Origin of the sequence: Pseudomonas corrugata, assembly GCF_050920615.1 — a bacterium.
Lineage (GTDB): Bacteria > Pseudomonadota > Gammaproteobacteria > Pseudomonadales > Pseudomonadaceae > Aquipseudomonas > Aquipseudomonas corrugata.
Window position 1 is genome coordinate 57375 of the sequence record NZ_CP130434.1, and the last position, 57671, is coordinate 115045.

Genomic DNA, 57671 nt, shown 5'->3' on the forward strand with positions numbered 1-57671 from the left:
AGAGCTGACACTGGAAGTGCTGGAACTGGACGTTCAGCCCGGCGACACGTTTTTGCTGTGCAGTGACGGCTTGCATCAGGACCTCACCGGCCAAACCCTGGGAGATGGGCTAAGCCTGGCCTCACCACAGATGGCGCTGGATTATCTGTTTGAACAGGTACTGCACGGCTCGGCACGGGATAACCTGACGGCTGTGGTGATTACACAGTGACACTTCCTGAAGCCCCCCCGCCCCCTCAGTCCACGTATGTCGCGTTCGCTGGTCGTCCATCTGCCAAGCCGCCAGGACAACGGTGCATCGGCGAAATGCCGGACGTCCTCGCGGGACGCTATCGCCTTGAACACCTGCTCGGTGCTGGTGGCATGGGTGTTGTGTACCGCGCACGAGACCTGCTGCAAGAGCAATACAGCGACCCTGATCCGTACATTGCACTGAAAATGCTCAATGAGGACGTTGATCAGTCCCCCGACGCCAGTGCCCTGCTCTACAGCGAATTCACCCTGACCCGACGATTGCATCATCCGAACCTGCTGCGTCCCTACACCTTCGAAGTGGATGCGAACCGGCAACGGGCTTTCATCACCATGGACCTGATGCGCGGCCTGACCCTGGACAAACTGCTCTGCGAGCGCCCTCTCGGATTGCCTTGGCATGAATGGTGCGCGATTGCCGTGCCCCTGCTTGATGCTTTGGCCTACATCCATCGCCGAGGTGTTCTGCACGGCGATGTGAAACCAAGCAATGTAATGCTGAGCGAAGACGGCGTGCGCCTGTTCGATTTCGGCTTGGGCCTGGCAACAGAAGGCCCCTTGAAAGACCTGCCCCACCTGAATCGCAATCGCCTCAACGCCTGGACCCCAGGCTATGCCGCGCCTGAACTGTTGGACGGCTCGCCGCTGTCGACGGGTGCCGATGTCTATGGCGTGGCTTGCGTGTTGTATGAACTGGTGGGCGGCAGGCATCCATTCCGCCGCTTACCTTCGACCCAGGCCCGCGATGACGGACTGGAACGTGAGCTCAAGGCCCCGCCCAACCTGCCCAGGCGCTGCTGGCCAGCACTCCGAACGGCCCTGGCGCTCGACCCGGGGCGACGCAATATCGGCGCGGCTCAGTTGCGTGATGCCCTGGGGAGTGTTTCGTCCTGGTGGTGAGGGGGGTGGGACGAGATGCAGTACCTGCCAACCGACCTCAAAAACCGCCCGCGCAAGCGATCTGTCAGTCGACATCAGTGTTGACTGCTACGGCCTCATCGCGAGCAGGCTCGCTCCCACAGGGGGTCTGCGTTTGGCTCACTGGCCTTTCAGCAACGCCCTTCCAGAATCGCCGCATAGCCTTCGCGAAAGCTCGGGTAGCGCGGGGTCCAGCCCAGGGCTTTGGCCCGGGCGTTGCTGCAGCGCTTGCTGCCGGCGCGGCGCACGCTGGCGTCTTCAGCCCATTCGGTGACACCCATGTATTCGCGCAGCCAGCCCACCACATCGGCGAGTGCGGCGGGGGCATCGTCGACGCCGATGTAGCAGTCGTCGAGGGGTTTGCCCTGGCGATCCGCTTCCAGCAGAAACGCCAGCAGGCCTGCCGCGTCGTCGGCGTGGATGCGGTTGGCGTACAGCGGCGGGTCGACCACCACGCGGTAGCCCTGGCGCACCTGGCTCAACAGCCATTCGCGGCCCGGGCCGTAGATGCCGGTCAGGCGCACGCGGCTGGCCGGGATGCCGCTGTCGAGGGCCAGTTGCTCGGCTTCGAGCATTAACCGGCCGGAATAACCGCCGGCCTCGGTGGGCGAGGTTTCATCGACCCACTCCCCCGCTTTCTGTCCGTATACGCTGCTGCTGGACACGAACAGCAACCGTTTGGGCTGCTGGCCATGCTGCTTCAACCAGCCCAACACATGTTGTAACCCTTCAATGTAGGCGGCCCGATAGCCCGCTTCGTCATGCTCGGTGGCGGCGGCGCTGTACACCAGGTAATCCAGCGGCCCGGTCGGCCAAGCGGCTGGGCATTGCGCGCTGAACAAATCCCCCGCCACCCCGATAACCCCCGCCAGCAGGCTCGAAACCGAGCGTCGCAAGCCATAGACCTGCCAATGTTCGGCCAGCAACTGGCTGGCGAGGCGGCCGCCAATATCACCGCAACCGGCGATCAAAACAGAAGACGCGGACATCAGGATCTCCTCTGGATAAAGCCGCAGACTAGCGCGCGCAAGAGGCGGGCGGCTAGGAATGCAGGAAAAAAAGATACTCTATTACTTTTGCTAACAAGAATTACTTGCAATAATGCACCCCACTTTTGTTCTCGGCCTCACGAGGCCTGGAAGAACATCGACTTCTTTTCCTCTCAGGTCCGGCCAGCATGAAACGCTCTCTATCCTCCGCTTCGCCAACCAACCGACCTCGCGCCTGGGGCGCCGTGGCAGCGCTGTTTTTCAGCCTGTTGCTGCCGCCTGCTGCCGCGTTCGCCGACGCCGCCATCCCTGCAGCCGCCAACGAACCCGCCGCGAACACCCAGGCAGACGTACCGAGAAACCCTGACGGCAGCGTCGATACCTCGGCCCTCTCGCCCGAAACACAAAAGGCGCTGGCTGAATTCGGTGAAGCCATGAAGCATCTGGGAGAAGAGCAGAAGGACGACAACTCCCTGGGCATGGCCCACGACCTGTCCCCATGGGGCATGTACCAGAACGCCGACATCATCGTGAAACTGGTGATGATTGGCCTGGCGATCGCTTCGATCATCACCTGGACCATCTGGATCGCCAAGGGCTTCGAGCTGATGGGCGCCAAGCGTCGCTTGCGCGGTGAAATCGCGGCCCTGAAGAAAGCCACCACCCTCAAGGAAGCCAGCGCCACGGCGGCGAAAGAAGGCACCCTGGCCAACCTGCTGGTGCACGACGCGCTCGAAGAAATGCGCCTGTCGACCAACAGCCGCGAGAAGGAAGGCATCAAGGAACGCGTGAGCTTCCGCCTCGAGCGCCTGGTGGCTGCCTGCGGTCGCAACATGAGCAGCGGCACCGGCGTACTCGCCACCATCGGTTCCACGGCGCCGTTCGTGGGCCTGTTCGGCACCGTGTGGGGCATCATGAACAGCTTCATCGGCATCGCCAAGACCCAGACTACCAACCTTGCCGTCGTCGCCCCCGGCATTGCCGAAGCGTTGCTGGCAACCGCCCTCGGGCTGGTGGCGGCCATTCCTGCCGTGGTCATCTACAACGTGTTCGCTCGCTCCATCGCCGGCTACAAGGCCCAGGTGTCCGACGCTTCGGCCGAAGTGCTGCTGCTGGTCAGCCGCGACCTCGACCACCAGCCCCCCGAGCGCAGCTCGCAACCGCACATGGTGAAAGTGGGGTAAACAGCCATGGGCCTGCATTTGAAGGAAGGCGCAGACGACGATCTGGCCGAGAACCACGAAATCAATGTCACGCCGTTCATCGACGTGATGCTGGTGCTGCTGATCATCTTCATGGTGGCCGCTCCGCTGGCGACCGTGGACATCAAGGTTGATCTCCCGGCGTCGACGGCCAAGCCATCGCCGCGTCCGGAAAAACCAGTGTTCCTCAGCGTCAAGGCCGACCAGCGCCTGTTTCTGGGCGAAGACGAGGTCAAGGCCGAAACCCTCGGTGCCACCCTCGATGCCAAGACCCAGGGCAAGAAGGACACGACGATCTTCTTCCAGGCCGATAAGGGTGTGGACTACGGCGACCTGATGAGTGTGATGGACGCCCTGCGCGGTGCCGGCTACTTGAAGGTCGGCCTGGTCGGACTCGAGACGGCGCCGAAAAAATGATCAATACGCGCCAAAAGCTGACGCGTTACGGGGCTAGTCTGGCGGTGGTGTTGGGCGTGCATGCGCTCGCCATCGCGCTGGCGCTGAACTGGACATCGCGCCCGCCCATCGAATTGCCGCCCCAAGCCATGATGGTCGAGCTGGCACCGCTGCCGGCTCCACCACCGCCGGCACCGCCGAAAGTCGTCACGCCGCCGCGGCCACCGGAGCCGGTTGAAGAACTGCCATTGCCGAAAGTCGCCGAAGCGCCGAAGCCGGAGATCTCCGTGCCCAAGCCGGTCAAGCCCAAGCCCAAACCTCAACCACCCAAGCCCAAGCCCAAGCCCGTGGAGGAGAAAAAGCCGGAGCCGCCCAAGGAAGAGCCGTCGGAGAAGAAGCCGAGCGACACCCAGCCGACCCAGGCCCCGACCGAGAAGTCCGCGCAACCGGCCCCTGGTCCGTCGCCTGCGCAAATGGCAGCCAAGGCCAGTTGGCAAGGCAAGCTACTGACGCACCTGGCCAAGTACAAGAAGTACCCGCTCAGGGCCCGGCAGATGAACAAGGAAGGCACCAACCGCCTGCGCTTCGTGGTGGACGCTCAAGGTAACGTGCTGTCGTTCAAACTGGTGGACAGCGCCGGCACGGAGTCCCTGGACAAGGCCACCCTGGACATGATCCGTGACGCCCAGCCGCTGCCCAAGCCGCCGGCCGAAATGCTGACCAATGGCTCCGTCGAAATCGTCGCGCCGTTTGTGTATTCCATCGAGAAGCGTCGGCGCTGAGCCCCCCTGAAAGCCCCTGCGACAGAAAGGGGCTGCTTCATTGTGGCGAGGGGATTTATCCCCGCTGGGCTGCGCAGCGGCCCCAAAGCGGTGTGTCTGGCACAGAGAGGTAGGTTGAGGGGCGCTGCGCGCCCCAGCGGGGATAAATCCCCTCGCCACAGATAAATCCCCTCGCCACAGGATAAATCCCTCACCACAAGCCAAATCCCCTCGCCATAGACACATTGGACAGTGTCACACCGCGCCCTCTGTCTGATAACGTGCGTCTATCGATTGCAGCCGGTATGCTTGGTTTGCAACTTCACGGACGCTCGCCATGACCCTCACAGAATTACGCTACATCGTGACCCTCGCCCAAGAGCAGCACTTTGGCCATGCGGCCGAGCGTTGCCATGTCAGCCAGCCGACGCTGTCGGTCGGTGTGAAAAAGCTCGAAGATGAACTCGGCGTGCTGATTTTCGAGCGCAGCAAGAGCGCCGTGCGCCTGACGCCGGTGGGCGAGGGCATCGTCGCCCAGGCGCAGAAAGTGCTTGAGCAGGCCCAGGGCATCCGCGAGCTGGCCCAGGCCGGCAAGAACCAGCTGACCGCTCCGTTGAAAGTCGGCGCCATCTACACCGTCGGCCCGTACCTGTTCCCGCACCTGATTCCGCAACTGCACCGGGTTGCCCCGCAGATGCCGTTGTACATCGAAGAAAACTTCACCCACGTGCTGCGGGACAAGCTGCGTAACGGCGAGCTGGACGCGATCATCATCGCCCTGCCCTTCAACGAAGCCGACGTGTTGACCCTGCCGCTCTATGACGAACCGTTTTACGTGCTGATGCCAGCCCAGCATCCCTGGACCCAGAAAAAGTCCATCGACGCCGGCCTGCTCAATGACAAGAGCCTGCTGTTGCTCGGCGAGGGCCACTGTTTCCGCGACCAGGTGCTTGAGGCTTGCCCGACCCTGACCAAGGGCAGCGAAGGCGCCAAGCACACCACGGTGGAATCCAGTTCCCTGGAAACCATCCGCCACATGGTCGCCTCGGGCCTGGGCATTTCGATCCTGCCGTTGTCGGCGGTGGACAGCCACCACTACGCCCCTGGGGTGATCGAAGTCCGCCCGATGACGGCGCCCGTGCCGTTCCGTACCGTTGCCATTGCCTGGCGCGCCAGCTTCCCGCGGCCCAAGGCCATCGAGATCCTCGCTGACTCGATCCGCCTGTGCTCCGTGGCCAAGCCGCCTTCGGTCAAGTAAGCCTCGGCCATGACTGAGTTGTCCAAAGTCCCGGTCACGACACTCAAGGGTGTCGGTGAAGCCATGGCCGAGAAACTGGCCAAGGTCGGTCTGGAAAACCTCCAGGACGTGCTGTTCCACCTGCCCCTGCGTTACCAGGACCGCACCCGCGTGGTGCCCATTGGCCATTTGCGGCCGGGGCAGGATGCGGTGATCGAAGGCACCGTGAGCGGCGCCGACGTGGTCATGGGCCGCCGCCGTAGCCTGGTGGTGCGCCTGCAGGACGGCACCGGCGGGCTCAGCTTGCGCTTCTATCACTTCAGCAATGCACAGAAGGAAGGCCTCAAGCGGGGCACCCGCGTGCGTTGCTACGGCGAGGCGCGGCCCGGTGCGTCGGGGCTGGAGATCTATCACCCGGAATACCGCGCCATCACCGGCGACGAACCGCCGCCGGTGGACGAAACCCTGACCCCGGTCTATCCGCTCACCGAGGGCCTGACTCAGCAACGCTTGCGCCAGCTCTGCCAGCAGACCCTGACCCTGCTGGGCCCCAGCAGCCTGCCCGACTGGCTGCCCAAGGAACTGGCCCGAGACTATCAACTGGCACCGCTGGCCGATGCGATTCGTTACCTGCACCACCCGCCAGCCGATGCCGATGTCGAGGAACTGGCCCTCGGTCATCACTGGGCCCAGCACCGGCTGGCCTTCGAAGAGCTGCTGACCCACCAACTATCGCAACAACGCCTGCGCGAAAGCCTGCGTTCGCTGCGCGCCCCGGCCATGCCCAAGGCCCGGGACCTGCCGGCGCGCTACCTGGCCAACCTGGGCTTCACGCCAACCGGAGCCCAGCAACGGGTCGGCAATGAAATCGCCTATGACCTGAGCCAGCCCGAGCCAATGCTGCGGCTGATCCAGGGCGACGTGGGTGCCGGCAAGACGGTGGTCGCCGCACTCGCCGCGCTCCAGGCCCTGGAGGCCGGTTACCAGGTGGCGCTGATGGCGCCCACCGAGATTCTCGCCGAGCAGCATTTCATCACCTTCCAGCGCTGGCTTGAACCCTTGGGCATCGAAGTCGCCTGGCTGGCGGGCAAGCTCAAGGGCAAGAACCGCATCGCCGCCCTGGCGCAGATCGCCGAAGGCGCACCGATGGTGGTGGGCACCCATGCGCTGTTCCAGGACGAGGTGCAGTTCAAGAACCTGGCCCTGGTGATCATCGACGAACAGCACCGCTTCGGCGTGCAACAACGCCTGGCCCTGCGGCAGAAAGGCGTGGGCGGGCGGATGTGCCCGCATCAGTTGATCATGACCGCCACGCCGATTCCGCGCACCCTGGCCATGAGCGCCTACGCTGACCTCGACACCTCGATCCTCGACGAACTGCCCCCCGGACGCACCCCGGTCAATACCGTGCTGGTCACCGATACCCGGCGGGTCGAAGTGATCGAACGGGTGCGCAGCGCCTGCGCCGAGGGGCGGCAGGCCTACTGGGTCTGCACGTTGATCGAGGAATCCGAAGAGCTGACCTGTCAGGCCGCCGAAACCACTTACGAAGACCTCACCGCCGCCCTCGGTGAGTTGAAGGTCGGGCTGATCCACGGCCGCATGAAACCCGCCGAAAAAGCCGCCGTCATGGCCGAATTCAAGGCCGGAGCCCTGCAATTGCTGGTCGCCACCACGGTGATCGAAGTCGGTGTGGACGTACCCAACGCCAGCCTGATGATTATCGAAAACCCCGAGCGCCTGGGCCTCGCGCAGCTGCACCAGCTACGCGGTCGGGTCGGCCGGGGCAGCGCCGCCAGCCATTGCGTGTTGCTGTATCACCCGCCGCTGTCGCAGATCGGCCGCCAGCGCCTGGGTATCATGCGTGAAACCAATGATGGTTTCGTCATCGCCGAAAAAGACCTCGAGTTGCGCGGCCCAGGTGAAATGCTCGGCACGCGCCAGACCGGTCTGCTTCAATTCAAGGTAGCCGACCTGATGCGCGACGCCGATCTGCTCCCTGCGGTACGCAACGCCGCCCAGGCTCTGCTGGAACGCTGGCCCGACCACGTCAGCCCGCTGCTGGACCGCTGGCTGCGCCACGGGCAGCAATACGGCCAAGTGTGAGCATGCTCGCAGTTTCCGGGCGCACCTGCCTCGGCAAGCTGGTTATACTGCTCGACTTGTAGGAAAACGGATACAGACCATGACTGAAGCTGCCCTCGCCCCCGAAATTCCTCACGCTCCGTCAGTGATTCGGCAGCTGCTCGAGAAATTAGGCATCGGCTTTGACGAAGTGACCGAACGACCGAGCCTGAATCCTGCCCGCAAAGTACAGGCGGTTCTGCTGCACGACGCCGTAGGCGCGCTCATGGTGCTGTTTCCACAAAGCCAGCTCCTGGACCTCAACCGCCTGGCCGAACTCACCGGTCGCAAACTCACGGCGGTACCGACCGAACGCCTGGAGCGCATGCTAGGCAAACACAACCTGAGCCTGCTGCCCGGCCTGCCGGCGCTGACCAGCTCGCCGTGTCTGTACGAAGAAAGCCTGCTGCGCGAGCCCAAGCTGCTGATCCATTCGGGTGAGCCGGGGGTGCTGCTGGAAATCACCAGCGAGGCCTTCAAGAGCATGCTCACCAAGGCCAGCGCCGCGACGTTCGGCGAGCCCGTGAGCAATGTCACCCCAAACCTGGACCGCCCGCACGACGACCGCGCGGAAATCACCCAGGCTGTACAGGCTTTCACCGCGCGCCGGATCCAGCAACGACTGGAAGAAACCATCGAAATCCCGCCGCTGGCGGAAACCGCGCAAAAAATCATCAAGCTGCGGGTCGACCCTGACGCCACCATCGACGACATCACCGGTGTCGTCGAAACCGACCCGGCCCTGGCCGCGCAGGTGGTGAGCTGGGCGGCATCGCCCTACTACGCCTCGCCGGGCAAGATCCGTTCGGTGGAAGACGCCATCGTCCGGGTGCTGGGCTTCGACCTGGTGATCAACCTGGCGCTGGGCCTCGCCCTGGGCAAGACCCTGAGCCTGCCCAAGGACCACCCGCAGCACGCCACGCCGTACTGGCAGCAGTCGATCTACACCGCCGCCGTCATCGAAGGCCTGACCCGCGCCATGCCCCGTGCCCAGCGCCCGGAAGGCGGCCTGACGTACCTGTCCGGCCTGCTGCACAATTTCGGCTACTTGCTGCTGGCCCACGTGTTCCCGCCGCACTTCTCGTTGATCTGCCGCCACCTGGAGGTCAACCCGCACCTGTGCCACAGCTACGTGGAACAACACCTGCTGGGCATCAGCCGGGAACAGATCGGCGCCTGGCTGATGCGTTACTGGGACATGCCCGACGAACTGGCCACCGCCCTGCGCTTCCAGCACGACCCGCACTACGACGGCGACTATGCCGCCTACCCGAACCTGGTCTGCCTGGCCGTGCGCCTGCTGCGGGCCCGTAGCGTCGGCTCAGGCCCGGACGAAGAGATTCCCGATGCACTGCTCGAGCGTGTGGGCTTGACGCGGGAGAAGGCTAACGATGTGGTCAGCAAAGTGCTGGAAGCTGAAGTGTTGCTGCGGGAGTTGGCTTCGCAGTTCCATGGCTGAAGGCCACACCGGGTCACTGCGTCACCGAGCCTTTGTGACGAGGGGATTTATCCCCGCTGGGCTGCGTAGCAGCCCTAAAATCTGTATGCCGGGTGTGTCAGGCTGATTGCATCCAACCTTGTTGGGGCTGCTTTGCAGCCCAACGGGGATAAATCCCCTCGCCACAAAGGCAGTCGCTAGGCTTTCGCCTTCTTCGGCTTCAGATACCGCATCAACCCCTGGAACCAGATCACCAGCGCCGGGTTGCCCTTGATCTGGATCGACTTCTCCTGAATCCCGTTCATGAACGCCAGTTGCTTGTTCTTGGCCTGCATCGTGGCGAAGCCGTAGGCGGCGTCCTTGAAGGCGATGGCGAAGGCCGGGGTTGGGTAAGTGCCGGAGTGGCTGGTGATGCGCTGATTCTTCACGGTGAAATGCCGGGCGACCTTGCCGTCCAGGGTTTGCAGCTGGAACACGAGTTCCTTGTCGCCCAATTGTTGCTGAAACGCTGGATTGGTCCGACTGGCCTTGCCCATCAGCAAGCCCAGCATCCACAGCAGGAAACGAAATTTCATGGGCAACGTCTCGAAGAAAGATGAATGGCTGGCGCAGTTTAGCGGTTCTTCGGCTAAACGCCATCATCTGATCGATTTAACCGGAGATGAATAGCTTTTCTTGCAAGATGACTGCTAAGTCACGTCTTACAGATAAATGCCTCGGCTTTCATTTTCGTCAGCCGCTTCGGATATTTCCTGCAAAACGCCGGGCTGTTCATGAACTAGGCAGTGTGCCGAGGCACCGATAACCTTTGTTCGTCATCGCAAAAAACGGTGACACGGACGTGCAAGTCCGAGTAAAACAGCCACCTCAAAATGCCTCCGTCGATTCAAGGCGCGTTCGTGCCTGTGTTCTATGGCGGCTGTGTTCGGGAGACTCTTGAAGTCTGCCGGGGTTTGGTTGGCTTTACCCGGTCTTGCACACTCGCTCACAGCTGCCACCTTCAATCGCGTGCAAGCGGTTCAAAGTGGTTCTCCATTGGAAAACCAACCATGTTCAAAGTCACTCCGAATCCGCCGAACCCGGCAAAGTCCCGCGTCGAAGCCTCCGAAGCCAAAAAACACGAAGACGCCGCCACCCGCGCCCTCGATTACTACCTCAACCCCCAACCCTCCCCGCCTGAAGCCGACAAGCACCAGCTCTTCATTGTCGCCCCCCACATCGACACCGAAACCCTGCTGGCCGATGATGTCGACGACTCGCGCCGTTGCATTGCCCTGGCGATCAGTCGCATGGCCGATGGGGTTCAGTTGTTGGTGGAGCGGGCGCTGGATCGTCTGGAAGCGCAGGAGACGGCGGCGGGGTAATCTCGGCAGGTCTGGCGCCATCGCGAGCAAGCTTTGCTCCCACAGGTTCAACTCCACAGCCGAAAGTGACAGGTCGGCTATAAGGCCGCCTTGCTTTTGCTTTGCTTTTGATCTTCGGGCCCCGTTAACCACGACGGCCGAACGCAGGCATTGCGCAGTGGGCATCCCGGCATGGATGCCGGGATAGCCGCGCTGGGCCATGGATGGCCCTTCGCGGCGGGCCCACGGAGCAATGCCGGAGTGAGGGCACACCGAGCCTAGGCGAGGTGCCGAGTGGTGGGGCCAAGCCTTTTTTGCTTACTTTTTTTGGCGTCTGAAAAAAGTAAGCCGCCGTAAGGGCGGAACCCTAAGTGGCCGTTACCGCAGCAATGGATATGTACTCGACGCAGGACCGCCATCGCGAGCAGGCTCGCTCCCACAAGGGAATCGGGGATAACGCGGATACTGCGGCCAACACAAAACAACTGTGGGAGCGAGCCTGCTCGCGATGGCGGGGTGTCAGTCGGCAGCGATACCAACTGAACCGACGCTATCGCGAGCAAGCTTTGCTCCCACAGGTTCAACTCCACAGCCGAAAGTGACAGGTCGGCTATAAGGCCGCCTTGCTTTTGCTTTGCTTTTGATCTTCGGGCCCCGTTAACCACGACGGCCGAACGCAGGCATTGCGCAGTGGGCATCCCGGCATGGATGCCGGGATAGCCGCGCTGGGCCATGGATGGCCCTTCGCGGCGGGCCCACGGAGCAATGCCAGAGTGAGGGCATGCCGAGCCTAGGCGAGGCACCGAGTGGTGGGGCCAAGCCTTTTTTGCTTACTTTTTTTGGCGTCTGAAAAAAAGTGAGCCGCCGTAAGGGCGGAACCCTAAGTGGCCGTTACCGCAGCAATGGATATGTACTCGACGCAAGACCGCCATCGCGAGCAGGCTCGCTCCCACAAGGGAATCGGGGATAACGCGGATACTGCGGCCAACACAAAACAACTGTGGGAGCGAGCCTGCTCGCGATGGCGGGGTGTCAGTCGGCAGCGATACCAACTGAACCGACGCTATCGCGAGCAAGCTTTGCTCCCACAGGTTCAACTCCACAGCCGAAAGTGACAGGTCGGCTATAAGGCCGCCTTGCTTTTGCTTTGCTTTTGATCTTCAGGCCCCATTAACCACGACGGCCGAACGCAGGCATTGCGCAGTGGGCATCCCGGCATGGATGCCGGGATAGCCGCGCTGGGCCATGGATGGCCCTTCGCGGCGGGCCCACGGAGCAATGCCGGAGTGAGGGCACACCGAGCCTAGGCGAGGTGCCGAGTGGTGGGGCCAAGCCTTTTTTGCTTACTTTTTTTGGCGTCTGAAAAAAAGTGAGCCGCCGTAAGGGCGGAACCCTAAGTGGCCGTTACCGCAGCAATGGATATGTACTCGACGCAAGACCGCCATCGCGAGCAGGCTCGCTCCCACAAGGGAATCGGGGATAACGCGGATACTGCGGCCAACACAAAACAACTGTGGGAGCGAGCCTGCTCGCGATGGCGGAGGACCAGTCGACATTGAAGCCAACTGAACCGACGCCATCGCGAGCAGGCTCGCTCCCACAGGGTTTATGCAGTGATCAAATGATCAGCAGCAATCACTCAATCAAACATTCGGGCAAGGAACCGGTGCCCAGTCGCCCAGGTCCGGGTTTTTGCACATGCTGTTGACCTGAGTGGTGCCGGCGCTGGCGACCTGCTTGCTTTCATCCTGCTTGGCCTTGGCGGTCTGCAGGGTTTTCTCGGTGGTGACCGCTTCTTTCGGCACGGTTGGCAAAACACGTTTTTTCGCCGGTTTCACGGCTTTCTTGGTCTTGGTGGTTACGACTGGGGTGGTTTCGGCGGTTGCCACGGTGACCACGTCAGTGCGCTGCACGCCCACTTGCTGCAGGTCTTTCTCGTAGGCCTGGGTGTAGTTGTTCAGGTCTTCGGAGGCTTTGCCGTTGACCGCGACGATCAGGTCGTTGGACTCTTTCAGGCCAGCGACGATTTCCGCCAGGCGCTTGCGGCCTTCGGTATCGTTGACGGTCTTGGCTTTGCGGTCGGCGACCAGTTTGGTAAAGGCGCTCTGGTAGCACTGCTGCGAAGACTTGGCATAGGCGGTGCTACGGTCGATGTCGCTCACGCTCTTGTTGACGTCGGCGGCGTAGGAGGCGATGCGCTGGTTGTCATCGGCGATCTGCTTCTGGCGCTCGTTGTAGTAACCCACTGCGCCGCCCGCCAGGGCACCGCCTGCTGCGCCGATGGCAGCATTGCGTCCACGCTTATCGGAATCGCCAGAGAGGGCACCCAGCAGCGCTCCGCCCACCGCGCCCACGGCTGCGCCGGTGATCACCGACTTGGTCATGTCGCCCTCGGTAGCGCGCAGGTGCTGCACCGGCTCGTAGCAGTTCGGGTAGTACTCGACCTTGGTGCTCGATGCGACCTTGGACGTCGGCGACGTCGCGCAACCTGTCAGTACGGTGCTGAAGCCGACAGCGACCATCAGCAAGTGACGCTTGGAAACCGAAGTAGAAGGTTTACGGGAGAAAAGCATAGTTGTGTTCTCTTTTAAGTTTTGACCAACTCATCACGGCCCGACGCCGCCTGAGTTCCCTCCAAGCTTGCCAACATTGAACGCTCAAGACCTCAGGGCGCTCGTTGCCAGCAATTGCTTCAATATCGCCGCCGGGTCGGCTCGTTTTTGTTGACGATATTCCCCGACATGACGAACGAATAAAGTCGCGCGCGCCACCAGGCTCTTGCCCAACACCGGCTTGCGCTCCATCTCCTCCTTGATGCGTTGAAACTGCGCCTGGATCACGGCATCGGTGTAACGCGTGCCGGTCGCCAGGTTGTCGATATAAATCGCCACCGCGCCATCGAGCGCGCTGCGGCCGTTGTCGATGGCCGTGGCGAACAGTTGCGCGCTGGCATCGTCCTTGGCGTCCACCGCTGCCTGGTGACTGCGCTGCAGATTGGTCAGGCGGATGTTGTAGTTGTTGACGGTCTCGGCCACCAGGGCCGCCGACTGGATCAGGTTGCCGGCCGCTTCCTCGCGCTGCTGGGCGATGAGCGAGACGTTGCGCTTGAGCTCTTCGTTGACCAGCCCCAGCTCGGCTTGCAAGCGCGGGTCGACGCTGGCGGCGATGATGCTGTCCAGGCGCTTGGTCGGATCCTGGGCGTCGTCGATGGCATCGGTCAGGGACGCGAGGCGACCTTCTTTCTGCCATTGGGCGAACAGTTCCTTGTAGCGCGAACGCGGTGCCGACAACGCACCGATCGCCACCCGGAAGCCGGTGGTCTCGTTGCTCTGCTCGGTGCCGTCGGCAGCGAACAAGGGGTATTCGCGGCGCATGCCGGTAAACAGCGTACCCTCGCCTTCCAGGTAGTTACCGCCCTTGACCACAAAACCGCCGTAGGCGCCCTGGCGCCGTCCGGAATGCACCAGTTGGAAGGACTCCTGGACCATCTCGGCAGCGTTGCCGATCACGTCGAACAGGCCGATGGGGTTCGGCAACTTGGTGCCGATGGGCAGCAGTCGCGCCGCCTGGCCAGTGCCGCCGGCCACTTGGTTGAACACCGCCCAATCGGCCAGTGGCCCGTCGCTTTCACTGCCTTCCAGACGTCGTGGGAACAGGCGGCCTTCCAGATCCTGGCGGCTGACGGCCTGCCCGCCACGGGCGGCGAATTCCCACTCGACTTCGGTGGGCAGGCGCACGAAACCCAGCCCGCCGTCTTCGGCGGAGGTGCCGCGACCGCTCACCGGCAGCAGGTCCTTGTGGTATTTCATCAGCCAGGCACTGTACACCGCCGAGAAACGTTCTGCCTCGAACTTCGACAGCTTTACCTTGGGCAAGCGCCCAGCCATGCCCTGGGGAAGCTCGGTTTGCAGGGCTTCGCAGGCCGGTGCGGGTTCGCCGCTGGCCAGGGACTGCGCCTGGGCCATGACCTGGGCGTACTGGCGCGCGGTGACTTCGTATTTGCCGATGAAATACAGCATCGGCTTGAGCGGGGTCTGGGCGTCGGTCTTGGGCATCAACGGCGTGATGGTTTTGTTCCAGTCCTTGGGCAGGTCCTTGAGGGTGAACTGGCCGTTGATGAAATCGCGCCGGTAGCCGGAAATGAACGACTGCTTGTAGCCCGCCTCACCTTCGCTGAACGGGTAGCCCAGGTTGATCTCGCGATCGTCCAGGGTGCCCTGGGCGAGAATGTAGACGTAACGGAACACCATCTGCCCGTCACACGGCAGCGGCAGGCTGACGTCATCGGGCAACGGTTTGGGGTTGTCCAGTTTGTCGCTGCCTTCATCGGCGCTTGCGATGTTGCTCAGAGCGGCCAGACTGGCCAGGCTCAGCGCCACGGCGGCGCCCAGTAACTTATACATCACGAATTCCTTCAGAGGCCTGGATGCGCGCCACCCGCCAGCCGCCACAGGCTGCCGCCACGGCACTGACGCCAAGCACGGCCACCAGGGCCAGGGTGTAGTGACGCAACAGCAGATGGCTGGCGTACTCGCCCGGCATCTGTGCAAATAAATGATTCAGGCCCGACTGCGCCAAGCCGTACAACCCGGCACTCAGCAGAGCCGCGAGGGTTGCGCTGTACAGCGCTTGCAGTACCACGAACAGCAGCAGTGCGGCGGTGGACACTCCCAGCAGGCGCAACACCGACAGCTCGCGCCGCTTGCGCTCGACCGCCGCCAGCGCCCCGGCAAAAATTGCCGCGAACGCCCCCGCCAATGCCAACCCGGCGATGATCCAGAACACGATCGACAGGTTGCGGCTCAACGATTGCACTTGTGCGATGGTCTGGGCCTGGGTCGACACCAAAAGACTCTGCGCCGCGAAATACTGCCGCAGCGGTTCCACATCAGCGAGACTGCGGGCGTACAAGCGAAACGCCGGATAGACGCGCTGCCCGGCCACACCCACCGCATCGCCCGGCCAGCCGAACGCGGGCACGGCACGCCCGTCGCGGTAGTCCTCAGCCGCTTCCAGCAAGGCCAGCGGCGCGAACAGCCCATCACGGGCAAAGGCTTGCAGCGGCAATACGTGCAGCACCCGGACCCGGGTCCGCTGCGCCTCACTGCGACCGGCCACCTGCCGACCGAAACTGGCCTGCAACCAATCGCCGGCCTTGGCGCCGAGCTTTTCGGCAGCGGTCTGGCTGAGCACCACTTCATCCAGCCCTTGGGGCAACGGCAGGTGCTCGAGCAAGGGGTCGTTGGCGGCGGTGGGAATCATTTCGACGGTGACCGCCGCCGTCGCGTTGTTCAGGTCCGCCGTTGCAGCGATCTGCCGGGTGCGCGGCAAGGCGAACGATACATCGTTGCGCTGGCCCAACTGCTCGATGAACTCGGCGCTGAAGCGGCCGCCGCCCAGGGGAATGATTTCCCGAGTGGCCGGATCGCTCTGCAGGCGCTCGGTCAGGCTGCTGATCAGGCCGAACTTCAGCCCGAACAGCACCAACAGCGGCGCCACCACCGCCACCAACGCCAGCACCGAGCAGGCCGACAGCCAGGCGTCGTTGCGATAGTCCTGCCAGGCCAGGGAAGCCACCAGCGCGCCGCGCATCAGCAAGCCTCCCCAAGGGTAGCGGTGACGCCGCCGTCGATGTCGCGACGGCAACTGATATGCCGCACCTGCAAGCCGCTGGCGCGGGCCAGGGCTTCATCATGGGTGGCAACTACGCAGCACACGCCGCTGTCGCGGGCCTGGGTCACCAGCAATTGCATGACCCGCTCGGCGTTCAGCGGGTCGAGGGCCGCCGTCGGCTCATCCGCCAGCAGCAACCGTGGGCCGTGGGCCAGGGCCCGGGCACAACTGACCCGCTGGCGCTGGCCGACGGACAGGTCCGCCGGTTTCTTGTCCAGTTGATCGGCAATATCCAGTTGTCCGGCCAGGCGCGCCACGCTGCCGTCATCCTTCAAGCCGAGCAGTTTGCGCGACAACTCGATGTTGCCGCGCACATCCAGGAATCCGAGCAACCCGCCGGTTTGCAGTACATAACCCAAGTGCCGGCTGCGCAGCTCCGCCAATGTACTTTGCTCGGTGCCCCGCCACAGCCGGGCGATGTCCAGCGTCGTATCGGCAGGGGCAAAGTCGAACTGCCCGGACTGATCCGGCGCCAGCACCAGCGCCAGCATGTCCAGCAAAGTGCTCTTGCCGCAGCCGCTGGGACCGACCAGCGCCAATTGCTCACCGGCACGCAGCTGCAGCCGTGGGATCACCAGGCTATAGCGTTGGCTGCCGGTGCCCCGGCTTTTATGCACTGCGCTCAGGCTCAGCATCATGGCAAGGTCGACAATGGAACGCGGTACAGGGCATCGCCCGGCTCGGCATCGCCGAAGCGTACCCAGTTGGCGAGGTCGTTGTGGAAGGTTTCATAGAGGCGGATTTTCGAATCCAGCTCGTCGATGAAGTCTTCCTGCTCGGCCACGCTCAAGGACAGCCACAGATCCTGGGTCATGCTCAGCGACTTGCTGCGGTACGGCAGCCCTTCGAGGTATTCGCCCAGGACCCCGCCGTCGGCGAGGTTGCCACCCTTGCGCAGAGCCGAGGGATCGCGGCTCATGTAAGCACTGGCACTGGCGATTTCCTGGAAGAAATCCTTGGGCGAACTCTGGGTCTTGCGGGCCGCGTCGACGATCAGTTTCAGCGACTGCTGCAGGTCGTTGAGTTGCAGCTTGGTCAGCATCACGCAGACCTGGAACGCCGGCAGCGCCGGGTTGGTCAGGTCGCGGTCGGCGGTCCAGGCGCTGACCAGTTGCGGTGCCTGGCTGGCGGCCTTGCGTCCGAGGAAATCCATATGCATCGCATAGCCGACCGCAGCCGATTTATCGGCCAGGCTCGGTGCGGCGCCCAACTGCGGAACCGCCTGCTCCTTGTTGCTGCGCACCTGGTGCACCAGGTCGGCGAATACCGAGCCGATCTCGTCCACCCGCTCGCCCAGCTTGTGCACATCCGCACCTGCAACGGGGATGTACAGGTCACCGATCTGCGGGTTGGCGTCGGCCGTCAGGGTGCGGTATTGGCTCTGGGCACCGGCGTGGGTTTTCTTGCCGGCGTCGCTGAGCAGGTGCAGGGCGTAGATCTTGATTTGCTTGCCCAGAGCCGCCTGACGCACTTCGGCTTCGTTCATCTGCGTGGTGGAAAAGGGATCGTTCTTGCGCAAGGCACCGGCGTCGGTAACGAGCAGGATCAGGCGCCCGCCATAACCGGACCAGTCCATGCCCTCCACCGCTTCCATGACCCCGGCAAACGCATCCTCGTTGAACGAATGGCTCGACACCGTTGACGCCTTGACCTGCCGCGCAAGGTCCAGGAAGCGTTGCGGGTCACGGCCCTGCTCCAGGGTGATCAGGGTCTTGGCGACGTATTCCAGGCCCGGGGTTTTCTTGGTGCTGTTGCGGAACCCCACCAAGCCGAAGCTGACGCTGTCCAGCTCGCCGCGTTCGGCGATGCGGGTCTGCAACTCATGGACCACGTCGCGCACCTGATCGATGTAGGGCTGCATGGACACGGTGGTGTCCACCACCAGGACCACAGCAGTGCGGAACGCATCGGCATTGGCGGTCAGGATCGGCGTGTTGTTGGACGCTGCCCGAGGGGTGTTGCCAGGGTCGATGGAGGCCACGTTGAGCAACTGCACCGGCTGGCCATTCTCGTCAAAGCTCTCGCGAGAGTCGAAAATCGGCAACAGGTAGAACTGGTTCTGCGGCACGGCGCTGGCGGCCGGTTCCAGGGCCAGCACCTGCTGGTTATCCTCGTGGTTCTGCTGGGCCTTGAGCAGCACGTTCTTGGCGTTCGAAGGGTTGGCCAGCAGCTTTTCCACTTCACCAGGCTGACGCAAGAACATCACCGGCGCCCGACCGGAACGTTCGGTGAACTTGAGCACCAGGCTCTGTTTCCAGTCGCTGACCTGGGCAGCCGGCAACCAGCCGTCGCTGCGCCCGTCTGTGGCAGCGCCGACCCGCACCCAGGCGCCGCCATCGACGTCTTTGCGCTGATACACATACAGCACCGAGAACGCCGGCAGCTCCTTGCCGGGCGCGGCACCCGGTTCGGCGGCAAGTTTCGCCCCCGGTTTGCTGAGCACTCGCTGGAACAGGGTTTTCTTGCCGGCCATCAACAGTGGACGCTGACCGCCATCGGCTTCCGCCGCCGCGGGCGGCTTGACCGGTGGCGCTTCGGGGTTCTTCACCGGAGGCGCTTCAGGTGCTTTCACCGGTGGTTTACTGGACGAGGTCGTGGATGCCACCGACTGCTGGGTGGTTTTGCCGCTATCACCGGATAACCACCAATACCCCGCGCCACCCAACGCCACGGCCACCGCGACGGCGGCAAGTGCGAACACCGGGGTCTTGCGCGGTTGCCCAGCGGCAGGCCGCTGGGGCGGGCTGACCGGTGGCGCGGTTGGTTTCGGTTGTGGCTCAGGTCGTGATTGCGATTGCGCGGGGCCGCTCGGGATGTCGATGGACATCGGCGTCAATCCCGCCAAGTCATCGCGGTTCGATTGCGGCGGCACGGGCAGCGGCAATGGCCGGATAAGGGTCGCCTCGGCCGCGTCTGCAGGCAGATTGTCCAGGGCCCGCAGCAGCGCCGCCGCATCCGGGAAACGTTCCGCCGGGTCCTTCGCCAGCAGCTTGCGCAGCACGTCCTGGTAACGGCCATGGTGCACCGGCAGCTCCGGCAGCGGTTCGGTCAGGTGCGCCAGCGCCGTGGACAGCGCATCGTTGCCGGTATACGGCAGCTTGCCGACGAGGATTTCGTAGAGCACCACTCCCAGGGCATACAGGTCGGCGCGGCCATCAATGTCCTGACCCCGGGCCTGTTCCGGGCTCATGTAGCTTGGCGTGCCCACCGCGAAACCGGCCTGGGTGAATTGGGTGCGGTCGTCCAGGGACTTGGCGATGCCGAAGTCCGAGAGCACCGCCGTGCCGTCGGCGCGGAACAGGATGTTCGCCGGCTTGACGTCGCGGTGCACCAGGCCCAGCCCATGGGCGTAGCCCAGGGCCGAGGCGATCTGGCGAATGTAGATCAGGCCCTGCTCCGGCGACAGCCCGGCGGCGATGCGCTCCTTGAGCGTACCGTTGGGCAGGTATTCCATCGCCATGTAATACAGCTCACCGACATTGCCGATGTCATGGATGGTGACGGTGTGCGGGTGCGACAGACGTGCCAGGGTCTTGCCTTCGCGCAGGAAACGCTCGCAGAACGTCGGGTCGGCGGCCAGTGCGGCAGCCATGACCTTGAGCGCCACCTTGCGCTCCAGGGAGCGCTGGGTCGCCAGGTAAACGCTGGCCATCGCGCCTTCGCCAATCTCGCCGTCGATATCGTAGCCGGGGATCTGGATGTTCAAAACGGGGTTCATGACGGCACCTTCACAACCACCACGGTGATGTTGTCCGGGGCGCCGCGCATCAGGCCCAGGGAGACCAGGCTGCTGGCGATTTCGCCCGGTTCGTCGTGGCTCAGCACTTCGCGGATTTCTTCATCTTCGACAGTCTTGGTCAGCCCGTCGCTGCACAGCAGGTAGCTGTCGCCCGGCACCAGCAGCAGCTCGGTCATCGCCACGTTCAACTGCGCCTCGACGCCGATGGCGCGGGTGACGATGTTGGCCCGCGGATGCACCCGGGCCTCGGCTTCGCTGAGCAGGCCGCTGTCCTGCAGGTCCTGGACGTAGCTGTGATCCCGGGAGATGCCTTCCAGCACGCCATCGCGCAGGCGATACAAGCGGCTGTCGCCGGCCCACAGGCACATGCCGCGCAGGTCACGGACGGCAAGTACCACCACGGTGCTGCCCATCATGGTCACGCCACGGTTGGCGGTCTCTTCACGCACAGCGGCGTTGACCCGCTGCAGGTCGCTTTGCAGAGCCGCGACGTATTCGTCCAGCGAACGACCCACGGCAATGTTGCGCAGGCTGTCGACGATCAGGCTGCTGACGTAGTCGCCCGCCGCGTGCCCGCCCATGCCATCGGCGACCACCCAGAGGCCGTTCTCCGGCAGGTCCAGACATGCGTCTTCGTTAACCTGCCGGACCATGCCGACATGGCTCTTGCTTGCAGACTTGCAGGCTTTCCCAGCACTTGGACGCATCTACACAACACCTTCTTGGCCGAGCAAAAATTGCGCAAAGTCAGCAGCGGCCGGCAGGCCCTGGCAGCGCATCAAACCGGGCGCGATGCGCTCCGAACCCTGACCCCACCACAAGCTGGCACCTTCGCAGGCCGACTCGGCCAGAGCGCTCATGCGCCGCTGCGGCTCGGTGGCATCGAAGCGATGCAGGCTGGCAAACCGGCTGCTGGGCACTCGTGGCAAATACATTGGGCTGCCGAGGTTTTCCAGTTCCGCGCCGAAGGCCTCGAACGTGGCTTCTACGTTCAATGTGCTCAGCAGCAGGTTCTCCACCCGCTCGAACCATTCGTCCGCACCGCCAACCACCGACGCAGGGTCCGCGTCGGGCTCCAGCAGCACCGCGACGGTCAGCGGAAAATAACGCCCGACCCGGTCGATGCTCGGCATCACCACTCCAACCGCTGCGTCCGGCCCGCACACTCCAGGGGCGACCATGAAGCGCCACAGCGGGCTGACCAGATAGGCGTCCAGCCAACGCTCGCCGAGGCTGGTCTGGCTGGCGAGCAAGCCGGCCGCCAGCCACGAGTCCCACGGACCGATAAAACTCTGGGGCAAGCCACGGCTGACAAAATCCCCACGGCTGGCCAACTTTCCATAGAAACCCGGTGTACTCATAGCCGCTCCGGCAGGCTGAAGCCGCTGAGCACGCGGCTCTTGAACGGGTTGAAGGCGCTGTTGGCCCGCAACTCGTAGGAAACGCTGGCGTTATCGACCCGCAGCCGCAGGTTGAAGCGGTCCGGCGAGTTGCCAGCGGTCAGGTCCGACTGCTCCAGCAGCCGGAACCAGGCCCACGGGCCGTCCAGGGTGATGCCGGAACGACCGCTGGACGACGGCGGCATGATCGAGATCCGCACCACGCCGATGCTGCCCGGATTCGGCCATTGCATGGCGGTCGGCCGGCTCGGGCCGTGGTCGTAGCTCAACTGCTGGCCATCGAGATCGAGCAGGAACTGGGTGATGGTCGAATCCATCGCCACCGGCTTGAGCTCGAAGCGCACCATCGGCTGGGTGCCGCCGGAACGGAAGAACGCATCGCGGATGCTCGCCGCGCGCTGGAAGGTCTGCAACACGCCAGGGGCAATGCCGAGCTTCTGCGCCGCGCCCGGCTGCCAGCGCCAGGTTGGTGTGGAGGTGTCGACGTAGGGTTGCAGGTACTTGCGGAAGTAGTTGTCCATCACCCCGCCGACGCCGAAGAACTGGCCGAAGTCATCGAGGGTTGCGTCCCGCGCACTGCCCGGCGACATCGGATAACGCCCGGCCAGGGACTGACGGTAGATGTTCACCACTTCGCTGGTCCAGGCGGCGTTCAGTTGATTGCGCACCCCGCCCATCATGCTGTTGGTGGTGGAGTTGACCACTGACTTGACCAGTCCCTGCACCAACGGCGGTTGCCGCTCGGCGTTGAGGCTGACCCGGGTGGCAGCCGCCGCGGCCTGGTTCTTGGCCTCGCCGAGCAAGGCATCGCCGCTGGCCCCGACCATGGCGCTGACCTGAACATACAGCGCGTTCATGTCGGCCAGCAGACCATCGATGGCGGCCGGTTCACCGTCGTTCTTGCTGACAATGCTGTTGAGCTCGGCAAAGTGTGCCGTGACTGGATCATCGCTGGCCTGCGGTGCGTTTTGCGTGGACTGCTCCTGGCCGAGCAAGCTGCCCAGGCGCTCCTTGAGCTTGTCCACGCCGCCCTCCACCGGCGCGCCTTGGGCGGCCAGCAGGCGTTCGTCCTGTTGCAGGTCGGTTTCCTTCGCCACCGCCACCAACAGCTTCTTCAACGGCGAGGTCGGCCCGGAAATCACCCGAAGCACATCGGCGGCCTGGGCGACGCTGGTGATCGGCACGAAATCGATGTCGGCGAGCAAGGCGTCCCATTGACGCTGATAGTCCTGGAAATACAACCGGCGCACATCGGCGGCCAGGCTGGCAACGTTCTGCTGATCGGCCCCTTCGTGACCCAGCACCCATTGCTCTTCGGCCAGGGTGCCGGCCTGGCTCAGGCTGGTGAGCAAAAAGCCCTGGCGGTAACCCTTGACGGTGAAGAACCCGCTCAACGGCTCGCCCAACGGCTTGCCGCTCTTGCGGCTGAACACCAGCGCGGCGTCACGCCCGGCGGCTTCGTTGATGCGAAAGTCCGGGACGCCCTCGGGCAGTTTCTGCCGTTTGATCCGATCGTAGACACGCTGGGCCACGGGCAGCTGTTGCAGTTGGCGGCGCAGGTCTTCGATCAGCCGTGGGTCCAGTCGTGCGGTAGGCGGATGACGTTCAAACAGCGCTTGCAAATGCTCGCTCAGGGCCAGCCGCTGTTCGGCCGGCAAATCGCGAGGCAGGCTGCGATCCCAGTCCAGGGCGATCCAGGCCTTGATGAAGTCGGCGTCGTAATGCTCGTTGTCGGCGAGCATCAGATAGGCCTTCAAACCTTCGTAGATGAAGTCCGAATTGCCGCCGCTATGCAGTTGTTCTTCAATGCGCGTCAGCAGGCGCGGCGCGAACACTGCGATCAGCAACTTGCGATAGACACTGCCGGACTCGGCTTCCAGCATGTCGCCCTGGTACAAGCCCAAGCCTTCGGCCCAATCCGGCGCATCGCCCGCCAGGTGTTTCACGGCGTTGAGCAACGGCAGTACCGCGAGCACATCACGCTGGGCCGGGCTGAGGTTCTGCACGGTCTGGCCCAGTGGCGCAACCTTCTGGTCGACCTGGGCGATGTAGGCCTGGTTGGCGCGATAACTGACCCACCACAACGTGCTGACCACCAACACCAGCACCACGGTGGAGGCCAACACGCCCCGGGCGATCCATTTGCGCCGACGCTCGACTTTCGGATCGACGCCCACCAGCCCGCGCTCGGCGAAAGCCACGGCGGTGAACAGTTTCTCGATGAAGTAGCTGCGCCCGGTGCCGGTCTGGCGCGCCAGGTGCTGGCGGTCCAGATTCATGCTCTGGGCCATGGAACCGATCAGCCGGTCGATCGGGCTGCCTTCCTGGGTACCGCTGGTGAAATACACACCGCGCAGCAGCACGCGTTCTTCAAAGGCGTTGGGCTTGAAGACGCCGTCGAGGAAACTTTGCAGACAATCCTTCAACGCGCCGAACTGCTGCGGGAAGCCGTAGATCAGATCACGCCGCGCCGGGTCGCGCTCCTGCTGCAAGCGCTCCACCAGACGGTCGTTGAGGCGCTGCTCCAGGCCGGCGAATTCGCTTTGCAGGTGCGCCAGTGGACTGTCGTTGCTCTTGCCATCGTCAAGGGCGAAGGTCATGCCCCAGACCTGGGCGCGCTCTTCTTTGCTCAGGGTGTCGAAATACTCCATGAACCCCGGCACCAGATCGAGCTTGGTCAGCATCAGGTAGACCGGGAAACGCACGCCCAGCTGGGTGTACAGCTCCTGGATGCGCAGGCGGATCGCCGCTGCATGGGCGGCGCGCTCGGCGTCGCTGCCCAGCAACAGGTCGGACAGGCTGATGGCGATGAACGCACCGTCAATCGGACGCCGGGCCCGCTGTTTTTTCAACAGGCCCAGGAAGCCCAGCCAGGCGGCCTTGTCGATAGCCGCGTCGCTGTCCTGGGTGGTATAGCGTCCAGCGGTGTCGAGCAGGACGGCCTGATCGGTGAACCACCAATCGCAATTGCGCGTACCACCGACGCCGCGCACCGCACCGGCGCCCAACTGGGCCGCCAACGGAAAATGCAACCCGGAGTTGACCAACGCGGTGGTCTTGCCTGAACCCGGCGGACCGATGATCACGTACCACGGCAGCTCATAGAGGTTACGGCGCTCGTCACCGCCCAGCTTGGCTTTCTTCAAGAGCGTCAGGGCTTCGTCCATGCGCTGGCGCAGGGTTTCGAGTTCTTCGGCCGTGGCGATGCTGGTGGGGTCGGGTGGCGTCTGCTCGGCCAGACTGCGCATGACTTCAGCGGCCTGACGACGGGCCTGGATGATGCGGAACACGCGGTAGGCGATCCACACCGCGAACACCAGGACGATCAACGTCCAGCGCCGGCCTTCGGGCACCAGCCAGTCCAGCAGCGGGCCGACGAACCAGATGATCAGGCTCAGGGCAATCAGCCCCAGCAACGGGATGACCCAGCGGATCATGAAACTGAAAAACGCCTTCACTCGACTCCCTCCGCCAATACGGTGATTTCAACCCGACGGTTGCGTGCACGTCCTTCCGTGGTGGCGTTGGACGCCAGTGGTTCGGTGTCGCTGCGGCCCTCTGCGCTGAAGCGCTCGGGCTGGCCGGTCTTGGCCGACAGGATCTGCAGCACCGACTGGGCCCGCGCTTCGGACAACGCCCAGTTGGACGGGAAGCGCAACGTGGCAATCGGGCGATTGTCGCTGTGGCCGGTCACCAGGACCTGGCCCTTGACCTTGCGCACCGCATCGGCGATGCGCAGCATCAACGGCTCGAAATCGTCCTTGATGCTGGCGCTGCCCGAAGCGAACAATTCATCGCCACGAATGGTCACCACCGAACGGTCGACGGCATCTTCCACTGCGATCCGGCCGGCCCTGATTTCATCGGCCAGGAAGCCGGCCAGGCGTGGTCGCTCGATCACTTTCGGCTGCACCACGGGGCGGTCGATGGTCTGCACCGGGATCTCGCCCAGGAAATGAATGTTCTTGAACACCGGCTCGGCATCGGAGGCGAGTTTCATGCGCAAGCCGAACAACAGCGCCAGCAGCAAAGCCGCGCCGATGGCCACCGCGATCCACGGCGGCATGAACTGCGCCAGGCGGTCGCGGGCCACGGTGACGCCGCGCCAGTGTGGCGACAACTCGCGCTCGTAGTCGCCGCGGGCACTGCGGATCACCGCACTGGTACGTTCGCGTAACGCTTCGAGTTGGCTGCGACCGTCGTTCATCACCCGGTAACGCCCCTCGAAGCCGAGGCACATGCACAGGTACAGCAGCTCCAGCAGGTACAAGCGCTCCCGTGGACTTTGCAGGCAATGCTCCAGCAACTGGAACACTTTCTCGCCGCCCCAGGCTTCGTTGTGCACGGTGATCAACAGGCTCTGCTTGCCCCAGTCACTGGTGCCGCCCCACGGCGTGCTCAACACCGCTTCATCCAACGCGGTGCACAAGGCATAGCGGGCCAGCAGCACGTCGTTGCGTACCACGCCGGCAGCCTCGGCGCGCTCCTCGAACTGGCGCAGGTAGGCCAGCAGTTGTGCGCGCAGGCTGGCGGGTGCCGGATGCGCAATGGTATTGCGCAGGCGCGTCAGCAGGGCCAGCAGCGGGCCGGCGGCGCTTTCCAGCGGATTGAGGCCCTGGGCCTTGCCCGTCAGCACCGGCGCGGCCGGCATCGACAGCGGCGCGGGGGCGGGTTGAGGGCGACCGGCATCCGGGCGGAACGGGTCGGCGCCACGACCACCGGGCGTCGGCATGAACTGGGTACGATCGTCGTTGCTCATCGCGAATTATCCTCGGATCGCCCAGAACGCCAGGTTCAGCCCTGGGAATTGGCCGGCGATGTGGAACGCAAAGCCGCCGGAGTTGCTCAGTTGCTGCCAGTGGTCGCTGCCCCGGTCCAGTTCGTAGTAAGTGGAACCGGCGTGGTACGGAAGCTGACGTGGCGCCACCGGCAACGGCAACAGGCCGATGCCCGGCAATTGCAGGTTGACCAGGTCGCGGATGTGCTCCACCGAGCCGACCTTGCTCTGCTGGCCAAAGCGGCTGCGCAGGGTTTCGGCGGGGACGTCGGCGCGCACCACCAGGATGAAGCTGGCGCTGTCGAGCAGGGTCTTGTCGGCCAGCATCGCGACGTGGATGCCATAGGCTTTTTCCACAATCGGAATCGGTGTGGCCTTGCTGTCGATCAACATCGACAAGGCCTCACGCAGCGCCTGCATCACCGGAGTGAAACTGAGCGCCAGGTCATCGTGCTGATAGGGCGGGAATTCCTGCGGTCGTCGCCCGGCCGCGGTGAACGTCGAGAACTCTCCGGCCAGCGTCACCAGCTCGCTGTAGAAGCGCTCGGGGTGCAGCGGGCTCAATTGGCCCAAGTGCTGGATCAACGGCTGGGCACGGTTGACCAGTTGCAGCAGCATGAAATCGGCGATCTCCGAAGCGCCACCGGCACCGGACGCCACGACCCGCCCGGCGAGGGCTTCGCCACGTTGATGGAGCAGGCCCAGCAGTTCGCTGCGAAACGCCGCCAGCGGCTTGGAGGCGACCACATCCAGCAGCGGCGGGATGTAGGTGTCGTCGAGCACCAGGGCGCGGTCGGCGCGCTTCTCCTTGATGCGCACCACGCCAACGGCGGCGTAGTCGTCGATGCCGTCCTGGATGGTCAACAGACGCAACGCCCGGGAGCCGAGGGCCACCGGCGCACGGTTTTCAAACGGTGCGTTGTCGTCGCGCACTTCACTGACCTGGCTGACGTAGCGCGCAGCGCCCAGTGCTTCACCTTCATCCACGGTGTCACGGGCACCGGCGCGCTTGAGCGGCAGGGCCAGGTAGACCAGGCCGTCGCGCAGGTTGTCGTCGATGTTCAGCGGGGTCGGCGCCACGTCATCCTGGGGAATGTTGAAAGGCGTGCCATCCGGCAACAGACCCCGCGCCGAAATGATCGCCAGCTTGCCCTGGGCCAGCAGGCCCTGGTCGATGAGCAGTTCGGAAAAGCCCCAGGCGCCGGCCGACAAGGGCCGGCTGCGTGCGTCGATGAGGTTTTCCAGGTAACGGTCGTGCTGTTGGAAGTGCTGCGTTCCGATGAACATGCCTTCCGACCAGACCACGCGATTGTTCCAGGACATGGGGGCTCCGATTGCTTATTGGGCAGGGCTGGATGGGGGAACGACGACGTCGCTGCGCACGGCGCGCACATCGAGGCTGATCTGGTATTCGGTGTACGCGCGGGGCGGGACATTCAATACCGTGCGCCACAACGATTGATCCAGTTCGCGGTAGCCCACCAGGATGCCGATGTGGCGGGTCGATGGGTCGAGGTCGCGTTGCAGGCTCAACTGCTGGCCGGGTTGGATCAGCACTTCATCCTGATCGATCAGATCGGCGCCCAGCGTCGCCTGGGCCCGTTCGGCCAGGGCGAAATAATCGGAACGGCCGAAGGTCGCCGCATTCTTCAGTTCGAAAATCCGCACCCGCACCGGGGCCGGATGGCCGGTGGCACCGGGATTGAGACCGTTGATGGCATGGAAGTGCAACTCGACGGCGGCGGTATCAGCCTCTTCAGACTGGGGATTGGCCCCATCCTTGGCGCACGCCGTCAACAGAAGCGCGCTGGCAACTGCGAGTAAAAACCTGGGAATCATCCTGCGTCCTCAATGACGTTTGAGCTATCCGTTGTTTGTCTTATGAAGGGACAGCGACGCTTAACGGCGTCGCTGCCGGGTACTGTGTTCTTCGTAGGCACGGCTGAATTCACGACCGAACAAGTCTTGGAAATCCTCCTGGGCTTCCCGGGAAATATTGCTGTAGAGCTCGGTAAATTGTTGCCAATACTGGGCCTGCCGCGAGCCGCTGAAAATCCCGGTCAGCCCACCAGGCTTGCCCATGCGCTCTTCCAGTTGCGCCGGTTCGAAGCGCGCCAGCAAATGTTTGATCGCCGCCTCTACACCGGCCATTACCGCCAGTTGGTGTGCCCGCAGATCGTCGAAGCTGTCCCGTACGGCCGCGTCCGGCGCCATGAACGCCTGGTTGCCATGGCGCAGCAGCAACAACAGGGCTTCGTCGACGTTGGGGGCGAATTTCAGCGGGTTGTTTTCCACCGGCTGGATCATCGTCTGCTGGATGCGGAACTCGCCCTTGAGACTGCTGCGGGCACGCAAGACGTCGATCAGACCTTCGACCATCAACCGATAGCTGCGCCCGATGCTTTCCATCTGCGCCTCGGCCTGGGCCTTGTCCAGGCGCAACTGATCCAGGCCGGCGCCGCGCAGGAAGGCTTGCAACAGGTCGGGTTGGGCTGTGTCGACCGGAACGGCCGGCGTAGCAGGCGCGACTGGCGGTTCGACACGGGCCACTGGCGGCTCGGGCAGCGGCGCAGGTTCGGTCGGTATGCGGATATCCGCCAGGTTGAACTCGGCGACACTCGTCTCAGGGGCGAAAATGTCTGGCACCGGGATCCCAGGTTCGGGTATCTGAGGCACGGCTACCGCGACCGGCTCAACCACCGGCCGTTGTGCAACCGGCGGCGGGGCGACGTTCATCGGGGCAACGGGCGCGGGTGCCGGTTTGTCGCTGAACAGGTCCCAATCCTCAGGGATCACCGAGGCAGAACTCATCGCCACCGGCTCGGCCGCAGGCGGCGGGCTGGGACGGGGAATCGGCGTCGGCGGACGGAAATCATGCTGCTGGGCCGGCACATGATCAGACTGGGTGGCCGGCGGCACGCTGGGCGGCGCGAGGAAATCGAACAGGTCCGGCATCGTGTCCATGGCTGACACGCCCTGGAACTGCGCCGGCGGGACCATGGGGATCGGCGCGGGGGTATTCACTGCGGCGCCCTGGCGGCCCATCAGGGCTTCGAAGCTGCTGGGCGACTCGGCGAAAGGGTTGCTGTCGGTGACCGGCAGACTGAAGTCGACACGCGCCTGGATTTCGTAATCACCGATGCGGATGATTTCGCCATCCTGCAGGGGTTCACTGTTACCTTTGCGCAGGCGAACACCGGCCTTGACCAATTCCACACCATTGGTGCTGTTATCGGTTAAATAATACCGGCCGTCTTTGTATTGAATAACGCAATGTTTACCGGACACCAAACGTTCAGGGTCCGGCAATACCCAGTCATTATCGGAACTACGGCCAATTGCCATCACTCCCTGGTCCATGGACTTTTCAGAACACTGACCGGGGGTAATCTTGTGATAACTAGTGATAGTCAAACACAGCGGCATCTCGCCTCCTTGCCAAATACTTTCAAACATCTGTGCGCGCGGTAAGCCCCAGGCGGATATTCATCCTCGTGCCTCACCGGAGAACCCTGCCAACCACCGTGAAACGGCTTTTTGCCAGCATGATGGCTGATATTAACCGGCCTGCATGACAAAAAACCGCTCTCAGGACCTTCCTCGACCAGCCAGTCGCGCGGGTTGTTAAGCGCCTCACAACTGTAACAGAGTGGAAATAGCTTACCTTGACAAGCGATAAGTACTACACCAAAAATGCACAACTCCTTGAATATAAATGATGGCACTTTAAGATCATCAGGCATCTAAGGGGCCATTACCGTCAAGGGAGATGCGAAGTTCCACCCGGAACTTGCATGTGAACTGCCCGACTTCATTGTTCCTCGGGCGATAGGGAGATCGATCCAAGTGGATGTGCCTTTGTTGCTCGCCGCCGTTTCCGCGAACTCGCCGTGTGGCGAAGACCTGGAATATGACGCGGATTTCCTGCGCCTGGAGCGTGATTCCCGAGGCCAGCCCGAGCGCAGCATGGGCGACTCGATATTGCCTGCCGAGCCCCCCGAGTGGCGCAGCATCCAGCAACAGAGCCTGGACCTGCTGCAACGCAGCAAAGACCTGCGCATCACTCATTTCCTGTTGCAGAGCTCCCTGGCCCTCGAAGGCCTTCCAGGCCTGGCCCGCGTCTTGACGCTGATCAGCGAATTGCTCAAGCAATACTGGGCCGACCTGCACCCGCGCCTGGATGCCGATGACGACAACGATCCCACCGTTCGCATCAACGCCCTTGCCGGCCTGACGTCCGATGTCACCATCCGCCTGCTGCGCGAGAGCATCCTGGCCCGCTCGCGCGCATTCGGCGCCGTCAGCCTGCGCGCCGCCGCCAACGCCAGCGGCCTGCAAATTTTTGCCGACGAAAGCCTTGGTGCCGAACAACTTGCCGGCGCGCTGCTCGACTGTGACCCCGAACAACTGGAAATCACCCGTGCGGCGCTGCTGGAAGCTCGCGCCGCCGCCGAGGCCATCGAACAACAGGTCAGCGATCAGGTCGGCTCAGCCCAGGGTGTGGACCTCGGCCCGCTGAAGCAGCCACTGAAGATGGCCTTGCAGATTCTCGGTCAGTTCGCGCCGCAGAGCGTCGACAGTCCCCTCCCGGACACGGTCGCCGATGACAACGGCGCATCGGCCGAGTACACCAGCGCGCCGAGCGCACCGCGCAACACCGGCGCGAACACGGTCAGCGGTGAAATCAACAACCGCGACGACGTGCTGCGCAGCCTGGACCGGATTCTCGCTTACTACACCCGTCACGAGCCCTCCAGCCCCCTGCCGGTGCTGTTGAATCGGGCCAAGAATCTGGTGCATGCCGACTTCGCGGCTATCGTGCGCAACCTGATTCCCGACGGCATGAGCCAATTTGAAAACCTGCGCGGCCCGGACAGCGAATAACAGCGAGCGGATCACGCAGTCACGTCACCGGCCCCACCGGATGACGCCAACACCGTCGCTCAAGCGACCAGGAGCAGCAACGTGGCGAAGCAAAGTTCTCAGAAATTCATCGCGCGCAACCGCGCGCCTCGAGTGCAGATCGAGTACGACGTCGAGCTCTACGGCGCCGAGAAAAAGGTCCAGTTGCCCTTCGTCATGGGGGTAATGGCTGACCTCGCCGGCAAGCCCGCCGAGCCTCTGGCACCCGTGGCCGACCGCAAATTCCTTGAAATCGATGTCGACAATTTCGACTCGCGCCTCAAGGCCATGCAACCGCGCGTAGCGTTCCATGTACCCAACGAACTGACCGGCGAAGGCAACCTGAGCCTGGACCTGACCTTCGAGAGCATGGACGACTTCAGCCCGGCAGCCGTGGCTCGCAAGGTCGACTCGCTGAACAAGTTGCTCGAAGCACGCACTCAACTGGCCAACCTGCTGACCTACATGGACGGCAAGACCGGCGCCGAAGAAATCATCATGAAGGCGATCAAGGACCCAGCGCTGTTGCAGGCCCTGGCGAGCGCGCCGAAGCCAGCACAGGATCAATGATCATGACCGACAATACCGTCCGCGAAGGCGCACAGAACCTGGGTGCGACTGAAGAAACCAGCGAGTTCGCGTCCCTGCTGCTGCAAGAGTTCAAGCCCAAGACCGAGCGTGCTCGCGAAGCGGTCGAGACCGCCGTGCGTACCTTGGCCGAACAGGCCCTGGCGCAGACTGACCTGGTGTCCAACGACGCCATCAAGTCGATCGAGTCGATCATCGCCGCCATCGATGCCAAGCTCACCGCCCAGGTCAACCAGGTCATCCATCACCCGGATTTCCAACAGCTGGAAAGCGCCTGGCGTGGCCTGCACTACCTGGTCAACAACACCGAGACCGATGAGCAACTGAAGATCCGTGTGCTCAACATCTCCAAGACCGACCTGCACAAGACCCTGAAGAAATTCAAGGGCACCGCGTGGGACCAGAGCCCACTCTTCAAGAAGATGTACGAAGAAGAATACGGCCAGTTCGGCGGCGAGCCTTACGGCTGCCTGGTAGGCGACTACTACTTCGACCAGTCGCCACCGGACGTGGAACTGTTGGGCGAACTGTCGAAAGTCTGCGCAGCGATGCACGCCCCGTTCATTTCCGCCGCCTCGCCAACCGTGATGGGCATGGGCTCCTGGCAGGAACTGTCGAACCCGCGCGACCTGACCAAGATCTTCACCACACCGGAATACGCCGGCTGGCGCTCCCTGCGTGAATCGGAAGACTCGCGCTACATCGGCCTGACCATGCCGCGTTTCCTGGCGCGCCTGCCGTACGGCGCCAAGACCGATCCGGTGGAAGCCTTCGCCTTCGAAGAAAACACCGACGGCGCCGACAGCTCGAAATACACCTGGGCCAACGCCGCCTACGCGATGGCCGTGAACATCAACCGTTCGTTCAAACACTTCGGCTGGTGCTCGCGCATCCGCGGCGTGGAGTCCGGCGGTGAAGTGGAAAACCTGCCGGCCCACACGTTCCCGACCGATGACGGTGGCGTGGACATGAAGTGCCCGACCGAGATCGCCATTTCGGACCGCCGTGAAGCGGAACTGGCGAAGAACGGTTTCATGCCGCTGCTGCACAAGAAAAACACCGACTTCGCCGCGTTCATCGGCGCCCAGTCGCTGCAGAAACCGGCCGAATACGACGATCCGGACGCCACCGCCAACGCCAACCTGGCCGCACGCCTGCCGTACCTGTTCGCCACTTGCCGTTTCGCCCACTACCTGAAGTGCATCGTGCGCGACAAGATCGGTTCCTTCAAAGAGAAGGACGAGATGCAGCGCTGGTTGCAGGACTGGATCCTCAACTACGTCGACGGCGACCCGGCGCACTCCACCGAAACCACCAAGGCCCAGCACCCACTGGCTGCAGCCGAAGTGATCGTGGAAGAAGTCGAAGGCAACCCGGGGTATTACAACTCCAAATTCTACCTGCGCCCGCACTACCAGCTCGAAGGGCTGACCGTGTCGCTGCGCCTGGTATCGAAGCTGCCTTCGGCCAAGGGCGCGTAATCCGACCCCTTGATGTGATCGTTCCCACGCTCGGCGTGGGAATGCCGCCCGGGACGCTCCGCGTCCCAGGAACGCAGAGCGTCCCAAGATGCGTTGCCACGCAGAGCGTGGGAACGATCAACACAACACAACGTGGTAGAAACCACACAGGGAGAAAACATGGCTGTTGATATTTTCATCAAGATCGGCGACATCAAGGGCGAGTCCATGGACAAGGCCCACAAGGACGAAATCGACGTCCTGAACTGGAGCTGGGGCATGTCCCAGTCCGGCAACATGCACATGGGCAGTGGCGGTGGCGCCGGCAAGGTGAACATCCAGGACTTGTCGCTGACCAAGTACGTCGACAAGGCTTCGCCGAACCTGATGATGCACTGCGCCAGCGGCAAGCACATCGACAAGGTCAAGCTGACCGTGCGCAAGGCCGGCGGTGAAAGCCAGGTCGAGTACATGATCATCAACCTGGAAGAAGTTCTGATCACCTCCTTGAGCACCGGTGGCTCGGGCAACGATGATCGCCTGACCGAAAACGTCACCCTGAACTTCGCCAAGGTGCTGGTGGACTACCAGCCTCAGAAAGCCGACGGCAGCAAGGAAGGCGGTCCGGTCAAGTTCGGCTGGAACGTGCGTCAGAACGTCAAGGTGTAATCGAACACGCCCCCGGTGCCACGCGCCGGGGGTGTTTGGTGCTAGCTCTAATCCAATCCTTTGCAGCGCGGTGTCTGAGTCATGGCCAAGCCTTCGTTTATCAATTTGTGGAAAGCCTACTCCGACCTGTTGGTTGCCCATCCTGACGCAAAACCCTGTGACGGTCCCTGGGCAAACCAATGCGCCATACGCATGAGCCTGACGCTCAATGCGGAGAAAACCATCAAGGTCAACAAATCCACCTACACCAAAGACCCCCTGTGCAAGCATGAACACGCCAGGGGCGCCGAGTCATTGGCCAATTGGTTGTGGAAACATCATCTGGGCCATCCAACTATTCTCAGTAACAGCCCCGAAGACCGAAAGACATTGATGGGCAAGACCGGCCTGATTTTCTTCAAGGACTGCTTCCAGCAATCAGGAGAGACCGCCGAAGGTCGTAGCGGCGACCATATCGATCTATGGAATCGTGGCCTGACCCAAACCAGCGACCTTTTCTATCGATCCAAGAAAGTCTGGTTCTGGGAGCTCACTTAATGAACAAGGCCCTGTTCGCCCTATGCCTGACGACTAGCCTGACCAGCCTGAGCGCATGCGCCGAGCATGCCGGGACGCCGACGACCCAGGCGGTTTTCGAGGGCCAGCCACTCAGCCTGGTGGACGATCAGGGTCAATGCACGCTGGTCAAACCCGACCAGAGTCGCATGAAGCTGGACATGGAATGGCCGTGCGGCTTCAGCTTGGATAAACAGCAGAAATTGCGCGTGGAAATGTTCAACAACATCCCGATTTTTGCGGTCTGGCGCAGCGAACACATGCCCGCCCCCAGCCGCGATTGTCTGAGCAAAATGCAGGCTATTCGTCAGCTGCCGGAAGGTTTCGAGGCGGGAACGGTCAGCCTGTATGCAGCTTGCGGCGCCGGCGGAGACCAGAAAATGTACGTGGCACCCTTTACGTGGTAACCGAAATCGCCACCCGCGATCGCCTGCAACCCTCCCTGCTGGACCGGTTGACCGACGACGATCCGACCAATCCCAAGGAAAGCGCCGACAAACGCGTGCTGTCCCTGACCCAATTGAAAGCCTCGGTGCTGCGTGACCTGGCGTGGCTGCTCAACACCACCTCATTGCTCGACGCCGATGCCACGCTGCACACCCCGGCGGGTACCTCAGTGGTGAACTTCGGACTGCCGGCGCTGGCCGGCAACAGCGCATCGAACGTCGATCTTTCGGCGCTGGAAGCCCTGATCCACCAGGCCATCGCCACTTTCGAGCCACGCATCCTGCGCCACACCCTGCGTGTGCGGGCCCGAGCGACGGCCGAGATGAACCACAACGCCTTGAGTTTCGAGATCGAAGGCGACCTCTGGGCGCAGCCGGTGCCGTTGCGCCTGATGCTGCAAACCGACCTGGACCTGGAAACCGGCCATGTGCGAGTGGTCAACGCCGATCAGCGGAGACGCTCATGAACCCACGCTTGCTGGAGCTGTACAACCAGGAACTGCACCACGTGCGCGAAAGCGCAGCGGAGTTCGCCAAGGAATACCCCAAGATCGCCAGTCGGCTGACGTTGTCCGGCATGGACTGCGCCGACCCGTATGTCGAGCGGCTGCTGGAAGGTTTCGCCTACCTCACGGCACGGGTACAACTCAAACTCGACGCCGAGTACCCGACCTTCACCCACAACCTGCTGGAAATCGCCTACCCCCACTATCTGGCGCCAACACCGTCCATAACCGTGGTGCAGATGCAGGCCGACCCTGACGAAGGTTCGTTGAGCAGCGGTTTCGAGCTGCCCCGAGACAGCGTCCTGCGCGCCGCCCTGGGGCGTGAAACCCAGACCTGCTGTGAATACCGCACAGCCCACTCGGTGACCCTGTGGCCCTTGCAGGTCAGCCAGGCCGAGTACTTCGGCAACCCGTCCACGGTGCTCGGGCGACTGGCCGCCAGTGAGCCGAAAGCCAAGGCCGGCCTGCGCCTGACCTTGCGCACCGGTGCCGAATTGCCGTTCAACAGCCTGGCCCTGGATAATCTGCCGCTGTACCTCAGCGGTGCCGACGAACAACCGTTCCGCCTGTACGAACAGCTACTGGGCAGCGCCTGCGCGGTGTTCGCCCGCCAGCCCGGCGGCAATTGGGTCGAGCGGCTGCCCCAGGATGCGCTGCGCTCCCGTGGCTTCGATGACGTCGATGCTGCGCTGCCGGTGGTGCCGCGAGCGTTCCAGGGCTATCGCCTGTTGCAGGAGTACTTCGCCCTGCCCCAGCGCTTCCTGTTCGTCGACTTCACCCAACTGAGCCGGGCGGTCAAGCGTTGCGATGGCCAGGAGCTGGAGTTGATCGTGCTGTTCGACCGCCACGACCCGAGCCTGGAAGGCAGCGTCGGTGCCGCACAGTTCTTGCCGTTCTGCACCCCGGCCATCAATCTGTTCCCCAAACGCCTGGACCGCATCCACCTGTCGGACCGGGTCAACGAGCACCACGTGATCGCCGACCGCACCCGGCCGATGGATTTCGAAGTGCATTCGCTGACCGGCCTCACCGGCCATGGCACCGGGCCGGAGCAGCCGTTCCTGCCGTTCTATGCCGTGCGCGACCCGTCCCGTTATGGCCGCGACCAGGCCTATTACACGGTGCGCCGTGAGCCGCGGGTGTTGTCCAGCGATCAGCGACGCAACGGCCCGCGCTCGAGCTACATCGGCAGCGAAACCTTTGTCAGCCTGGTGGACAGTCACCAGGCGCCCTACCGCCATGACCTGCGCCAACTGGGCGTGACCGCGCTGTGCACCAACCGCGACCTGCCGTTGTTCATGAGCGTGGGCAGCGGCAAGACCGACTTCACCCTGGCCGACAGCGCACCGGTCGGCGCCGTGCGCTGCGTCGCCGGGCCGAGTCGCCCACGGGCCAGCCATGCCCACGACGCCAAGGCCTGGCGGCTGATCAGCCAGTTGTCGCTGAACTACCTGTCTCTGAGTGAGCAAGGCCAGGGCGCCGCCGCCCTGCGCGAACTGCTGCGCCTGTACGGCGACAGCAACGACGCAGCGCTGCAATTGCAGATCGAAGGCCTGCGGGACGTCAGCAGCAAGGCCTGCACCCGGCGCCTGCCGATGCCCGGCCCGATCGTGTTCGGTCGGGGCCTGGAGATCACCCTGGAATTCGACGAAAACGCGTTCCGCGGCACCGGGGTGTTTCTCCTCGGCGCGGTGTTCGAACGCTTCCTGGCACGCTACGTGTCGATCAACAGTTTTACCGAGACGGTGATCCGTACCACCGAACGCGGCGAGATCATGCGATGGAAAGCCAAGCCCGGACGTCGTCCGACCCTGTGAGTACCCTGGACGCGATGCACCAGGAGCCCTGGGAATACGACTTCTTCCAGGCGTTGCGGCGCATCGAGTGCGAAACCCCCGAGCTGCCGCGCCTGGGCCATTCGTTGCGCCTGGCCGATGACCCGCTGCGCCTCGGGCAACAGGCCGACTGCACCTTTGCCCCGGCCACCCTCGCCTCGGTGCAACCGGGTGTCGACGGTGCGCCGGCGCGGCTGGAGCAGTTCTTCTTCGGCCTCGGCGGCCCCAACGGCCCGATGCCGTTGCACATGACCGAGTACGTGCGCGAGCGCCAGCGCAACAACGCCGACAGCACCAGCAAGCGCTTTCTCGATGTGTTTCACCATCGCCTGCTCAGCCTGTTCTATCGGGCCTGGGCCGAAGCCCGGCCAACGGTCAGCCATGACCGCCCGGACGACGACTACTGGTCGGCGCGCCTGGCGGCGCTCAGCGGCCGGGGCATGCCAAGCCTGCTCAAGCAGGGGCTGATCCCCGACACGGCGAAACTGCATTACAGCGGTCACCTGGCGGCGCAAACCCGCTACCCGGACGGCTTGAAAGCCATCCTCAGCGAGTACTTCGGCCTGCCGGTAGAAATCGAAGAGTACGTCGGCCAATGGCTGGAGTTGCCCGAACGCAGCCGCGTCGGCGTCAGCGCCCATCAACTGGGCGTGGACTTCTGCCTGGGCCGCTACGTGTGGGACCGCCAGCACAAATTCCGCATCCGCCTCGGGCCGCTCAAGCTCGTCGACTACATGGGCATGCTGCCCGGTGGTGAACCGTTCAATGAGCTGGTGGCCTGGGTCGCCGAGTACCTGGGCCATGAATTGGACTGGGACCTGAACCTGGTCCTGGAGCAGTCCGAGGTGCCGGCGCTACAACTCAACGGCCGCTTCCGCCTGGGGTTCAACACCTGGCTGGGGCAGCCCGAAACCGATCCCAACGATCTAATACTGGCCCGGCATTACGCCGAACAGGCCAACACCTCACAGACCTCAAGGAGCCATGAGCATGGGTGAAATCAGTCGCGCCGCGTTGTTCGGCAAACTCAACAGCGTGGCCTACAAAGCCATCGAAGCCGCCACCGTGTTCTGCAAGCTGCGCGGTAACCCCTATGTGGAACTGGCCCACTGGTTCCACCAACTGCTGCAACTGCAGGACTCGGACCTGCACCGCATCATCCGCCAGTTCAACGTCGAGCCGGCGCGCCTGGCCCGCGATCTGACCGACGCGTTGGACCGCCTGCCACGGGGCTCGACTTCGATCACCGACCTGTCCTCCCACGTCGAAGAGGCCGTGGAACGCGGCTGGGTCTACGGCAGCCTGATGTTCGGCGAAAGCCAGGTGCGTACCGGTTATCTGGTGCTGGGCATCCTCAAGACCCCAAGCCTGCGCCACGCGTTGCTGGGGCTGTCGTCGGAGTTCGACAAGGTCAAGGCCGAAGCCCTGAGCGAGCGCTTTGACGAGTACGTCGGCGACTCCCCGGAGAACGCCCTGACCGCCAGCGACGGCTTTAACGCGGGCAGTGTGCCGGGCGAAGCCAGCGGTGCCATGGCTCCCAGTGCCATGGGCAAGCAGGAAGCCCTCAAGCGCTTTACCGTCGACCTCACTGAACAGGCCCGCAGCGGCAAGCTCGACCCGATCGTCGGCCGTGATGAAGAGATCCGCCAACTGGTGGACATCCTCATGCGCCGCCGGCAGAACAACCCGATCCTCACCGGTGAAGCCGGCGTGGGCAAGACCGCCGTGGTCGAAGGCTTCGCCTTGCGCATCGTTGCCGGTGATGTGCCGCCGTCCCTCAAGGACGTGGAACTGCGCAGCCTCGACGTCGGCCTGTTGCAGGCCGGCGCGAGCATGAAAGGTGAATTCGAACAGCGCCTGCGCCAGGTCATCGAAGACGTCCAGGCCTCGCCGAAACCGATCATCCTGTTCATCGACGAAGCCCACACCCTGGTGGGTGCCGGTGGCGCCGCCGGTACCGGTGACGCGGCCAACCTGCTCAAGCCAGCCCTGGCCCGCGGTACCCTGCGCACCGTAGCCGCCACGACCTGGGCCGAATACAAGAAGCACATCGAGAAGGACCCGGCCCTGACCCGGCGTTTCCAGGTGGTACAAGTGGCCGAGCCGTCGGAAGACAAGGCCCTGCTGATGATGCGCGGCGTGGCCTCGACCATGGAACAGCACCATCAGGTGCAGATCCTCGACGAAGCCCTGGAAGCCTCGGTCAAGCTGTCCCACCGCTACATCCCCGCGCGCCAGTTGCCGGACAAATCCGTGAGCCTGCTGGACACCGCCTGCGCGCGCGTCGCCATCAGCCTGCACGCCGTGCCGGCCGAGGTGGACGACAGCCGTCGGCGCATCGAAGCGCTGGAAACCGAACTGCAAATCATCGCTCGTGAGCACGCGATTGGCGTGGTCATCGGCACACGCCAGACTCAGACCGAAAGCCTGCTGAGCGCCGAACGCGAGCGCCTCGCCGAGCTGGAAAGCCGCTGGGCCGAAGAGAAAACCCTGGTGGACGAACTGCTCGCCACCCGCGCCACCCTGCGCGAGCGCGTCGGCGTGGTAGACAGCGAAGACGCCAGCGAAGCTTCCGACAACGAAAGTCACGCCCTGCGCGAAAAGCTGGTGGACCTGCAACAACGCCTGACCGCCCTGCAAGGCGAAACCCCGCTGATCCTGCCGACCGTGGATTACCAGGCCGTGGCCTCGGTGGTCGCCGATTGGACCGGTATCCCCGTGGGCCGCATGGCCCGCAACGAACTGGAGACCGTGCTCAACCTCGATCAGCACTTGAAAAAGCGCATCATCGGCCAGGACCATGCCCTGCAGATGATCGCCAAGCGCATCCAGACCTCCCGCGCCGGCCTCGACAACCCGAGCAAGCCGATTGGCGTGTTCATGCTTGCCGGTACCTCCGGCGTGGGCAAGACCGAAACCGCCCTGGCCCTGGCCGAAGCCATGTACGGTGGCGAGCAGAACGTCATCACCATCAACATGAGCGAGTTCCAGGAAGCCCATACCGTGTCCACCCTCAAGGGCGCGCCACCGGGCTACATCGGCTACGGCGAAGGCGGCGTGCTGACCGAGGCCGTGCGGCGCAAACCCTACAGCGTTGTGTTGCTGGACGAGGTGGAGAAAGCCCACCCGGACGTGCACGAGATCTTCTTCCAGGTGTTCGACAAAGGCGTGATGGAGGACGGTGAAGGCCGTGTGATCGACTTCAAGAACACCCTGATCCTGCTGACCACCAACGCCGGCACCGAACTGATCGCCGAGGTGTGCAAGAATCCGCGGGACGTGCCCGAACCCGAGGAAATCGCCAAGGCCCTGCGCCAGCCGCTGCTGGAAATCTTCCCGCCGGCCCTGCTCGGTCGCCTGGTGACGATCCCGTACTACCCGCTCAGCGACGAAATGCTCAAGGCCATCACCCGCCTGCAACTCAACCGCATCAAGAAGCGCGTGGAGAGCACCCACAAAGTCGCTTTCGACTACGACGACGCGGTGATCGACCTGATCGTCTCGCGCTGCACCGAAACCGAAAGCGGCGGCCGCATGATCGACACCATCCTGACCAACAGCCTGCTGCCGGACATGAGCCGCGAGTTCCTGACCCGCATGCTCGAAGGCAAGGCCATGGCCGGCGTGCGGATCAGCGCCGTGGATAATGAATTGCAGTACGATTTCAGCGACGCGGCCTGACCTGACAGGAACACAGAAAACCCTGTGGGAGCGAGCCTGCTCGCGATAGCGGAATTACATTCAACCTCGCGTTGACTGACCCACCGCCATCGCGAGCAGGCTCGCTCCCACAGTGGGTTGCGCTCCTTCAGCCAACACAACTTGCACGGGACACTCGATGTTATTCAACCAAGCCTCACGCCTGGCCAAGATCACCAGCCCCCTGGGACCCGAGGTGCTGCTGCTCAAGGACATGGGCGGCGGCGAAGAGCTGGGAAGGCTGTTCAACTATGAGTTGCAGCTGCACTCGCTGGACAACGCCATCGATCTCAATCAGGTGCTCGGCAAACCCATGTGCGTGAGCATGCAGCTGGACGGCGGTGGCGAGCGGCATTTCCACGGCATCGTGGCCCGCTTCAGCCAGAACGTCGACCAAGGCCAATTCGCCAGTTACCAGGCCACGCTGCGGCCCTGGCTGTGGCTGCTGACGCGCACCTCCGATTGCCGGATTTTCCAGAACCTGACCATCCCGCAGATCATCAAGCAGGTGTTCCGCGACCTGGGGTTCTCCGATTTCGAAGACGCCTTGAGCCGCCCCTACCGCGAGTGGGAATACTGCGTGCAGTATCGCGAGACCAGCTTCGATTTCGTCAGCCGCCTGATGGAACAGGAAGGGATCTACTATTTCTTCCGCCATGAACAGGGCCGCCACGTGCTGGTGCTGGCCGATGCCTACGGGGCGCACACCAGCGCCCCCGGCTACGCGTCGGTGCCCTACTACCCGAAGAACGAGCAGCAACGCGAGCGCGACCACATTCACGACTGGCATCTGGCCCAGGAAGTGCAGCCGGGCTCGCTGGAGCTCAACGACTATGACTTCCAGCGCCCCAGTGCGCGCATCGACGTGCGTTCGGCGATGCCCCGCCCCCATGCCGCCGGTGACTATCCGCTGTACGACTACCCCGGCACCTACGTGCAGAGCGAAGACGGCGAACACTACGCCCGCACCCGCATCGAAGCCTTGCAGACCCTACATGAACAGGTCGAGCTGGCCGGTAACGCGCGGGGCCTGGGCTCGGGTCATCTGTTCAGCCTGACTGGCTTCACTCGCCAGGATCAGAACCGCGAGTATCTGATCGTCGGCGCCCGCTACTACCTGTCCCAGGAAAGCGGCGAAACCAGCGGCGGCGCACCGTCGGCACAGTTCGAAAGCAGCCTGACCTGCATCGACGCCCAGCAGAGCTACCGCCCGCTGCCCCACACCCACCGGCCCATCGTCAAAGGCCCGCAGACCGCTCTGGTGGTCGGCCCCAAGGGCGAGGAAATCTGGACTGATCAGTTCGGCCGGGTGAAGGTGCACTTCTACTGGGACCGTCACGACCAGTCCAACGAAAACAGCTCGTGCTGGATCCGCGTGTCGCAGTCCTGGGCCGGCAAAAACTGGGGCTCGATGCAGATTCCGCGCATCGGCCAGGAAGTGATCGTCAGCTTCCTCGAAGGCGACCCGGACCGGCCGATCATCACCGGCCGCGTCTACAACGCCGAGCAGACGGTGCCTTACGACTTGCCCGACAACGCCACCCAGAGCGGCATGAAGAGCCGTTCGAGCAAGGGCGGCACGCCGGCGAACTTCAACGAAATTCGCATGGAGGACAAGAAAGGCGCCGAGCAGTTGTACATCCACGCCGAGCGCAACCAGGACATCGTGGTCGAGGTGGATGAAAGCCATTCGGTGGGTCACGACCGTAACAAGAGCATCGGCCATGACGAGACAGTGACCATCGGCAACAACCGCCTGCGCATCGTCAAACAGGAGGACATCCTGTCGGTGGGCCTGCGCAAGACCGACAGCATCAGCCAGAGCTACGTCATTGAAGTAGGCGAAAACCTGCGACTGGTGTGCGGCGAAAGCATTTTGGAGCTCAACGCCAGCGGCCAGATCAATCTGACCGGCGTGCAGATCAGCTTCTATGCCAAGGGCGATGCAGAGTTCAACACCGGCGGCGTCCTGCACCTGAACAATGGCGGCGGCCCTGGTGCCACCCCCGACGGCCAGGGCGTCAAGGCCAGCATCGACGCCAATGTCAAAGCCGCGTTCCCCAAGGGTTAATCCAGAGATTCAGGCGCCATGACTTACCGCATCAACGAATTCCAGCTCCAATTGCCGCCCAGCGAGTTGCTGGACGCGACGATCAATATCCTCAAGTTCCCCGAACTGGGCACGTCCTTGATCGTCAGTCGCAGCTTGCTGGCCGACGGCGAAACCCTGCAAAGCAACCTCGACGATCAGCTCAAGCGCCTGGAAAAACAGGTACAGGAACTGCGCTGCCAACCGGGCGCCACGGTACGCCTGGGCGCCAACCAGGAAGTCGAAGGCATCGAACTGCGCAGCCAGTTCAGCAAGGGCAACGAGAAAGTCTTCCAGTACCAGTTGGCCCTGGTGCTGCCCGGTACTCGCAAGATGTTTGCCCTGAGTTACGTCAAGGCCGAAAAACTCGGCGATGCCGAAGCCGCGCATTGGGCAACGATCAAGGGTTCGCTAGTGTTCGACGGGCCGGTCTGATGAGCGACTTGCATGTCTGACGCGCTCTGGGCTGCACGGCTGGGCGACGCGCTGGATCACACCTCGATGATGGCCGACATCCTCGGCGGGGTGCTGGAGGTGGCGGCCAACATCGCGATCACGGCCGTCGCCACCGCTGCCGTGGTCGCGGCCACCGGTATCACTGTCGCGACCGGCGGCCTGGGCTGCTTCCTGCTCGGCGCCGTGGTCGGTGCGGTCGTCGGCCTCGCCATGAGCAAGACCGGCGCCGACAAGGGCCTGAGCAATCTCTGCGAGGGCATCGGCAACGCCCTCTTTCCGCCCACGGTGCAGGCGAACATCCTCACCGGTTCCACCGACACCCTGACCAACAACATTCCCGCCGCCCGCGCCGCCGGGGCCATCGAGTCCCATGTCGCGCCGGCCGGCACCGAGCTGGAAGCGCCCGAACCCAGCTACCTGGACATGGCCGAAAGTTTCTTCTCGCAGATGTGGCGCCCCACCGTCGCCACGCCCGCCCCAGGCGCCGTGCCCAAGCCGCTGGACATGATCACCTGCCTGAAGCATCCGCCGATGCCGCCGCAGTTCCTGGCTGAAGGCTCGGATAAGGTCACCATCAACGGCCAGCCCGCCGTGCGCAGCGGCGACCGCAGTACCTGCGAAGCCAAGGTAGTGTCGTCCGGACTGATTTCCCCGGACGTGACCATTGGCGGCGGCACTGTGGTGGTGCGCGAGATCCGCAGTGGCAAGACGCCGGGCGTGGGTTTGGCGGTGACCGCGTTGCTGATGCTCAAGGGCGGCAAGGGCAAGTTCCTGAGCAACCTGCCGTGCATGTTGATAGGCGGCGCGGCCTCGATGGCGGTCAGCAGCGCGATGGGCGCGGCGGCCAACGCGGCCATGGGCTCATCGAACCCGGTGCATGCGGCGACCGGCGCCAAAGTGTTGGGGGATGTCGAGGAACTGGACTTCGTCTTGCCCGGCATCCTGCCCATCGACTGGCAGCGTTTCTACAACAGCCGCGACGAACGCCGTGACGGCCTGTTCGGTGCCGGCTGGAGCGTCGCCTACGAAATACGCGTAGAGATCCTGCCCCATCCCGAGGGCGGCGAAACCCTGGTCTATACCGACGAACAGGGCCGGCGCATCGACATGGGCTCGATCCCCCTGGGCGGCGCGGTGTTCAGTGCCGGCGAAGGCCTCTCCGTGCGGCGCCATGCCAACGGGCAATTGCTGATCGAAAGCGCGGACGGCCTGTATCGTCTGTTCGAACCGGCACCGGGGAACGCGGCGTTGCTGCGCCTCAGCCAACTGGGCGACCGCAACGACAACCGTATCTACCTCGACTACGACGAAGCCGGACGCCTGGTGCGGCTGCGCGACACCTTCGATCAGGTTCAGGTCGAATTGGCCTACGACGAGCACCAGCCAAAACGGGTCAGCCGGATCGACCGCCTCTACCCTGACCAGCGCAACGAAGTGCTGATGCACTACGACTACGATGCCCAGGGAGAGCTGGCGCAGGTGCGCCAGTCCAACAGCCAGGTCAAACGTCGTTATGCCTACGACTTCGGGCAGCGGATGGTGGAGCATCAGTTGCCCACGGGGCTGCGGTGCTTCTACGAATGGGCGTTGGTCGAAGGCCTGGAATGGCGTGTGGTCCGCCATTGGACCGACGCCGGCGATACCTACACATTCGACTATGACCTGGCCGGCGGCATCACCCGCATCACCGACGGCTTGAATCGCGTCAGCACCCGGCGCTGGGATGCGCGCTACCAGATCACCGAAGCCATCGATGCACTGAATCGCACCTGGGCATTCGAGTGGAACGACGAAAGCCAGTTGCTGGGGGCGACTGACCCCAACGGTGGGCAGCATCAGTTCAGCTATGACGAAGCCGGCAATCTTTGCCAAACCCTCGACCCGCTCGGCCGCAGCGAGTCGACGCTGTGGCTCGAACACTGGGCCCTGCCTCTGGCCGAAACCGATGCCGCGGGCAATACCTGGCAGTACCGCTATGACGCGCGTGGCAATCGCATTCGCGAAACCGACCCGCTGGGCCACGTCACCCGCTATCGCCACGACGCCCACGGCCAAGTGGTGGAAGTCATCGATGCCAGCGGCAAAAGCAAGACCATGCGCTGGACGGCCCTGGGTCAACTCAGCGAACACACCGACTGCTCCGGCTACACCACCCGGTTGAGCTACGACGAGCGCGGTCTGTTACTCAGCAGTAGCGATGCGCTGGGGGAACGCACGCGCTTCAGTTACGACGACCAGGGCCGCTTGCTGAACAAGCAGCTGCCGGACGGTCGCATCGAACACTATCAACGCGATGCCAGCGGCCAGTTGATCGGCTACAGCGATCCCGCCGGCCACACCACGTCTTTCCAACACACGCCGAGCGGTCAACTGCGCCTGCGCACCGATGCCCATGGCCGGCGGGTGGAGTTGAGCTACGACAGTTATGGGCGGCTTCTGGCCCTGACCAACGAGAACGGCGAAAGCTATCGGTTTGCCTGGGATGCGGGCGACCGCTTGAGCGCCCAGCACAGTCTGGATGGCAGCCTCAAGCGCTACGCCTACGATGCACTGGACAACGTCACTCGCGTGCAGGCCTTCGCCGTTCCCGGCAGCACCGACCTGGACCTCTCGCCGCAAGCGCCCGTCATCCATGAGCTGGAACGCGATGCCATGGGTCGGTTGGTCGCCAAGGTCACCGCCGATGGTCGAACCGAATACCGCTATGATGCCCTCGACCAGGTCAAGGCCATCACCTTCACCGGCCTGGCCGGCGAACAGCAAAGCATTGGCTTCAGCTACGATGCGCTTGGGCAACTGATCACCGAACAGAGCTGGGCCGGTCGCCTCACGCATCGCTATGACGAACTGGGCAACCTCACCCAGACTCAGCTCCCCGATGGCCGCTGGCTGAACCGCCTGCACTACGGCAGCGGTCATTTGCACCAGATCAACCTCGACGGCCAGGTCATCAGTGACTTCGAGCGCGACCGCCTGCACCGCGAAGTGCTGCGCACCCAGGGCAGTCTCAGCACCCGTAGCGAATACGACCGCAGCGGCCGCCTGCGGGCCCGCCAGCGACGGCAACGGGAGCAGTCGACCTTGTTGCCGCCAGCGGCGCAGTCGTTGTTTGCCTACGACGGTAGCGATCAGTTGGTGGAGCGCTTCGACAACCAGCCCGAAGCGCCCCATCGTCAACTGCTGCACTACGACGCCACCGGCCGCATCCTCGCCAGCCAGGACAATCTCAAGGGGCAGCGTGAAGGTTTCGCCTACGACCCGGCCGCCAACCTGCTCGACGGACTGGTGGGCTCCGGCCACGTCACCCATAACCGCGTGCTGACCTATCAGGACAAGCGCTACCGCTACGACGGCTTCGGCCGCATGGTGGAAAAACGCAGCAGCCGACGCGGTGTCCAGCGCTTCAAGTACGACGCCGAACAGCGGTTGGTGGAGGTGCACAACGACAACGGCTCGGTCGTGAAGATGACCTACGACCCGCTGGGCCGACGCATCGAAAAAACCGAGTACGATCGCCATGCTACCCCGCTTGGTCGTACTCGCTTTACCTGGGATGCGCTGCAACTGTTGCAGGAACACCGCGACAGCCAGACCAGCCTCTACATCTATGCCGACGACGGCCACGAGCCTTTGGCGCGGGTCGATGGCCTTGGTGAGCAGCAGAAGGTCCGTTACTACCACAACGACTTCAACGGCCAGCCCGAACAACTTTCGGAAAGCGACGGCCATACGCTCTGGCGCGCCCATTACCAAGTGTGGGGCAACACCGCCGAAGAGCTGCGCGAACCGTATTACATCGAAGAGCAGAACCTGCGGTTCCAGGGCCAGTACCTGGACCGCGAAACCGGGCTGCACTACAACACCCTGCGCTTCTACGACCCGGACATAGGCCGTTTCACCACGCCGGACCCCATCGGCCTTGCCGGGGGGCTGAACCTCTACCAGTACGCACCGAACCCGGTGAGCTGGATCGACCCCCTGGGGCTGATGAAATGCACCACCCCGCCGAAGGGGCGCAAGGTCAATCGGACGGTCTATCGGTTCGAAGAGCCCGGACGGATCAGCACCACCTGGACCGCCCACAAGTGGAACGTTGCCGCCCGGCATCGTTATACCGCGCCGGGGCTTGGTGGCGTTTATGGCGCCAACTCGCGCAAGACCGCCATGGGCGAGGTCAATCACTGGGGCGTGGACCTGTCCACGCGGGTACTGGTGAGCAAGAAGGTGCAGCTCAACAACGTCCTCGATCTGACACGGGCCGATGTGCGCAAACAACTGGGCGTATCCCTTAAAAGCATCACCGGCAACAAATACACCCAGACCCACCAGATTGGCGCCTGGGCCAAAGCCAACGGTTATGATGGGATCCTGGCGCCGTCGGCGCGAAACCCGACCGGCAGCAACTTGATCTCCTTTGCAGGTTTTTGAAATGGGACTGGAAGACGAATACGTCGGCGACGCCGACTGGCAAACTTTCGTGCGCCTGTACGAAGAGGACTACCTCGACGACAACGCCCGCACGCTCGCCAAGGCCATGGACGACAACCTCGACATGGCCGTGGTGCTCTACGGAAAACGAGGGCTAAAGGAGGGCCTTTGGTGGCTGGAACAGGTCGTGCCGGCCTTGGGTAACAAACGCCCGGGCGATTGCCTCAAGAACCCAAAGCTGATCAGACGCCTGAGAATGGCCTTGATGAGCATGCCGTAATCCACAGCAATGCACCGTGAAGTGCTGTGCACCCAACCGCAGCGAATAAGAGCGCAGTCCCTGTGCCTTGCGTACCGCATCAGTCGAAACTCAGCACCTCGCCGCCCTTGGCCTCGAGCATTTCGCTGAACACCGGCAACCTGGCAACGAAGTCCGCTTCGAACGCCAGGTAGCGGTCCTGTGCCGGCAGGTAACGCACCTGCGGCTTGATACGCCGGATATCCTGGCTGGACAGTTTGAGCACCTGGTTGTCGAGCTGATTCCAGAACCAGGCCAGGGTGTACGAGCCGAACGTGTGGGTGGCGTAGTTCCAGACCCACCAGTCACCGTGTCCTCGGCTGACATGAACATGCCCGTGGAACGTGCGCAGTGTAATGAGATTCTTTGGCTCTGTGACGAGCAGGCGGGTGTCCTGGCGCACCTCACTGCCAAAGCCATCCAGCAGCGCCTTCGTTGCGGCGCCCGAGACCACGTTGAAGCGCCACGCCAGCAGCACGGTCTCGTGGTAGCGCGGGTCTTCGAGGTTCTTGCGCTTGTCTTCGCTGAACAACAGGATCTCATCACCCCCCAGGTAGGCGGTCGAGGCCCTGAGGTGGTAGCCGTCCACCGCTGGCATCGGCTTGGCGGCGATGGCCTGGTGCGGCGGGTACTGGTTCCAGATCCAGCACTGTGGGCCGTTGTGTTGCATGAACAGCAGACGACGGTGGCCGAAGGGCAATATCGTCAGATCATCCGGGTGCTCGAAAATGACTTCGCTGGCCTGCGCCGTGATCCGCCAGATGCGTGTCATCGGCACCGGCTCGTAAAGGCGCTGGCGCTCGAATACCTCGGCATCCACCACGACGCTGGGTTGTTCAAATCCTGGCCACTCTACCTCGGCAGGGCCAAAAGCCTGGATGTCGTCGCCTTGGCGAACTTCGTACTTATAGCGGTCGTCCGAACTGTAGTCGCCGCGCTTGACCCGACGACGCCACAGGCTGCGCTGGGCATTGGCGTCGATGAGCTGCAGATCGGCGCCGTCGAGCCCATCGGTGCGGTGTTCGAGCATGTCCTGCTCGGCGGGCGGCCACGGGTTGTAGTCAATCAGGAAGCACAGCCACTGCTCATCGTCCTGCTCGGTAATAGCGGCCCAACCGTTGTGGTAGTTGCCGTCATGGACGTAGGTGGGGCCGGGATAGTCGTGTACTTCCTGCAGCCAGTTCACCTTGCTGCGCCTGGCCGGTTTGCGCGCGGTTTTCCGCTCAGCGACGCTAGCCTTTTCCGGCTCGATCAAGCTTGCTGTGAAGTCCTCCTGGCCTTGCCAGTGCCTGGCAAATGCCTCGCGCTGCTCGGTCGGGACCACGACCGGGCGGTAATCATCGCCGCCGGCGTCCAGGTTCCACAGGTCATAGCCGCGTTCGGCCAAGGCGTTCGCCAGCGCCTGGAAGCAGATCTCGGGCATTTCGTTGGAGAGTTCATCCAGCAGCGCCTCGAATGGCTGGCCGACGAACACGTCGATATCGGGGTAGTAATGCTGGAGCAACCCAAGGAGTTCGCCACCCGGTGTTTTCCAGTCGATATGCACCCGCGGATCAAAACGAGATTGCATCACGCCTGCCTTCCTTGAAGTACCAGTCAGTGAGTCCCGTGGGAGCAAAGCTTGCTCGCGATAGCAGTAAGTCAGTCACCCATAATGTTGACCGGCCTGCCGCTATCGCGAGCAAGCTTTGCTCCCACAGGTTTCTGCACCACCCTGTCAGATGTTGGCCGGCACGAAATCCGGACCGCCCAGTTGGTCACGCACCGTCACCGCCGAACGCATCAACGGTGTCCACATGCCGTCCGGGCTGTTCCACGTAGCGCCCGCCCAGCGGGTATCGGCCACCAGTTCGGCCTTGTGTCGTTCCAGCAGACGCTTGAGGGCGACGGCGACACTGCCCATGTCAACGTCAAACAGATCGCCATAAGGGCCTTGCGGCTGCTTGCGCTGTTTGTCCTGGCAGAAGCGGTAGTACCAGACCCAGTCGTGAGCGATGTAGATCGCCCGCGTGCGGTCCGGGTACGTCGCCAGCAGGGTCAGCAGCGCCGAGACGAAGCGCATGGGGAAACTGGCGTCGTGGGTCTGGTGCCAGTACGGCATGATCAGCTGGTCGAACGCGGCCACCACATTCTGCGGCTCGTCGTTTTCGTTCTTGGCTTCGAGAAAGTAGAACGGCTCGCCCACCAGGAACTTGTCCAGATCGTTATTGGCCAACGCCAGCAACAGCACGTTGTCTTGTGGATTACTCATTGGATTCTCACTACGTCTCGGGTGGTCATCAACGTGTTGATGTCGTTGCCGTGGGCGATGGGCACGTTGTCCAGCACCGCTTCGCGCATGCCGCCGGGGTGGGTCAAGCCGCCCGGTCGCCACAGCGAGTTCACCCCGCCCTCGTTACCGGTGGGCATCAGTACCTTGGGGTTGTCCAGGTTCATCATGTAGATGTCCTTGCCCACCAGCGAACCCGGATCGTAACCCAGGGCCGACTCCAGTACCGAAACGTCGCCGGTTTTCTTGTACTCGGCGACTACGGCGTTCAGGTCGGATTTTGCCATGACGAACTTGTTCGGGTTGAACGAACCATATTTGGGGTTGGCGATATCGTCCGAGGTGAACAGGAAACTGCCGCCCTCCTCCTCGAAGGTCTTGAGATGCTTGTCGACATACGGGCCTTCCAGATAATCCCGCGGCGGCGGTCGGCTGCCCTTGGGAATCGCCAGGATATCGGCTTCGGTCACCCCCGCCTTGTAGGCCGCCGCGCGGGGTGTCGGGGCCGCGCCGATGCGCGCCATTTTCGGCCCCAGGCCCAACAACGCCATGCCGGCGATGCCCTGGAGCAAATCGCGATAACCGGGGCCGAGACGGTCGCCCAACTGACCCAACAGGACCATGCCTCCCATCATCGCGCCACCGATCACCACAAACCCGGCGAAGGCCGCGGCACCGGCCATCGCCGCCAGTACCGCGGCGGCCCCCATGGCGACCATGCCCAGGGCTTCCAGCCCGGTGTGCAACCACCCTTCGATGTCGAGGACAAATGCGACCGCAACCGTTGGCCCGCCAATGAACGTATTGGGACTGCCGCTCTTGATATGTGCGCCGCAGACCATCTTGCTCTGCAACCGCGCCGCCGGCTTGCCGTTGATGAAAACCGTTGCACTGCCTTCGGCGATCAGTACCGGGAATGGCCAGATCGGGTGATTCATCGGCAAGCCCGAACACGAAGACGACACGTCTGCGCCCGCACGCATCGCGTTGCGGTTATTGATCTGGACGTTGAGGCTGCCCATGACCAACACCCCCGTGGTCGGCTCGGGCAGGTTGAAGATGGTGTTCAGGCCCTTGATGATCTGGAACATCGACAGGCCGCCCGCCGCAATCGAACCGGCCATGATCGCCAACGCCACGCCGCCGGTCGCCACGGTGGCCGCGACCACCGCCGCACCGATCAATGCACCGGCAACGGCTCCCGCCACCATCGCGGCGACACCAAAACCGTGGGCAATTTCATCGCCAAGGCGCGCAGCCGCCAGCATATCCATTGGTTCTATCGTCTTCGCGCAGGGTGATCAGGCAGTCTGTGGACGCAGCTTGAGTGAGTGCATGGCCATCTTCCACGCCGGCTCGTGGTGCATGAGATCGTTCGGGGTGGTGGTCAGGGTCGTGATCAACCCCACGGGCTGGCGGTCGATGAACACCTGGCGCAGCATCAGCTCCCGCCCTTCGCGTTGCCAGCTGTAATCGAGCAACACCGCCCCATGGCCATGGAGCGCGAAATCCCAGCGCTTGATCAGGTTGAATCCGGGCAACTGCTGCTCGGCGCTTGCCAGTTGCGCGGCAACGTAGTCGCTGAACGGCGTATCGCCCCGGCTCGGGTCGCGGCTGATGACGAAACTGGCTTCCCTGGCCGTTCCAACGGCAGGTAATTTGAAGATGTTGATGCTCTGGTCCTGCCAACTGTCGGGAATGTCGAGGTCGGCTTCTTGGAGGCGATAGAGCGGCATGATTCGGGTTGTTTCCAGGCAAGGAGGTGGCGGAGTCAGCGGCAGATCTTCAAGCAATAGATGGTAACAATCAAGGCATGGGGAGGGGCCGTTCACGGGGCCATGACACCCGTCTCATTTCTCCCTCCCGCAGCCTCCCTGGTCACCCGTTTCCTGGATCTTCAAGCCGTCTTGCACGTCAACCAGGCGCTCCAGAAAAGGCTGCTGAAGAAGCGGGTGGCATCGCCGAACCCAGACTCATGCAACAGCGTCATGACGGCTGCCTCGGAATGCGGAGGGTCGGCACCTTCAAGGATCTTACCGAGCTTGACCTTCACTTCATCCGGACTTGCGCCGTGCTGCCGCCAGCGTTGTCCCCAGGCTGCCAGCAGCAACGGTTGGCTGGCATAAGCGTATTGGTTCCCCGCGACGATCAGCGGAGCGCCCGGTTTCAAATGGGCCCGAATGGACCGAAAGATCTGCCGCTTGGCCTCATCGCCTTCGAGGTGATGGAACACACCGATCAGGGTGGCGGCATCGTAAGACTCGCCCGCTGCCAGGTCCTCGACCTGACCAAGATGCAGGTGTGTTCTTTCAAGCAAGCCGTTCGCCTCCAACTGTTGCTTGGCGGCCTCCAGCATCGGCTCAGAAGGGTCGACGGCAGTGAAGCGCCAACCTGGCTCCAACGCTGCCATTGCAATGATCTCCTGAGCCGTGCCGCCAGCGCCCACGACCAGTATGTTCGCCGAGCGTGTCTGATCGAGGCTTGCCGCCAGCATGCAGGCGGCCAAGTCTTGGCAGGCGTCATACCCGGCCAGCGCGATACGGCTTTGTCGACCGTATTCATTGGCTCGGGCGGCGTCGAATTTTGCAGTTGAGTGTGAGGATGATTTCAAGGCGGTTCTCCATGTCCTTCAATCAAGCTACGCCACCGGTTGCGATAATAAAAATTCATTAATTTCATGCGCTACATTCCCATCAGGAATGGCGCTTTCCATTCGAACTGAGCTCGGCGCCAGGGTAAGCTTCCTTCCTGCCTTCCCATCCCGAGCTGCGCAACCATGAACAATCAGGCAATGTGCCGCGCCTTGTTGGCTTTGATCCTCCCGATCATGTGCGCGCCCGTACACGCGACATCGTGGCAAATCTGCCGTATGGATCTGCGCATCGTCGAGGTGTTGAAACAACCGTATCCGCAACTACAGGCCCAGGTCTTGAAAGTCAGTCGCAAGTTGCCCGCGACCGAATGTCCGGAAGAAGGCACGAGCCTCACGTTCACGCCGGAAACGCCCGACTACCAAGCCACACTGCCCCGCAAGCAATGGCCGGGGAAAGGGCAGTCGGTGCGTGTCGACTACCGGTACCTGGATGGCGTTTGCAAGGGCGATGGCAATAACTATGCGTGCCGCATCAGGCATTACCCGGTGGTGGGTCGGTAGACCGCTATCGCGAGCGGGCTCGCTCCCACAGGGGGATCTGCGAACGACCCCAATCCACAAGCGAGCCTGCTCGCGATAACAGCTTGACGGGCATTGGACCACTTAAAAAAAGCCATAAAAAAGGGCATCCGACTCCCTCGTCATGCCCTTTTTCGTTGCCACTTTCATCCCCTCTGCCCGAGGGGCCCACAGCAATTATGGGTTAACGCTGTCCTTCAACATCTTGCCCGGCTTGAATGCAACAGTGTTGCTGGCCTTGATTTTCACCGGCTCACCGGTTTGTGGGTTCTTGCCGGTGCGGGCGCCGCGGTGGCGTTGCAGGAAGGTGCCGAAGCCAACCAGGGTGACGCTGTCCTTGCGATGCAGGGCGCCGGTGATTTCTTCCAGGACGGCGTTGAGGACGCGGTTGGCTTGTTCTTTGGTGAGGTCCGCTTTTTCCGCGATGGCGGCAGCGAGTTCTGGTTTACGCATGAATGAAGCCCCTTTGACGGTTTTTTTGTTGTTATGTCTGGACTGCTCTCTTGGGGAACAGCCTCTAAGGCACCGCAGGCTCTACTCTGCGGCAGACGGGAGTGAGGATGGCACGGGGCCGGACCCGACGCCAGTGTCAGGGCGACCTTTGTGGCATCAAAAGCATGGCTTTTGCGACAGACCCCCCGGTATTTACGCCAGCAGGGGCGGAAGTTCCTTGTTCAGGGCCAGTTTCTCCATCACCGCCGCGCCTGTCAGGGCATAGCCCAACAAGTTGCCTTCGGCGTCGCGGCACAGCGCCTTGATATCGGAGCCCTGCCCTTCGACGCTCCAGGCACCTTCGCGGCCCCGTGGTGGCGGTGAGACCACCAATGGGCATACCGGTGTTTTCACGGTAATCGGCATCGGGCCATAACCAACGGCGGTCGGATTGCCGGCCAAGGTCTGAGCCAGGGCGCGGGCGCAGCTCATCAGCGGCATCACGTACAGCAGGTTCAAGCCATCGACCTCGGCGCAGTCGCCCAGGGCGTAGATGTTGGCGTGGGATGTCTGCAGGTGGCGGTCGACCACGACACCCCGATTGACCATCAGGCCGGCGGCAGCGGCCAGGTCGATCCGCGGACGCAGACCGATGGCCGAGACCACCAGGTCGCAGGCGATTACCTGACCGTCGGACAAGTGCGCCTCCAACCCATCGGCCACCCGTTGCAAGCGGTTGAGTACCGGGCCCAGGTGGAAGCGTGCACCCAGGCTTTCCAGTCCAGCCTGCACCGCAGCGGCGGCAGCAGGGTGCAGCAGCGTCGGCATGACCTGCTCGCAGGGCGCCACCAGTTGCACTTCGTAGCCGCCGAGAATCAGGTCGTTGGCGAACTCACAGCCGATCAGGCCAGCGCCTAGCAACAGCACCCGGCGCTTGCCGGCGGCCGCGACGCGAAAGCGTGCGTAGTCTTCCAGGTCATTGATGGGAAAGATCAGGTCCGCCGCGTCACCTTGCACCGGCACACGCACGGTTTCGGCACCCCAGGCCAGGACCAGGTCGCGGTAGTTCAGTGCCTCCTCCTCACCGATCCACAAACGCTTGTGGCCCGGATCGATGCCGCTGATACGGGTGTGGGTGCGCACTTCGGCCTTCAGTTGCTCAGCCATGGCGCCCGGTTCGGCCATGCTCAGGCCGTCGGCATCCTTGTTCTTGCCAAAGCCGGTGGAAAGCATCGGCTTGGAGTAGGAACGACCGTCGTCCGCCGTAATCAGCAGCAGCGGGGTCTCGCTATCCAGCTTGCGAAACTCCCGGGCCAGGTTGTAACCGGCCAGGCCGGTACCGACGATGACGACAGGTGCGCTCATGTTGCTCTCCATGTAATGGTAGAAACGGCGGGAAATGATCAGTCCTCTGCCATTGCATACATTTCAAAATCCATTTTGCCAACGCCGCAGTCCGGGCACAGCCAGTCTTCAGGGACATCTTCCCAGCGGGTACCGGCGGGAATGCCCTCTTCCGGTAAACCTTTGGCTTCGTCATAGATAAAGCCGCAGACGATACATTGCCATGTCTTCATTCAAATACTTCCTCAGGTGTCAGGCGTTGGCCGGCATACTCGGGTCGATGGGAGATTGCCCTTGCGGCTCAGGGCGTTTTGTACTGATCGATGGTCAAGGATGCAAGCGTGATCGACGCGGCGGTGGCCCACGACCGGCAAAGTCACCGATCTACATGGTAAGCTCGCGGCCTCATTTGCTGCCAATCAAGACACCTGTGCCGCATACAAATTCGATATTTCCTACACTTCAATGGCGGCCCCGGCACCTGCTGTCGCCTCGCCCCGATGCCTGTGTACTCGACTGGCTGTTTGACGAAGGATCCCTGACCCGGCGCCTCACGCGCCTGTCGGACGAGCATTTCAGCGTGACGCCGTTGTTCGAGGGCTGGCAGTCGTTGCGCGAGGATGAATGTGCCGCACTGGATCTGGCCCCAGGCAGCGAGGGTTGGGTACGCGAGGTGTATTTGCGCGGCCACGGCGAGCCTTGGGTGTTCGCCCGCAGTGTGGCGGCCCGCAGTGCATTGCAGGGCGACGGGTTGCAGATGGACGAACTGGGCAGCCGGTCCCTGGGTGAGCTGCTGTTCTGCGACCAGGCTTTCCAGCGCGGGGCCATCGAGGTATGTCATTACCCCGAGCCGTGGTTGCCGCGCGAGGTGCGCGCCGCTGAATTGTGGGGCCGGCGCTCGCGCTTCGATCGAGAGGCGTTGAGTGTGCTGGTCGCGGAAATCTTCCTGCCGCGCCTGTGGAGCGTCGCCCGCGCCTATTCGGAGATTTGCTGATGTACCTGCAACTGCTCAAATCCTTGAATCGCCTGAACCCGCGGGCGTGGGACTTCGTGCAGTTGACCCGCATGGACAAGCCCATCGGCATCTATCTGCTGCTGTGGCCGACCCTGTGGGCACTGTGGATTGCCGGTGACGGTTCGCCGTCGTTGGCCAACATCGTGATTTTCGTCCTGGGCGTGACGCTGACCCGCGCCGGTGGCTGCGTGATCAACGATTGGGCCGACCGCAAGGTGGACGGCCACGTCAAGCGCACCGCACAGCGACCGCTGGCCAGTGGCAAGATCAGTTCGAAAGAAGCCCTGGTGTTCTTCGCCGTGCTGATGGCCGTGAGTTTCCTGCTGGTGCTGTGCACCAACACGCCGACGATTTTGCTGTCCTTTGGCGGGCTGGCGCTGGCCCTCACCTACCCGTTCATGAAACGCTATACCTACTACCCGCAGGTGGTGCTGGGCGCGGCGTTCTCCTGGGGTATGCCGATGGCGTTCACCGCCGAAACCGGCCATTTGCCGGCGGCCGCGTGGCTGCTGTACATCGCCAACCTGCTGTGGACAGTGGCCTACGACACCTACTACGCGATGACCGACCGGGACGATGATTTGCGGATCGGCGTGAAATCCACGGCGATTCTGTTTGGCGATGCCGACCGGGTGATCAATCTGACGCTACAGGGCCTGGCCCTGGGCTGCCTGCTGCTGGCCGGTGCGCAGTTCAAGCTGGGCGGCTGGTTCCACCTGGGGCTGGTGGTCGCCGCCGGATGTTTTGCCTGGGAGTTCTGGTACACCCGCGGCCGGGACCGGATGCGCTGCTTCGAGGCATTCCTGCACAACCACTGGGCCGGGCTGGCGATTTTCGTGGGGATTGTGCTGGATTATGCGTTGCGCTAAATCCCATCACCACAATTGTTTTTTTCACCAGCCCAAGCGGTTGGTCCTTCAGTTGGCCTTCGCAGCCTTCCAGGCGCCATCCATCAGGCCATCACCGGTCTTGTCCCCGGGCGCCTGGTCCTTGATGAAGGTGTACAACGGCTTGCCGTCGTAGGCCCACTGCATCGAGCCATCGTCTCGCTTGATCACGGTCCATTCGCCCATGGACTTGTCGGTGTCCGTCGCCATGAGCGGCGGCCAGTTGGTTGCGCATTGGCCATTGCACATCGACTTGGCCCCTGCATCCTTGGCAAACGTGTACAGCGTCATGCCCTTGTGATCCGTCAGCATGCCATCCTTCTCCATTGCCGGCTCAGCCGCGAAGGCCAACGCCGGCAACGCCAGGGCAGC

The 57671-nt window shown here is 63.1% G+C and carries 49 protein-coding genes (2 of these 49 cut by a window edge); 26 read left to right on the forward strand and 23 right to left on the reverse strand.

The window, feature by feature from the left end; genetic code table 11:
* On the forward strand, positions 1–211 hold the final stretch of the coding sequence (locus tag QZH45_RS00265; protein ID WP_024780278.1) for a PP2C family protein-serine/threonine phosphatase. 518 nt of this gene lie to the left of the window's left edge; only the last 211 of its 729 coding nucleotides appear in the window; its start codon lies beyond the left edge, outside the window; its stop codon occupies positions 209–211.
* Positions 208–1152 carry a serine/threonine-protein kinase gene (locus tag QZH45_RS00270; protein ID WP_055134937.1) on the forward strand — a complete coding sequence of 315 codons (945 nt, stop codon included), beginning with the start codon at positions 208–210 and terminating at the stop codon, positions 1150–1152. The genes QZH45_RS00265 and QZH45_RS00270 overlap by 4 nt, the downstream gene beginning before the upstream one ends.
* A 149-nt stretch (positions 1153–1301) precedes the next feature.
* Here QZH45_RS00270 and QZH45_RS00275 read toward each other — a convergent pair whose 3' ends face one another.
* Complete coding sequence (locus QZH45_RS00275; protein WP_055134936.1) at positions 1302–2159, reverse strand: SDR family oxidoreductase; 858 nt, start codon at positions 2157–2159, stop codon at positions 1302–1304.
* A gap of 188 nt (positions 2160–2347) precedes the next feature.
* Between QZH45_RS00275 and exbB the strand changes: the two genes are divergently transcribed.
* From exbB to QZH45_RS00305, 6 genes are all read left to right on the forward strand, one after another.
* Positions 2348–3343 carry a tonB-system energizer ExbB gene (exbB, locus tag QZH45_RS00280; protein WP_024780281.1) on the forward strand — a complete coding sequence of 332 codons (996 nt, stop codon included), beginning with the start codon at positions 2348–2350 and terminating at the stop codon, positions 3341–3343.
* A gap of 6 nt (positions 3344–3349) precedes the next feature.
* Positions 3350–3778: a TonB system transport protein ExbD gene (exbD, locus tag QZH45_RS00285; protein WP_003206888.1), complete on the forward strand. Its 429-nt coding sequence runs from the start codon at positions 3350–3352 to the stop codon at positions 3776–3778.
* Positions 3775–4539: an energy transducer TonB gene (locus tag QZH45_RS00290; protein WP_069018359.1), complete on the forward strand. Its 765-nt coding sequence runs from the start codon at positions 3775–3777 to the stop codon at positions 4537–4539. The genes exbD and QZH45_RS00290 overlap by 4 nt, the downstream gene beginning before the upstream one ends.
* 316 nt (positions 4540–4855) lie before the next feature.
* Positions 4856–5776, forward strand: a complete 921-nt coding sequence (locus tag QZH45_RS00295) for a hydrogen peroxide-inducible genes activator (RefSeq protein ID WP_024780283.1) — start codon at positions 4856–4858, stop codon at positions 5774–5776.
* Positions 5777–5785: 9 nt separating this feature from the next.
* Complete coding sequence (gene recG, locus QZH45_RS00300) at positions 5786–7861, forward strand: ATP-dependent DNA helicase RecG (RefSeq protein ID WP_055134935.1); 2076 nt, start codon at positions 5786–5788, stop codon at positions 7859–7861.
* A 79-nt stretch (positions 7862–7940) separates the two neighbouring features.
* On the forward strand, positions 7941–9338 hold the full coding sequence (locus QZH45_RS00305; RefSeq protein WP_024780285.1) for an aminoacyl-tRNA deacylase and HDOD domain-containing protein: 1398 nt from the start codon (positions 7941–7943) through the stop codon (positions 9336–9338).
* Positions 9339–9514: 176 nt separating this feature from the next.
* Here the strand turns inward: QZH45_RS00305 and QZH45_RS00310 are convergent, their stop codons facing one another.
* Positions 9515–9892, reverse strand: coding sequence for a helicase (locus tag QZH45_RS00310; RefSeq protein WP_024780286.1), 378 nt, complete (start codon positions 9890–9892; stop codon positions 9515–9517).
* A gap of 474 nt (positions 9893–10366) precedes the next feature.
* Here QZH45_RS00310 and QZH45_RS00315 point away from each other — a divergent pair, with 474 nt between their 5' ends.
* Positions 10367–10681, forward strand: a complete 315-nt coding sequence (locus QZH45_RS00315; protein ID WP_024780287.1) for a DUF6124 family protein — start codon at positions 10367–10369, stop codon at positions 10679–10681.
* Positions 10682–12303: 1622 nt separating this feature from the next.
* Here QZH45_RS00315 and tagQ read toward each other — a convergent pair.
* The 12 genes from tagQ to tagH all read right to left on the reverse strand — a co-directional run bounded on the left by tagQ (position 12304) and on the right by tagH (position 29675).
* Positions 12304–13233, reverse strand: a complete 930-nt coding sequence (gene tagQ / locus QZH45_RS00320; RefSeq protein WP_024776814.1) for a type VI secretion system-associated lipoprotein TagQ — start codon at positions 13231–13233, stop codon at positions 12304–12306.
* Between the two features lie 84 nt (positions 13234–13317).
* On the reverse strand, positions 13318–15063 hold the full coding sequence (locus tag QZH45_RS00325) for a formylglycine-generating enzyme family protein (RefSeq protein WP_024776813.1): 1746 nt from the start codon (positions 15061–15063) through the stop codon (positions 13318–13320).
* On the reverse strand, positions 15056–16252 hold the full coding sequence (locus QZH45_RS00330) for an ABC transporter permease (protein WP_055136097.1): 1197 nt from the start codon (positions 16250–16252) through the stop codon (positions 15056–15058). The genes QZH45_RS00325 and QZH45_RS00330 overlap by 8 nt, the downstream gene beginning before the upstream one ends.
* Positions 16252–16968, reverse strand: a complete 717-nt coding sequence (locus tag QZH45_RS00335) for an ABC transporter ATP-binding protein (RefSeq protein WP_055136103.1) — start codon at positions 16966–16968, stop codon at positions 16252–16254. Before QZH45_RS00335 ends, QZH45_RS00330 begins: the two co-directional genes overlap by 1 nt.
* Positions 16968–20051 carry a serine/threonine-protein kinase gene (locus QZH45_RS00340; RefSeq protein ID WP_055136098.1) on the reverse strand — a complete coding sequence of 1028 codons (3084 nt, stop codon included), beginning with the start codon at positions 20049–20051 and terminating at the stop codon, positions 16968–16970. Before QZH45_RS00340 ends, QZH45_RS00335 begins: the two co-directional genes overlap by 1 nt.
* Entirely contained in the window at positions 20048–20779 is a 732-nt protein-coding gene (locus QZH45_RS00345) for a PP2C family protein-serine/threonine phosphatase (protein WP_033034115.1), read from the reverse strand. The genes QZH45_RS00340 and QZH45_RS00345 overlap by 4 nt, the downstream gene beginning before the upstream one ends.
* Entirely contained in the window at positions 20780–21433 is a 654-nt protein-coding gene (gene tagF, locus QZH45_RS00350; protein ID WP_053192080.1) for a type VI secretion system-associated protein TagF, read from the reverse strand.
* A complete protein-coding gene (tssM, locus tag QZH45_RS00355; RefSeq protein WP_053192078.1) occupies positions 21430–24930 on the reverse strand; it encodes a type VI secretion system membrane subunit TssM in 3501 nt (1166 codons plus the stop codon). The genes tagF and tssM overlap by 4 nt, the downstream gene beginning before the upstream one ends.
* Positions 24927–26231, reverse strand: a complete 1305-nt coding sequence (locus tag QZH45_RS00360) for a DotU family type VI secretion system protein (RefSeq protein WP_024776806.1) — start codon at positions 26229–26231, stop codon at positions 24927–24929. The genes tssM and QZH45_RS00360 overlap by 4 nt, the downstream gene beginning before the upstream one ends.
* A gap of 6 nt (positions 26232–26237) precedes the next feature.
* On the reverse strand, positions 26238–27572 hold the full coding sequence (gene tssK / locus QZH45_RS00365) for a type VI secretion system baseplate subunit TssK (protein ID WP_024776805.1): 1335 nt from the start codon (positions 27570–27572) through the stop codon (positions 26238–26240).
* Positions 27573–27587: 15 nt separating this feature from the next.
* Entirely contained in the window at positions 27588–28088 is a 501-nt protein-coding gene (tssJ, locus tag QZH45_RS00370) for a type VI secretion system lipoprotein TssJ (RefSeq protein ID WP_024776804.1), read from the reverse strand.
* A 60-nt stretch (positions 28089–28148) separates the two neighbouring features.
* Positions 28149–29675, reverse strand: a complete 1527-nt coding sequence (gene tagH / locus QZH45_RS00375) for a type VI secretion system-associated FHA domain protein TagH (RefSeq protein ID WP_053192076.1) — start codon at positions 29673–29675, stop codon at positions 28149–28151.
* A gap of 420 nt (positions 29676–30095) precedes the next feature.
* On the opposite strand from tagH, the gene tssA reads away from it, so the two are divergent.
* The 14 genes from tssA to QZH45_RS00445 all read left to right on the forward strand — a co-directional run bounded on the left by tssA (position 30096) and on the right by QZH45_RS00445 (position 48162).
* The gene (tssA, locus tag QZH45_RS00380) at positions 30096–31133 is read left to right on the forward strand and encodes a type VI secretion system protein TssA (RefSeq protein ID WP_055136099.1); all 1038 of its coding nucleotides are present in this window, start codon (positions 30096–30098) and stop codon (positions 31131–31133) included.
* Positions 31134–31214: 81 nt separating this feature from the next.
* Positions 31215–31721: a type VI secretion system contractile sheath small subunit gene (gene tssB / locus QZH45_RS00385; protein ID WP_003177230.1), complete on the forward strand. Its 507-nt coding sequence runs from the start codon at positions 31215–31217 to the stop codon at positions 31719–31721.
* A 2-nt stretch (positions 31722–31723) separates the two neighbouring features.
* A complete protein-coding gene (gene tssC, locus QZH45_RS00390; RefSeq protein WP_024776801.1) occupies positions 31724–33220 on the forward strand; it encodes a type VI secretion system contractile sheath large subunit in 1497 nt (498 codons plus the stop codon).
* Between the two features lie 159 nt (positions 33221–33379).
* Entirely contained in the window at positions 33380–33868 is a 489-nt protein-coding gene (locus QZH45_RS00395) for an Hcp family type VI secretion system effector (protein ID WP_024776800.1), read from the forward strand.
* An 81-nt stretch (positions 33869–33949) separates the two neighbouring features.
* The gene (locus QZH45_RS00400; protein WP_055136100.1) at positions 33950–34405 is read left to right on the forward strand and encodes a type VI secretion system amidase effector protein Tae4; all 456 of its coding nucleotides are present in this window, start codon (positions 33950–33952) and stop codon (positions 34403–34405) included.
* A complete protein-coding gene (locus QZH45_RS00405) occupies positions 34405–34830 on the forward strand; it encodes a hypothetical protein (protein ID WP_024776798.1) in 426 nt (141 codons plus the stop codon). Before QZH45_RS00400 ends, QZH45_RS00405 begins: the two co-directional genes overlap by 1 nt.
* A complete protein-coding gene (tssE, locus tag QZH45_RS00410) occupies positions 34824–35336 on the forward strand; it encodes a type VI secretion system baseplate subunit TssE (RefSeq protein ID WP_024776797.1) in 513 nt (170 codons plus the stop codon). The genes QZH45_RS00405 and tssE overlap by 7 nt, the downstream gene beginning before the upstream one ends.
* Positions 35333–37192, forward strand: coding sequence for a type VI secretion system baseplate subunit TssF (tssF, locus tag QZH45_RS00415; RefSeq protein WP_055136101.1), 1860 nt, complete (start codon positions 35333–35335; stop codon positions 37190–37192). The genes tssE and tssF overlap by 4 nt, the downstream gene beginning before the upstream one ends.
* Complete coding sequence (tssG, locus tag QZH45_RS00420; protein ID WP_024776795.1) at positions 37156–38208, forward strand: type VI secretion system baseplate subunit TssG; 1053 nt, start codon at positions 37156–37158, stop codon at positions 38206–38208. The genes tssF and tssG overlap by 37 nt, the downstream gene beginning before the upstream one ends.
* Positions 38201–40891 (forward strand): type VI secretion system ATPase TssH, encoded by a 2691-nt coding sequence (gene tssH / locus QZH45_RS00425; RefSeq protein WP_053192069.1) that lies wholly within the window; start codon positions 38201–38203, stop codon positions 40889–40891. The genes tssG and tssH overlap by 8 nt, the downstream gene beginning before the upstream one ends.
* A 157-nt stretch (positions 40892–41048) precedes the next feature.
* Complete coding sequence (locus QZH45_RS00430; protein ID WP_024776793.1) at positions 41049–42980, forward strand: type VI secretion system tip protein VgrG; 1932 nt, start codon at positions 41049–41051, stop codon at positions 42978–42980.
* A gap of 18 nt (positions 42981–42998) precedes the next feature.
* A complete protein-coding gene (locus QZH45_RS00435; protein ID WP_024776792.1) occupies positions 42999–43433 on the forward strand; it encodes a DcrB-related protein in 435 nt (144 codons plus the stop codon).
* A gap of 12 nt (positions 43434–43445) precedes the next feature.
* On the forward strand, positions 43446–47882 hold the full coding sequence (locus tag QZH45_RS00440) for an RHS repeat-associated core domain-containing protein (protein ID WP_069018362.1): 4437 nt from the start codon (positions 43446–43448) through the stop codon (positions 47880–47882).
* A gap of 1 nt (position 47883) precedes the next feature.
* Positions 47884–48162, forward strand: coding sequence for a hypothetical protein (locus tag QZH45_RS00445; protein ID WP_024777886.1), 279 nt, complete (start codon positions 47884–47886; stop codon positions 48160–48162).
* A gap of 79 nt (positions 48163–48241) precedes the next feature.
* Here the strand turns inward: QZH45_RS00445 and QZH45_RS00450 are convergent, their stop codons facing one another.
* The 5 genes from QZH45_RS00450 to QZH45_RS00470 form a co-directional block, all read right to left on the reverse strand.
* Complete coding sequence (locus tag QZH45_RS00450; protein ID WP_055135752.1) at positions 48242–49750, reverse strand: DUF6630 family protein; 1509 nt, start codon at positions 49748–49750, stop codon at positions 48242–48244.
* Between the two features lie 147 nt (positions 49751–49897).
* Positions 49898–50431, reverse strand: a complete 534-nt coding sequence (locus tag QZH45_RS00455; RefSeq protein ID WP_053192062.1) for a hypothetical protein — start codon at positions 50429–50431, stop codon at positions 49898–49900.
* Positions 50428–51723: a PAAR domain-containing protein gene (locus QZH45_RS00460; RefSeq protein WP_053192060.1), complete on the reverse strand. Its 1296-nt coding sequence runs from the start codon at positions 51721–51723 to the stop codon at positions 50428–50430. The genes QZH45_RS00455 and QZH45_RS00460 overlap by 4 nt, the downstream gene beginning before the upstream one ends.
* Before the next feature lie 27 nt (positions 51724–51750).
* Positions 51751–52185: a DcrB-related protein gene (locus QZH45_RS00465; protein WP_024777882.1), complete on the reverse strand. Its 435-nt coding sequence runs from the start codon at positions 52183–52185 to the stop codon at positions 51751–51753.
* A 161-nt stretch (positions 52186–52346) separates the two neighbouring features.
* Positions 52347–53060 (reverse strand): class I SAM-dependent methyltransferase, encoded by a 714-nt coding sequence (locus QZH45_RS00470; protein WP_024777881.1) that lies wholly within the window; start codon positions 53058–53060, stop codon positions 52347–52349.
* A 258-nt stretch (positions 53061–53318) separates the two neighbouring features.
* On the opposite strand from QZH45_RS00470, the gene QZH45_RS00475 reads away from it, so the two are divergent.
* Positions 53319–53603, forward strand: a complete 285-nt coding sequence (locus tag QZH45_RS00475; protein WP_313934135.1) for a hypothetical protein — start codon at positions 53319–53321, stop codon at positions 53601–53603.
* 195 nt (positions 53604–53798) lie between these two features.
* On the opposite strand, the gene QZH45_RS00480 is transcribed toward QZH45_RS00475, so the two are convergent.
* From QZH45_RS00480 to QZH45_RS00490, 3 genes are all read right to left on the reverse strand, one after another.
* Positions 53799–54074, reverse strand: a complete 276-nt coding sequence (locus QZH45_RS00480; RefSeq protein ID WP_024777879.1) for an HU family DNA-binding protein — start codon at positions 54072–54074, stop codon at positions 53799–53801.
* A 192-nt stretch (positions 54075–54266) separates the two neighbouring features.
* Complete coding sequence (locus QZH45_RS00485; RefSeq protein WP_053192055.1) at positions 54267–55418, reverse strand: NAD(P)/FAD-dependent oxidoreductase; 1152 nt, start codon at positions 55416–55418, stop codon at positions 54267–54269.
* 38 nt (positions 55419–55456) lie between these two features.
* On the reverse strand, positions 55457–55630 hold the full coding sequence (locus QZH45_RS00490) for a rubredoxin (RefSeq protein WP_024777877.1): 174 nt from the start codon (positions 55628–55630) through the stop codon (positions 55457–55459).
* Between the two features lie 197 nt (positions 55631–55827).
* On the opposite strand from QZH45_RS00490, the gene QZH45_RS00495 reads away from it, so the two are divergent.
* Positions 55828–56391: a chorismate--pyruvate lyase family protein gene (locus QZH45_RS00495; RefSeq protein ID WP_024777876.1), complete on the forward strand. Its 564-nt coding sequence runs from the start codon at positions 55828–55830 to the stop codon at positions 56389–56391.
* Positions 56391–57281: a 4-hydroxybenzoate octaprenyltransferase gene (gene ubiA, locus QZH45_RS00500; RefSeq protein WP_024777875.1), complete on the forward strand. Its 891-nt coding sequence runs from the start codon at positions 56391–56393 to the stop codon at positions 57279–57281. Before QZH45_RS00495 ends, ubiA begins: the two co-directional genes overlap by 1 nt.
* A gap of 48 nt (positions 57282–57329) precedes the next feature.
* Here the strand turns inward: ubiA and QZH45_RS00505 are convergent, their stop codons facing one another.
* Positions 57330–57671, reverse strand: the 3' portion of a protein-coding gene (locus QZH45_RS00505; RefSeq protein ID WP_024777874.1) for a COG4315 family predicted lipoprotein. Its footprint extends 42 nt past the window's final position; 342 of the gene's 384 nt are visible here — the last part of the coding sequence; its start codon lies beyond the right edge, outside the window; the stop codon is at positions 57330–57332.

What these genes read in the sequence shown, in the direction of transcription:
- QZH45_RS00325 (WP_024776813.1), bottom strand. Translation starts at nt 15,063, where the DNA reads ATGTATAAGTTACTGGGCGCCGCCGTGGCGCTGAGCCTGGCCAGTCTG.
- tssC (WP_024776801.1), top strand. Translation starts at nt 31,724, where the DNA reads ATGACCGACAATACCGTCCGCGAAGGCGCACAGAACCTGGGTGCGACT.
- QZH45_RS00295 (WP_024780283.1), top strand. Translation starts at nt 4,856, where the DNA reads ATGACCCTCACAGAATTACGCTACATCGTGACCCTCGCCCAAGAGCAG.
- QZH45_RS00275 (WP_055134936.1), bottom strand. Translation starts at nt 2,159, where the DNA reads ATGTCCGCGTCTTCTGTTTTGATCGCCGGTTGCGGTGATATTGGCGGC.
- QZH45_RS00460 (WP_053192060.1), bottom strand. Translation starts at nt 51,723, where the DNA reads ATGGATATGCTGGCGGCTGCGCGCCTTGGCGATGAAATTGCCCACGGT.
- QZH45_RS00455 (WP_053192062.1), bottom strand. Translation starts at nt 50,431, where the DNA reads ATGAGTAATCCACAAGACAACGTGCTGTTGCTGGCGTTGGCCAATAAC.
- tssK (WP_024776805.1), bottom strand. Translation starts at nt 27,572, where the DNA reads ATGTCCTGGAACAATCGCGTGGTCTGGTCGGAAGGCATGTTCATCGGA.
- QZH45_RS00450 (WP_055135752.1), bottom strand. Translation starts at nt 49,750, where the DNA reads ATGCAATCTCGTTTTGATCCGCGGGTGCATATCGACTGGAAAACACCG.
- QZH45_RS00475 (WP_313934135.1), top strand. Translation starts at nt 53,319, where the DNA reads ATGGATCTGCGCATCGTCGAGGTGTTGAAACAACCGTATCCGCAACTA.
- QZH45_RS00335 (WP_055136103.1), bottom strand. Translation starts at nt 16,968, where the DNA reads ATGCTGAGCCTGAGCGCAGTGCATAAAAGCCGGGGCACCGGCAGCCAA.
- QZH45_RS00485 (WP_053192055.1), bottom strand. Translation starts at nt 55,418, where the DNA reads ATGAGCGCACCTGTCGTCATCGTCGGTACCGGCCTGGCCGGTTACAAC.
- tssG (WP_024776795.1), top strand. Translation starts at nt 37,156, where the DNA reads ATGGAAAGCCAAGCCCGGACGTCGTCCGACCCTGTGAGTACCCTGGAC.
- QZH45_RS00310 (WP_024780286.1), bottom strand. Translation starts at nt 9,892, where the DNA reads ATGAAATTTCGTTTCCTGCTGTGGATGCTGGGCTTGCTGATGGGCAAG.
- QZH45_RS00395 (WP_024776800.1), top strand. Translation starts at nt 33,380, where the DNA reads ATGGCTGTTGATATTTTCATCAAGATCGGCGACATCAAGGGCGAGTCC.
- QZH45_RS00290 (WP_069018359.1), top strand. Translation starts at nt 3,775, where the DNA reads ATGATCAATACGCGCCAAAAGCTGACGCGTTACGGGGCTAGTCTGGCG.
- QZH45_RS00330 (WP_055136097.1), bottom strand. Translation starts at nt 16,252, where the DNA reads ATGCGCGGCGCGCTGGTGGCTTCCCTGGCCTGGCAGGACTATCGCAAC.
- QZH45_RS00435 (WP_024776792.1), top strand. Translation starts at nt 42,999, where the DNA reads ATGACTTACCGCATCAACGAATTCCAGCTCCAATTGCCGCCCAGCGAG.
- exbB (WP_024780281.1), top strand. Translation starts at nt 2,348, where the DNA reads ATGAAACGCTCTCTATCCTCCGCTTCGCCAACCAACCGACCTCGCGCC.
- QZH45_RS00490 (WP_024777877.1), bottom strand. Translation starts at nt 55,630, where the DNA reads ATGAAGACATGGCAATGTATCGTCTGCGGCTTTATCTATGACGAAGCC.
- QZH45_RS00400 (WP_055136100.1), top strand. Translation starts at nt 33,950, where the DNA reads ATGGCCAAGCCTTCGTTTATCAATTTGTGGAAAGCCTACTCCGACCTG.
- tagQ (WP_024776814.1), bottom strand. Translation starts at nt 13,233, where the DNA reads ATGCTTTTCTCCCGTAAACCTTCTACTTCGGTTTCCAAGCGTCACTTG.
- QZH45_RS00440 (WP_069018362.1), top strand. Translation starts at nt 43,446, where the DNA reads ATGTCTGACGCGCTCTGGGCTGCACGGCTGGGCGACGCGCTGGATCAC.
- QZH45_RS00340 (WP_055136098.1), bottom strand. Translation starts at nt 20,051, where the DNA reads ATGAACCCCGTTTTGAACATCCAGATCCCCGGCTACGATATCGACGGC.
- tssF (WP_055136101.1), top strand. Translation starts at nt 35,333, where the DNA reads ATGAACCCACGCTTGCTGGAGCTGTACAACCAGGAACTGCACCACGTG.
- recG (WP_055134935.1), top strand. Translation starts at nt 5,786, where the DNA reads ATGACTGAGTTGTCCAAAGTCCCGGTCACGACACTCAAGGGTGTCGGT.
- tssJ (WP_024776804.1), bottom strand. Translation starts at nt 28,088, where the DNA reads ATGATTCCCAGGTTTTTACTCGCAGTTGCCAGCGCGCTTCTGTTGACG.
- tssH (WP_053192069.1), top strand. Translation starts at nt 38,201, where the DNA reads ATGGGTGAAATCAGTCGCGCCGCGTTGTTCGGCAAACTCAACAGCGTG.
- QZH45_RS00430 (WP_024776793.1), top strand. Translation starts at nt 41,049, where the DNA reads ATGTTATTCAACCAAGCCTCACGCCTGGCCAAGATCACCAGCCCCCTG.
- ubiA (WP_024777875.1), top strand. Translation starts at nt 56,391, where the DNA reads ATGTACCTGCAACTGCTCAAATCCTTGAATCGCCTGAACCCGCGGGCG.
- tagH (WP_053192076.1), bottom strand. Translation starts at nt 29,675, where the DNA reads ATGCCGCTGTGTTTGACTATCACTAGTTATCACAAGATTACCCCCGGT.
- exbD (WP_003206888.1), top strand. Translation starts at nt 3,350, where the DNA reads ATGGGCCTGCATTTGAAGGAAGGCGCAGACGACGATCTGGCCGAGAAC.
- QZH45_RS00465 (WP_024777882.1), bottom strand. Translation starts at nt 52,185, where the DNA reads ATGCCGCTCTATCGCCTCCAAGAAGCCGACCTCGACATTCCCGACAGT.
- QZH45_RS00345 (WP_033034115.1), bottom strand. Translation starts at nt 20,779, where the DNA reads ATGCGTCCAAGTGCTGGGAAAGCCTGCAAGTCTGCAAGCAAGAGCCAT.
- QZH45_RS00445 (WP_024777886.1), top strand. Translation starts at nt 47,884, where the DNA reads ATGGGACTGGAAGACGAATACGTCGGCGACGCCGACTGGCAAACTTTC.
- QZH45_RS00360 (WP_024776806.1), bottom strand. Translation starts at nt 26,231, where the DNA reads ATGAGCAACGACGATCGTACCCAGTTCATGCCGACGCCCGGTGGTCGT.
- QZH45_RS00480 (WP_024777879.1), bottom strand. Translation starts at nt 54,074, where the DNA reads ATGCGTAAACCAGAACTCGCTGCCGCCATCGCGGAAAAAGCGGACCTC.
- tagF (WP_053192080.1), bottom strand. Translation starts at nt 21,433, where the DNA reads ATGAGTACACCGGGTTTCTATGGAAAGTTGGCCAGCCGTGGGGATTTT.
- QZH45_RS00305 (WP_024780285.1), top strand. Translation starts at nt 7,941, where the DNA reads ATGACTGAAGCTGCCCTCGCCCCCGAAATTCCTCACGCTCCGTCAGTG.
- QZH45_RS00315 (WP_024780287.1), top strand. Translation starts at nt 10,367, where the DNA reads ATGTTCAAAGTCACTCCGAATCCGCCGAACCCGGCAAAGTCCCGCGTC.
- QZH45_RS00405 (WP_024776798.1), top strand. Translation starts at nt 34,405, where the DNA reads ATGAACAAGGCCCTGTTCGCCCTATGCCTGACGACTAGCCTGACCAGC.